Below are 55,472 nucleotides of genomic sequence, written 5' to 3'. Positions count from 1 at the left end.
TCGAGTCCACCGTGGCCAGCGCCGTCACCGCCGCCGCGGCCAGCCCGGCGCCCCGCAGCGTCTCCTCGACCAGCGCGCAGACCTCCTCGACGGACACTCCCGCCCGCCCGCCGACCCCGACCACCAGCTGCGTCGTGTACTCGCCCACCCCGGGCCTCCCTCCGTAGTCACGGTCACCGGCACCTCACCGGACACCGGTCAGTCGTCAACACTGCGACGCCCGCCGCCCGCGCGCGGATGTGCGCACGGGCCGGGGAATCTGTATTCAGGGGCACATGGCCGTGATCGTGGCGTTGGGCGCGTTCCTCATGACCCTGCTGGGCGGATGGACGGCGCAGCGCGTCACCGACCGCCGCCACCTCGTGCTGGGGCTGGCGGGCGGGCTGATGCTCGGCGTCGTCGGCCTCGATTTGCTCCCCGAGGCCCTGCACGCGGCGGGCAGCGAGGTCTTCGGCGTCCCGCTCGCCCTGCTGCTCTTCGTGGCCGGCTTCCTCGTCGCCCACGTCGTCGAACGGCTGCTGGCCGTCCGTCAGGCCGCGCACGGCGCCGAGAACGGCGTGCGCGTCCCGCAGGTCGGGCTCACCGCGGCCGCCGCGATGGTCGCCCACAGCCTCGCCGACGGGGTGGCGCTCGGCGCGGCCTTCCAGGTCGGCGGCGGAATGGGCGTGGCCGTGGCGCTGGCCGTCATCACCCACGACTTCGCCGACGGGTTCAACACCTACACCCTCGCCAGCCTCTACGGGAACGACCGCCGCAAGGCCCTGCTGATGCTCTTCGCGGACGCGGCCGCCCCGGTGGTGGGCGCCGCGTCCACTCTGCTGTTCACCCTTCCGGAGGAACCCCTCGGCGCGTACCTCGGGTTCTTCGGAGGCCTCCTGCTCTACCTCGCGGCCGCCGAGATCCTGCCCGAGGCGCACCACAAGCACCCCGCCCTGTCCACACTGATGTGCACGGTGGGCGGGGTGGCCGGGATCTGGCTCGTGGTGGGCATCGCGGAGTGAGCCGACGGGGTTCACGGCCGTGCTGCCGCGGCATCCCGTACGGCCGCCGCCCGGGCGGCCGCTGCCTCGGCGAAACGGCGGGCGACGGACGGCTCCGCCGCCCAGTGCGTGTGCAGGTAGCTGGCGTGCACACCCCGCTGGACGAAGCCCTCGACCCGCCGCTCCGGGTGCGTGAACCCCCACGCCGCAGCGGCACCGGCACCCGGCTCGATCACCGTCCGGTGGAACTCGTGCCCGCGCAGCCGGGTCCCGGCCGCCGCGAGCGAGCTGTCCGACACCGCCACCGCCTCGCGGTATCCCAGGGTCAGCCGCTCGGACATCCGCGCGTCCGCGTCGAGCACCCCGCACATGGGCTTCCCGTCCAGCGACCGCGCCAGGTACAGCAGCCCGGCGCACTCGGCCGCCACCGGACCGCCGGCCGCGGCGAATGCCGCGACCGCCGCCCGCAGCGGTTCGTTCGCGGACAGCTCCGGCGCGTACACCTCCGGGAAGCCGCCGCCGATCACCAGGCCGGCGGTACCGGTCGGCAGGGCCTCGTCCTTCAGGGGATCGAAGGTGACGACATCCGCCCCTGCGGCGGTGAGCAGTTCCGCGTGCTCGGCGTAGGAGAACGTGAACGCCGAGCCGCCGGCGACCGCGATGACAGGCCGGCCGTGCGGTGCGGCGCCGTTGCCGGGGCTCCGCCCCGCACCCCGCACCTCCAACGCCGGCGAGGCCGGATCCGGCGACCACGGGTCGCAGGACAGCGGCGGGGCCGTCCGGGCCAGCGCCATCAGCGCGTCCAGGTCACAGCCCGCCCGTACCTGCTCGGCCAGCGCCGCCACGGCGGCCAGCGCGTCGGCGTGCCGCTCGGCCACCGGCACCAGACCCAGGTGGCGCGAGGGCGTGGCCACCTGGGGAGCACGCCGCAGGACACCGAGCACCGGCATCCCCGCCTCCTCCAGCGCCTCCCGCAGCATCACCTCGTGCCGGTCGGAGCCGACCTTGTTGAGGATCACGCCGCCGAGGCGCACCTGCGGGTCGAAGGACGCGAAGCCGTGCACCAGCGCCGCCACCGACCGCGACTGCGACGACGCGTCGACCACCAGCACCACCGGCGCCCGCAGCAGCTTCGCCACCTGCGCCGTCGACGCCAGCTCGCCCCGGCCCGCGGCCCCGTCGTAGAGCCCCATCACGCCCTCGACCACGGCCAGGTCGCACCCGGCCGCCCCGTGCGCGAACAGCGGGGCGACCAGCTCCGGCCCGCACATGAACGCGTCGAGGTTGCGCCCCGGCCGGTCGGTGGCCAGCGCGTGGTAGCCGGGGTCGATGTAGTCGGGCCCGGCCTTGTGCGGGGACACGGCGAGGCCGCGCTCCGCGAAGGCCGCCATCAGGCCCGTGGCCACGGTGGTCTTGCCGCTGCCGGACGACGGCGCGGCGACGACCAGCCGGGGCATGTCGAACGAGGTCACCACTCGATGCCCTTCTGGCCCTTCTGGCCGGCGTCCATCGGGTGCTTCACCTTGGTCATCTCGGTGACCAGGTCCGCGAACTCCACCAGCTTCTCCGGCGCGTTGCGGCCGGTGATCACCACGTGCTGGCTGCCGGGACGGCTGCGCAGCACCTCGATGACCTCGTCGACGTCGATCCAGCCCCAGTGCATCGGGTACGCGAACTCGTCGAGCACGTACAGCTTGTGCGTCTCGGCGGCCAGATCGCGCTTGACCTGCTCCCAGCCCTCCTTGGCCGCCTGCTCGTTGTCGAGCTGCGCGTCCCGCTGGACCCAGGACCAGCCCTCGCCCATCTTGTGCCAGACGACGCTGCCGCCCTCGCCGGAGGCGCCGAGCACCTTCAGCGCGTTCTCCTCGCCGACCTTCCACTTCGCCGACTTGACGAACTGGAACACCCCGATCGGCCAGCCCTGGTTCCAGGCGCGCAGCGCCAGCCCGAAGGCCGCCGTGGACTTGCCCTTGCCCGGTCCGGTGTGGACGAAGACGAGCGGGCGGTTGCGGCGCTGGCGGGTGGTGAGTCCGTCGTCCGGTACGACGGACGGCTGTCCCTGAGGCATTACGCGGCCCTCCTGGTGGTGTGGGAAGCGGAAGTGGTCACTGCGGTACGTACGTCCTTCACGAGCCCGGCCAGTGAGTCGGCCCGCAGCCCGTCGAGGGTGACGGCCGGGCCGCCGAGGTCGGCGGCCAGCGCCCCGGCCAGTCCCAGCCGGACCGGCCCCGATTCGCAGTCCACGACGACCGACGCGACCCCCTCGGCGGCCAGCAGCCGGGCACTGCGCGTCGTCAGCTCGCGCGGGTCGCCGCCGACGGCGCCGGCCGAGGTGGCCCGACCGTCGGTGACCACGACCAGCAGCGGGCGGCGGCTCGGATCCCGCAACCGCTCGATCCGCAGCACCTCGTGGGCCTTCAGCAGCCCGGACGCGAGCGGGGTGCGGCCGCCGGTGGGCAGCTTCTCCAGCCGGGCGGCGGCCGTGTCCACCGAGGAGGTGGGCGGCAGCGCCAGCTCGGCGGCGGCCCCGCGGAAGGTGACCAGGCCGACCTTGTCCCGGCGCTGGTAGGCGTCCAGGAGCAGCGACAGCACGGCGCCCTTGACCGCGCTCATCCGCTGCCGGGCGGCCATGGACCCGGAGGCGTCGACCACGAAGAGGACGAGGTTGCCCTCGCGGCCCTCCCGGGTGGCCTGGCGCAGGTCGTCCTTGCGGACCACCAGGCCGCGCCCGGTCCGGCCGCGCGCCTTCTGGTGCGGGGCGGCGGCGTGCACGGTCGCCGCCAGGTGCAGCTTCGTGAGCTGGCCGCGGGGGCGCTGGGCGCCGGTGGTCCGGCCGTGCGCGGTCCGGGCGCGCGAACGCCGTCCGTCGGCGCCCTCGCCGAGCCCCGGCACACTCAGCATCCTGGTGCGGAACGGCTCGTCGGCCCGTACGGCGGCCTGCTCGGGCCCGTCGGCCTCCTGGGCGGAGGGCTGCCGGGGCGCCTCGGGGGAGTCCGCGGGGGCCTCGGCGGGATCCGCCGGGGGCTGCGCGTCCTGGGGTCCGCCGCCCTGCGGGGGCACTCCGCCGCCACCGTCGGGGCCGCCGCCGTCGTCGTCCGGGCCCTGCGGGTTCTCGGGACCGCCGTCCGGGCCGGGCTCCGGGTCGGTGCCGGGATCAGGCTGCGGGTCCGGGTCGTTCTCCGGCTCCTCGTCGGGGAACCGGTCGAGGATCTCGTCCAGCTTGTCCTCGTCCAGGCCCGGCGCGTCGAAGGGGTTGCGGCGCCGCCGGTGGGGGAGCGCGAGCAGCGCGGCCTGCCGTACGTCCTCCTTCAGCACCGCCGTGCGCCCCGCCCACGCGGCCAGCGCGGTCGCGGTCCGCGCCATCACGATGTCGGCCCGCATGCCGTCGACCTCGAAACCGGCGCAGGTCGCGGCGATCTGCAGGAGCGCGTTGTCGCCGAGGCGGACCTGCGGCAGCAGCGCCCGCGCGGCCACGACCCGGGCGCGGACCTCGCTCTCGTCCCCCGACCAGCGGGCGGCGAAGCCCGCGGGATCGTCCTCGTAGGAGAGCCGGCGGCGGACCACCTCCACCCGCTGGGCGGGCTCGCGGGAGGCGGCGACCTCCACGGTCAGCCCGAAGCGGTCGAGGAGCTGCGGCCGCAGCTCGCCCTCCTCCGGGTTCATGGTGCCGACGAGCAGGAAGCGGGCCGCGTGCCGCACGGAGACGCCCTCGCGCTCCACGTACGAGGCGCCCATCGCGGCGGCGTCCAGCAGCAGGTCGATCAGGTGGTCGTGGAGGAGGTTGACCTCGTCGACGTAGAGGATCCCGCGGTGGGCGTCGGCGAGCAGCCCGGGTTCGAAGGCCTTCACGCCCTCGGCGAGGGCCCGTTCGATGTCGAGCGCGCCGACGAGGCGGTCCTCGGACGCGCCGACGGGCAGTTCCACCATGCGGGCGGGCCGGGCGCCGCCGGGGCCGGACTCGTGCGGACCGTCGGGGCAGCCCGGGTCCGGCGCGGCGGGCGCGCAGGAAAACCGGCAGCCGGGCACGACGTCGACCTGCGGCAGCAGCGCCGACAGCGCGCGTACGGCGGTGGACTTGGCGGTCCCCTTCTCGCCGCGTACGAGCACACCGCCGACCGCCGGGCTCACGGCGTTCAGCAGGAGCGCCAGCCGCAGGTCGGTCTGGCCGACCACCGCGGTGAACGGATAGGGCGTGCTCATGCGTTGCCTCTCTCTGGGCGGATGTGGGTTTGCGTGCGCGGGCTGTTCCCCGTGCCGGTGCGGCGCCGTGGCGGGGGCTCCGCCCCCGGACCCCCGCGCCTCGAACGCCGGCGGGGCTGAAGGCGCGGGGCCCCGCCGGTCACGGTGCGCCCGGCGGGAGGAAGGGGAGCCCGGCCGGGGCCCCCGCTTCGATCAGCTTCAGCAGTGCGTCCGTGTCCGCGTGCTGTTCGATCAGGTCACCCAGCAGGTCGAGCTGGTCCTCGCGCAGGGTGGCGAACGAGGTGTCGGGGGCCGGGACGAAGCGCCGGCCGGCGGCCGCCGCCACCTCCCGCAGGAACGCCCGGCGGAAGCCGTCCGACTCCAGCGAGCCGTGCCAGTGCGTACCCCAGACCGCGCCGACGCGGCATCCGTCCAGGAAGGCCTCGCCGCCGAGCACCTCGGCCACCCCGTGGTGGATCTCGTACCCGTCGACCGGCTCGCCGAGCGCGGTCCCGGTGGGCCGGGCCAGGGTCTTCTCGCGCGCGAAGCGCACTCGTACCGGCAGCAGCCCCAGGCCCTCCACCGAGCCCGCCTTCGACTCGACGTCGTCCTCGATGTGCTCGCCCAGGGCCTGGAAACCGCCGCAGATGCCCAGGACCGGCCGGCCCTCGGCGGCCCGCCGCGCCAGCGCGTCCGCCAGTCCGCGTTCGCGCAGCCACGCCAGGGCCTTCACCGTGCCGCGGGTGCCCGGTACGACGACCAGGTCCGCGTCGGCGAGTTCCTCGGCGCGGTCCACGAACCGCACCACGACCCCGGGCTCGGCCGCGAGCGCGTCGACGTCCGTGAAGTTCGACATCAGCGGCACCGCGCACACGGCGACCCGCAGCACGTCCTCGCCCACCGGCGGCGCCACCACGGACTCCCGCACGGCGCCCCGCAGCGAGACCCGCAGGCCGTCCTCCTCGTCGATGCCGAGCCCGTGCTGGAACGGCAGCACCCCGTACGTCGCCCGGCCGGTCAGCCCGCGCAGCATCTCCATGCCGGGCTCCAGCAGCGACACGTCGCCGCGGAACTTGTTGACCATGTAGCCGGCGATCAGCTCCTGGTCCTCGGGGGAGAGCAGCGCCGTCGTCCCGAAGAAGGACGCGAAGACCCCGCCGCGGTCGATGTCGCCGACCACGACCACCGGGAAGCGCGCGGCCCGCGCGATGCCCATGTTGACGATGTCGGTCCGGCGCAGGTTGATCTCGGCCGGACTGCCCGCCCCCTCGCAGATCACGGCGTCATACGTGCCCCGGAGCTGCTCCAGGCAGTCCGTGACGATGCCGAGCAGCTGCTCCTGGCGCCCGCCGTGGTAGCCGCGGGCGCTCATCTCGCCCACCGGCTTGCCCAGCAGCACCACCTGGCTGCTGCGGTCGCTGCCGGGCTTGAGCAGCACCGGGTTCATCAGCGCGGTCGGCTCCACGCGGGCCGCCTGGGCCTGCATCGCCTGGGCGCGGCCGATCTCGGCGCCCTCCCGGGTGACGAAGGAGTTCAGCGACATGTTCTGCGCCTTGAAGGGCGCCACCTTCACGCCCTGGCGGGCCAGCCAGCGGCAGATGCCCGCCGTGACCACGCTCTTGCCCGCGTCCGACGTCGTACCGGCGACCAGTAGTCCGCCGCCGCGCCTCGTGCCGCTCATGCGCGTCCCCCTCGCACCCCTCGTGCCCGTCGTACTCGTCCCACCAGCAACCGGGCGGCCACGCAGGCGCCCAGGGCCAGCCACGTCACCTGCCGTGACAGCCGTACCGCCCGCTCGATGTCGGCGACCTCCACCGGCCGCCCCGCCGCGCCGTTCAGCACGGCCCGGTGCTCGACCCGGCCGCCGTAGGCCAGGGTGCCGCCCAGTCTGACGCCGAGCGCCCCGGCGAAGGAGGCCTCGACGGGTCCGGCGTTGGGGCTCGGGTGTGCGGCGGCGTCCGCGCGCCAGGCGCGCACGGCCCCGCGCCGGTCGGGTCCGGCGACCACGGCGGCCAGGGCCGTGAGCCGGGCGCCGGGCCAGCCGGCGAGGTCGTCGAGCCGGGCGGACGCCCAGCCGTAGCGCAGGTGGCGGGGGGACTTGTGGCCGACCATCGCGTCCAGTGTGTTGACGGCGCGGAAGGCCAGCAGTCCGGGGACCCCGGCGGCGGCGCCCCACACCAGGGCCCCGACCACGGCGTCGGAGGTGTTCTCGGCGACGGACTCCACGACGGCACGGGCCATCTGCTGCCCGTCCAGGGAGTGCGGGTCGCGGCCGCACAGGTGCGGCAGCCGCTCGCGCGCCACCTCGACGTCCCCGGCGGCGAGCGCGCCGCCGATGGCACGGGCCTCACGGCCCAGCGAGGTGCCGCCCACGACGGCCCAGGTGGCGGCGGCGGTCAAGGCGATACGGGCGGCTGCGGGGCGGGAGCGCAACGAGCGGGCGGCCAGCGCGCCGACGGCGGTCGCGCCTCCGGCGCACAGCAGGGTGTGCAGGACGCCGCGGGCGCGGTCGTCACGCCACAGGGAGCGCTCGACTGCGGCGGCGGCTCGTCCGAAGGCGGCCACGGGGTGCCCTCGGCGGGGATCACCGAGGATCCGGTCGCCGATCAGGCCCGCCGTGGCGCCGTACGCGAAAACGCGATCGGCACGCATGGTGGCAGGTATGTCCTCACTCAGGGTCCGCGCCCTGGTTCGACGTGTCCGGCGGCGAGAGTTCCTGGCTCCCGGGACGCACGCGGCGTGCGCTCCCCGGTGACAGTGGCGGGACCGCGCCGGAATCGCACCGGACTTCCTCTCCATGCCGCCGTATTGGCTCGGGCAGTCCACCACGCACCCGGAAGGCCCGTCAACTCGCCGTTGACCTGCGGCGCGGCAGGGCCGGGAGATGCGAAAGCTCCCCCCGGGACGAACCCGGAGGGAGCTTTCACGATGTTTCACGCCGTGCCCGCGCTGTCGCGGGGGTCAGGCGACGATCAGGTAGATCCCGTACGTCACGGCGGCCGTGACGAGCGCGAAGCAGAGGTACGCGCCGCTGCGGGCCAGGGTGGCGCTGCCGCCCTGCTCGGTGGCGGCCTCGTGCTTGGACAGGCCCACCAGGCCCAGGGTGAAGAGGGCCACGAGGGCGACGGTGGCGAAGAGGCTGACCCCGAAGACGGAGCCCAGCGCTTCCCAGTCGATCTTCATACTGCCGATTCCTCTGTGTGTCTCTGTCTCGGTCAGACCGCGGCGGCCGGAGCCGCCGGGGTCTGCGTCGCGGCCGGGATGGTGGCCTTGAGGTCCTCGTCCGTGACCGCGGCGGCGGTGCCGGCGGCGGCGACGGTCGGCGGGACGGTGACGGCGGCGATCGCCGTGGTGACGACACCCGGCTCCTCGGTGCCGGCCGGCGCGACGTCGTTGACGTTGGTGTGGTCGACGACCTGGCGGCGCGAGATGAGCCAGATGGCCAGGCAGGAACCGACCAGGAAGACGGTGACGGCGGCGATGCCGATGTCACCGGCGCGCATGACCAGCTCGGCAGCGGCCGAGACCAGCGCGGCGGCCGGCAGGGTCAGGCCCCAGGCGACGAACATGCGGGTCGCGGTCGACCAGCGGACCACACCGCCCTTGCGGCCCAGGCCCGCACCCATGACCGCGCCGGAGCACGAGTGGGTGGTGGAGAGCGAGAAGCCCAGGTTCGAGGAGGCGAGGATGACGGACGCGGCCGAGGTCTGGGCGGCGAAGCCCTGCTGCGGGTGCAGGTCGGTCAGGCCGCTGCCCATGGTGCGGATGATGCGCCAGCCGCCCAGGTAGGTGCCGAGCGCGATGGCCACACCGGCGGAGACGATGACCCAGACCGGCGGGTTCGCGTCGGGAGCGATGGCGCCGCCGGCGATGAGGGCCAGGGTGATGATGCCCATCGTCTTCTGCGCGTCGTTGGTGCCGTGCGCGAGGGAGACCAGACCGGCCGAGGCGATCTGACCGGCGCGGTACCCCTTGGCGGAGGTCTTCTCGCCGACCTTGTCACCCAGCTTGTAGGTGAGCTTGGCGGCCAGGTACGCGGCGATGCCGGCCACCAGCGGGGCGGCGATCGCGGGGATGAGGACCTTGGTCACGACGACGCCGCCGTTGACCGCGCCGATGCCGGCGGAGGCGACCGCGGCACCGATCAGGCCGCCCATCAGGGCGTGGGAGGAGCTGGACGGGAGTCCGACCAACCAGGTGACGAGGTTCCAGAGGATGGCGCCGACCAGCGCGGCGAAGATCACCTCTGGCTGGATGCCTTCCTCGTTGACCAGGCCCTTGGAGATCGTCTTGGCGACCTCCACGGACATGAACGCGCCGACGAGGTTGAGCACGGCGGACATGGCCACCGCGGTCTTGGGCTTGAGGGCGCCGGTCGAGATGGTGGTGGCCATCGCGTTGGCCGTGTCGTGAAAACCGTTCGTGAAGTCGAACACGAGAGCGGTGATGATCACGATCCCGAGGAGAAGCGTTATGTGCTCCATTTACCCAGGCTTCTGTTTGGCGTCAGTGGCTCGGTGAACGTAGGCAACCTGAGTGAACGGAAGGTGAACTGGCTCCGGCGGAGCGGTGTACGGGCACGGGGCGCGATCGGGATATTCGTCCTGATTCTTACGTGGATTTCAGCATAAGTGCAGGCCAAAGCCGGGTGAATGAGCCCCTCCGCACGTCCCCGGGCGTGTCCGCCGCCACTCATCCCGACCCCCGGAAGTGACCCGGATCACTCTTCCCGCGTAGACCCGGAGCCTTCTCCTCCGGTGGCCCTCCGGACTCTGTGCGACGAAACTGGAACGGTGCGTACCGTTACTGCGGCGGCAGCGGCCGTCACCACGACCCTCATCGGCGCGGGCGCGGCCGCCGTGGCGGCGGGCAGGTACGCCGCCGACGTCGCCCTGCGCCCCCGGCCCGGCGTGCCGCTCCCCGGAGGGCCACGGCTGAGCGTGCACTCCGCGGGCGACGGCAGGATCGCGCTGACCCGCTCGCTCGCCTCCCTGCGCCCCGGCACGTACGGCCTGGCGGCGCCCGGGGTGCACGCCGTCGTCGGGCCCGTCCTCCCCGACGCCGAACACGGCCCGGACACCGTCGTGCGCAGGCTTCTCGCCGTCACCCACGGCAGCCTCGCCCCCGGCACCCGGGTCACCCTCACCCCCCAGGTGCACATCGGCGACCCGCGCACCGCGCTCGGGCTCGACCACGCCGACGTGGACATCCCCGGGGAGCTCGGCGCGCTCCCCGCCTGGTTCGTGCCCGCCGCTCGGGACACCTGGGTGATCACCGTGCACGGACTCGGCTCCGGGCGCGAGCACCCCATGGTGGTCATGCCCTTCCTGCACCGGCACCGGCTCCCCGTCCTGGACCTCGGCTACCGCGGCGACCTCGGCGCCCCCGAACCTCCCGACGGCCTCGGCCACCTCGGCGAATCGGAATGGCGGGACCTGGACGCCGCCATCCGCTACGCCCTGCGCTACGGCGCCCGGCGGGTGATCCTGCACGGCTGGTCCACCGGCGCGACCATGGCCCTGCGCGCCGTCGAGCGCTCGGCACTCGCCGACCGGATCGCCGGCCTGGTCCTGGACTCGCCCGTGCTCGACTGGCACACCACCCTGCGCGCCCTCGTCGCGGCGCGCCGCACCCCCGCCCCCGTGCTGCCGCTGGCGGTTCGGGCCGCCGAGGGCCGCGCCGGACTGCGCGCCGACCACCTGCCGCCGGGCGCCGACCCCGGAGCGCTGCGGGTGCCCGTACTGATCTTCCACGGCCCGGACGACGCCCTCGCCCCGTGGGAACCCTCCCGCAGGCTCGCCGCCGCCCGCCCCGACCTGGTCACCCTGCACACGGTCCGGCAGGCCGGTCACGGGGCGATGTGGAACGCCGATCCCGCCGGTTACGAGGAAGCCCTGCGCCGCTTCCTCACCCCTTTGATGTGAAAGCCGTGTGACGGAGCAGGCCCTCCGGGTGGCTTGTCCCGGTCTGCCCCTGGGGCAGGGGTGGAAGGAGCCGATTCCGTTTGGGCTTTCGGCCAGTGACGGGCGAGACTGCTTCCGTGACGTCCCGAAAGCCTGATGAGCAGTTGGCTCGCGACTCCAGACTCCGACTCGTCTCCCCGCGCTCCGTCGCCGCGGCGCGCAAGGCGGTGACCGACCGACGCACCCGCCCCGCCGCGCGGCCCCCGGCGGGCACCCCGGCCACCGCCGACCTCGCGAACCGGGCCAGGGCCTCGCTGGCGGACGCCGTACGCCTGACCCGCTGGGCCGAGCGCAACCTCGGCGCGGTGGACGGGGGCCGGCCCGCCCCGACGGGAGCCCTGCCCGCCGCCGACGTCGAACGCGCCGCCGACGAACTCGGCCTGACACACGGCCAGATCCGGGTCGGCTGGGACCGCGCCCGCCTCGCCGGCCTCGTCGAGGTGCACGGCGGCCACGCCCGGCCCGGCTGGCGGCTGCGTGCCTGGGACCGCGACGACACCGCCGTACTGCGCGGCTGGGTCGCCCTCTTCGACGCCTGGTCGCTGGTCCACCCCGCCCCCGCCGACATCGCCCCCGCGGTCGTCGCCGAGGTCGTCGAGGCCATGCCCCAGCTGCTCTCCCTGCTCCAGCTGTCCGCGGGCCCGGTGACCGTCCCCGACCTGCTCGACCTGCTCGGGCAGCGCGTCACCGAACTGCGCGACGAGCGCTGCGAGATCCCCTACGAGGCGGAGCCCGCGGCGGCCCGGCCGGCCGCGGCCGCCCCGTGCGCCGAGGCCCCGCCCGTTCCGCTCGCCCGGCTGCTGCGCTGGGCGCTCGGCGGCCTCGCCGCCGTGGACGCCGTCACCCTCGGACCCGCCCGGGCCACCCTCACCCCGCTCGGCAGCTGGGCCGTGTGGGTCAAGCTGGAGCAGATCTGCGTCGCGGCGCAGAGCCCCGCCGGGAACATCGAGCAGTCCGCCGCCGCCATGCTGCACGGCTGCGCACGGCTCACCCCGGGGCCGGCCCGCGCCGAGTACCAGGCCTGGCTCGCCGCCCGGCCCGTCGGCCACGCCGTCGCCGAACTCCTCCAGGCCGCCCGCGGCGAGGACGCCCTGCTGCGCGGCCTCGCCTTCGAGGCGCTGCGCGTGGTGGGCGCCCCTGCCGAGCCCGAGGTGCGCGCCGCCGTGCGCGAGCCCGCGCTGCGCCCGTACGCGCTGCTCTGGCTCGCCGAGCACGACGGGATCGACCCCGACGAGGCGCAGGACGTGCTCACCGCCGAGGAGTCGACCTGGCTCTGGGTGGACACCGCCGCCGCCATCGCCGACCACGGCGAGGCCGATCTGCTGGCCCGCCACCTGGACTCGGCCGTCCGCACCACCGTCCCCCGGCTGCTGGACGAGGTCCGGGCGGTCGGCCATCCGCGCACCGTCCAGGTCCTGGTCGCGCTGGCCGCGGCGCACCCGGACCCGGCCCTGGCGAAGGCGGTCCGCCGGGCCGCGTTCCAGGTCCACACCGGCGGCGCCTGACCCCGGCGCTACGCGCGTACGCGCCGCGGCTCCTCAGGCCTGCGGCGCGTACGTACCGAAGCTCCAGATGTTGCCCTCGCCGTCCCGGGCCATGTAGTCGCGGGAGCCGTAGTCCTGGTCGGTGGGGCCCATCAGGATCTCCACGCCGTGCTCGACCGCCCTCAGGTGATGGGCGTCCACGTCCTCGACCACGACGTAGACCCCCGCGGGGCCGGCGCCCTCCATGGCCTTGTCGAAGGCCCCGCCGGTGCCCTTGCTGCCCAGCATGACCACACCGTTGCCGTACGCCAGCTCCGCGTGCACCACCGAGCCGTCGTCCCCCTCGTACACCGCGACCTGGCTGAAGCCGAAGGCCTCGGTCAGCAGCTTGATGGCCGCCTTCGCGTCGCGGTAGACCAGCGTGGGACAGATGGACGGAACGCCTGCCATGACGATCACTCCCTCTCGTGACGGTGACCCGCGTCACACAGCATGGCAGGCGCCGCCGACGGTCAGCGGAAGGTGTTGCACTGGGCCATGTCACCCGTGCGGTAGCCCTGGTAAAACCACTGCCGGCGCTGCTCGGCCGAGCCGTGGGTCCAGGACTCCGGGGTCACCCGGCCCTGGAACATCTCCTGGATCCGGTCGTCGCCGACCGCTGCCGCCGCGTCCAGCCCGTCCCGGATGTCCTCGTCGGTCAGCCGGGTGATCAGGGGCCGCCCCGTGGACTCGTCCGGGGTCCGCGTCGCGTTGTGCGCCCACACCCCCGCGTAGCAGTCCGCCTGCAGCTCGACCTTGACCGCGTTGCTGTGCGCACCCGTCCGGCCGTCCTGGGCCCGCTGGAGGGTGCCGGTCAGGTTCTGGATGTGGTGCCCGTACTCGTGGGCCACGACGTAGGCCTGGGCGAAGGGGCCGCCGCTCGCGCCGAACTTCGTCCGCAGCTCGTCGAAGAAGCCCAGGTCCAGGTACACCTGGCGGTCGGCGGGGCAGTAGAAGGGGCCCACGGCCGAGGTGGCAGCCCCGCACGCGGTGTTCACCCGGCCGGTGAAGAAGACCGTCGAGGCGGGGCTGTACCGGCCGCCGCGCCGCGTGAACTCCTGCCGCCAGAAATCCTGGGTGCTGTTGACCACCGCGACCAGCCGGCAGTCCTCGCGCGTGTTCGCGTCCTGCCCCGTCCGGCACGCCCGCTGCACCTGGCTGACGGAGGACGCGGCCGGGGCGGGCTCCTCGTCCCCGGAGGACAGCCCCAGCTGCTCCGGCCCCACACCGAAGAGCAGGCCCATGATCAGCGCGATGATGCCGACGAGGCCGCCGCCGACGGTGGCTCTCCCGCCCGGAATGCGACTGCCCCGCACATCCTTGACCTCGGAGGTGTCCAGATCGGCGTTGTCGTCGAACTGCATCCCGCACCGCCCTCCACGAAGCCGGCGCGGCCGCGCGACCGCCCCTGCGGCGAGTATCGGCCTGTTCGTCCCGGTGCGCGCCCCGGTTCCCCCCTGGTCCCGGTTGGTCCGAACGGGGGACGGGGGGAGCGGACCGCAGGGGCCGGGCGGCCCGGCCGCCGCCCCGGAAACCAGTTGCACACCACCGGTAGAATGTCTCCCATGGCAAATCTCCTCGCGGATTAGCGGCGTCGAAGCCTCGCGTCCTGCCCCCTTCCGCCGTCCCGACCCGCCCTGGAGTATTTCCGTGATCACCGCCACCGGCATCGAGCTGCGCGCCGGCGCCCGCGTCCTCATCGAGTCCGCCTCTTTCCGCATCGCCAAGGGCGACCGCATCGGCCTGGTCGGCCGCAACGGCGCCGGCAAGACCACCCTCACCAAGTGCCTCGCGGGGGAGGGCCAGCCCGCCGGCGGCTCCATCACCCGTTCGGGCGAGGTGGGCTACCTCCCGCAGGACCCGCGCACCGGCGACCTCGACGTCCTGGCCCGTGACCGGATCCTGTCGGCCCGCGGTCTCGACGTCCTCATCAAGAAGATGCGGATGAACGAGGAGCGCATCGCCACCGGCTCCGGCGCCACCCGCGAGAAGGCGCTCAAGCAGTACGAGCGCCAGGAGACCGAGTTCCTCACCAAGGGCGGGTACGCCGCCGAGTCCGAGGCCGCGACCATCTCGGCCGCCCTCAGCCTCCCGGACCGGGTCCTCGGCCAGCCGCTGCACACCCTCTCCGGCGGCCAGCGCCGCCGCGTCGAGCTCGCCCGGATCCTCTTCTCGGACGCCGACACCCTCCTCCTCGACGAGCCGACGAACCACCTCGACGCCGACTCGATCGTCTGGCTGCGGGACTACCTCAAGAACTACCGCGGCGGCTTCGTCGTGATCTCCCACGACGTCGACCTGGTCGAGACCGTCGTGAACAAGGTGTTCTACCTGGACGCCAACCGGTCCGTGATCGACGTCTACAACATGGGCTGGAAGCTCTACCAGCAGCAGCGCGAGGCCGACGAGAAGCGCCGCAAGCGCGAGCGCCAGAACGCCGAGAAGAAGGCCGCGGCGCTGAACTCGCAGGCCGACAAGATGCGCGCCAAGGCCACCAAGACCGTCGCCGCGCAGAACATGGCCAAGCGGGCCGAGCGCCTGCTGTCCGGCCTGGAGGCCGTCCGCGTCTCCGACAAGGTCGCCAAGCTGCGCTTCCCGGACCCGGCGCCCTGCGGCAAGACCCCGCTGACCGCCGAAGGCCTGTCGAAGTCGTACGGCTCCCTGGAGATCTTCACCGACGTCGACCTGGCCATCGACAAGGGCTCCCGCGTCGTCATCCTGGGCCTCAACGGCGCGGGCAAGACCACCCTGCTGCGCCTGCTCGCGGGCACCGAGCAGCCCGACACCGGCCAGGTCACCCCCGGCCACGGCCTCAAGCTCGGCTACTACGCCCAGGAGCACGAGACCCTGGACCCGGACCGCACGGTCCTGGAGAACATGCGCTCCTCCGCCCCCGACCTGGACCTGGTCGAGGTGCGCAAGACGCTCGGCTCGTTCCTCTTCTCCGGCGACGACGTGGACAAGCCCGCCGGAGTCCTCTCCGGCGGCGAGAAGACCCGTCTGGCCCTGGCCACCCTGGTCGTCTCCTCCGCGAACGTGCTGCTCCTCGACGAGCCCACGAACAACCTCGACCCGGCCAGCCGCGAGGAGATCCTGGGCGCGCTGCGCACCTACAAGGGCGCCGTCATCCTCGTCACGCACGACGAGGGCGCCGTGGAGGCGCTGGAGCCGGAGCGCATCATCCTGCTCCCGGACGGTGTCGAGGACCTGTGGGGCCCGGACTACCGGGACCTGGTGGCCCTCGCCTGACCGCCGCCCCGGCGGCGCCGGGAGGTGCCGGAAGACGCCGGGACGGCGTCCCGGCCCTGATCCAGTTCCTTATGGATCATTCGGCTCAGGGGTGATCCATCATCTGAGTGAGACGGTCTCGTACCGTTGCGCGTCGTACGACGGCCCCGGCCGCACCCACGGAGGTGCCCGACCGGGGCCGTCGATCTTCCCCGGCCCGGCCCCTGACCAGGAGATTCACGGGCAGGGCGGTGAAGTGTGACGGAAGTCATGCAGCGGAAGGGGAGATTCCGTTCTGCTCGGGTGTCCACGGCTCGGGAAATGCCGTCGTACCGACCTTGCTGAATGGGTGGCCAGGAAGCCGGGGAGGGGTGATCATGAGAAGTCCAGAGCGCACTTCCCATGAGGAGGCACGGGTGGCCGAGACTCTGAAGAAGGGCAGCCGGGTGACCGGCGCCGCGCGCGACAAGCTCGCGGCAGACCTGAAGAAGAAGTACGACTCCGGTGCGAGTATCCGGGCGCTGGCCGAAGAGACCGGCCGGTCCTACGGATTCGTCCACCGGATGCTCAGTGAGTCCGGGGTTTCGCTGCGTGGTCGCGGTGGCGCGACGCGCGGCAAGAAGGCGGCTACGGCCTGACCCCGGTCCATCGGATCCAACGCTCCAACGGCTTCAAGGCTCACATGATCCGACGTTTCCTTCGGTGACCCCCGGTCGGCCTCCCGGTCGACTGGGTGGTTACTGTGCAGTCACTTAGGCCGAGCTTGCGGCCGACTGCACACCGGAGGCACACGGATGGCTCTGCTCGACAAGGACGGCGTACGACTCATCGTCGACGACACGGTCGCCACGGTGACACTGACCAATCCGGCCAAGCGAAATGCCCAATCCCCCGCGCTCTGGCGGGCTTTGGCCGAGGCGGGCAGGTCGTTGCCGGGCACCGTCCGGGTCGTCGTGCTGCGCGGCGAGGGCAAGTCCTTCTCCGCCGGACTCGACCGGCAGGCGTTCACCCCCGAAGGCTTCGAGGGCGAGCCGTCCTTCCTCGATCTGGCGCGCGGTTCCGACGAACGGCTCGACGCCACGATCTCGGAGTACCAGGAGGCTTTCACCTGGTGGAGGCGTAACGACATCATCTCCGTCGCCGCCGTGCAGGGGCACGCGATCGGCGCCGGCTTCCAGCTCGCACTCGCGTGCGACCTGCGCGTGGTCGCCGACGACGTGCAGTTCGCCATGCGCGAGACGAGCCTGGGCCTCGTCCCCGACCTGGCCGGCACCCAGCCGCTGGCCTCCCTGGTCGGGTACGCCCGCGCGCTCGAGATCTGCGCGACGGGCCGCTTCGTGCACGCCGAGGAGGCGGAGCGGGTCGGTCTCGCCAACCTGGTGGTTCCGGCGGACGAGCTCGACGCCGCCGTCCAGGACCTCACCACCGCCCTGCTGGCCCCGCCGCGGGACGCCGTGATCGAGACGAAGACCCTGCTGCGTGCCGCGCAGACCCGGACGTACGACGACCAGCGCGCCGCCGAGCGCGCGGCCCAGGCCCGCCGCCTGCGGGACCTGGCGGGCCTCTCCGACTGACCCCGACCCCACCGTGTGCCGGAAGGCGCCCCGGGAGCACGCCGACCGGCGTAGTCCCGGGGCGCCTTCCCGCGTCCGTGCACCTACCGTGGAGCGGAGTGAGTCCGTACACGTGAAGGGACACGCGATGACCGACACCGCATCAGGGGGCTCCCACAAGGCACCCGGCGACCGGGGGCGCACGACCATCGCGGACGGGGTGGTCGAGAAGATCGCCGGACTGGCCGCCCGGGAAGTGGTCGGCGTGCACGCCCTGGGCACCGGCTTCTCCCGTACGTTCGGCGCCGTCCGGGACCGTGTCCCCGGCGGCGACAAGGCCGCGGTCACCCGCGGGGTCAAGGCCGAGGTCGGCGAGGTCCAGACCGCCCTCGACCTGGACATCGTCGTCGACTACGGCGTGTCGATCCGTGACGTGGCACGGGCCGTCCGTGAGAACGTCGTCTCCGCGGTCGAGCGCATGACCGGCCTGGAGGTCGTCGAGGTCAACATCGCCGTGGGCGACGTCAAGCTGCCCGACGAGCCCGACGAGGAGCCGGAGTCCCGACTCCAGTAGCCGAGAGGAGCCTCCACATGAGCATGGCGGTCGCCTGCATGCTGGCCGGCATGGCCCTGGGATTCGCCGGCTATTTCGGCGGATTCGGTGCCTTCCTGCTGGTCGCGGCCCTCGGAGCCGTCGGCTTCGTCGCGGGCCGCTTCCTCGACGGGGACCTGGATCCCGGGGACCTCTTCCGCCGCCGCGAAGACCGGCGGAGGTGAGCCGCGATGAGCCCCCTGCCGCAGGCCACCCCGCCGGGCCCGCCCCCGCCGGGCCCCACCGACCCGTCCGCCGGCGCGCGGACCGCCCCGGCCGCGGTGGCCGCCGCCGACCGCGGAGCCACCCGTATCGCCGACCGGGTTGTCGCCAAGATCGCGGCGCAGGCCGCTCGGGAGGCCCTCGCGGGCAGCTCCGGCGCACCCCCGCACGCCACCGTCACCGTGCACCACGACATCGCGCGGGTCCGGGTGGGCGTGGAGCTCGACTACCCCGCCGACCTGGCGGCCCAGTGCGCCGCCGTACGCAGCAGGGTCGTACGCCGCGTCCAGGAGTACGCGAACATGTCCGTGCCCGAGGTGGACATCGACATCGAGCAGCTGCACTCCACCCACACCCGGACCGGTGCCGGGCGGGACCGGCGGCTGCGGTGACGGCGCACCGCTTCCGGTCCGCCCGCCGGATCCCCGCGGCCCTGGTCGCCCTGCTCGTGCTCGGCGCGGCCGGCCTCCTCCTCTACGACCTGGCCGCCGTACGGGCCGACCGCCCCGCCATGGCCTGGCGCCGCGAACTCGCCCACCGGCTGGAGGTCCACACCCCGGCCGACCTGGGCGTGCAGGTGGCAGGCGGGGTCCTGGCCCTCGCCGGTGCGGTGCTCCTGCTGCTCGCCTTCACCCCCGGCATCCGCCGGATCCTGATGATGCGGGGCCCCGACCGGGACGGCGAGCCGGAGGCCGGCCCGCCGCTGCGCGCCGGGATCGGCCGCAAGGACGCCGCCCAGGTCCTGCGGGACCGGGCCATGGAAGTGCCCGGCGTACGGTCCGCCCGGGTCCGGATGGGCCGCTCCCGCGTCCGGGTGCGGGCCACGTCCCACTTCCGCGAACTGGACGAGGTACGGGCCGACCTGGACCGGGTGATCGCCGTCGGCATCGAGGAACTGGGCCTCGTCCACCCGCCGCGGCCGCGTCTGCGGGTCAGGAGGCGAGCGGATTGACCGGGATCGTGAACCGGACCCTGCTGGCGGTGGCCGGCGCGGTGCTGCTGGCGGCCGGGGTCGTCCTGCTGACCGCCGTACCCCCGCTGAAGGGCCGCGCCGAGCCGCTGCTGACCGCCGCCGACCGGCGCCGGTACCTGCACGCCGAGGGCTGGGCCTGGTGGGTGCTGATCGCCGCCCTCGTCGTGTGCCTGCTGCTGGCCCTGTGGTGGCTGCTGGCCCAGCTCAAGCGCGCCCGGCTGCGGACGGTGGCCGTGGACACCGGGGACGGCGCCTACGCCCTGCTCCGCGGGCGCGCCCTGTCCGACGCCGTCGCCGCGGAGGCCGGAGCACTGGACGGCGTCGCCGGCTGCCGGGCCGTCCTGCGCGGGCGGCGCGGCTCGCCCGCCCTGCGGGTGGCGGTCGAGCTGGAGCCCCACGCCGTCCCGGCCGACACCCTGGCCGGACTGGCGGGGCCGGTGCTGACCCACGCCCGGGCCTCCGCGAACCTCCCCGGACTGCCGGCGGAGGCCCGCTTCAAGGTGACCTCCCACCGCGCCCGCCGCGTCAGCTGACGGCCGTCGCGGCAGCCGCCGCCGGGCGGCTGCCGCGACGGAGGCTCAGAAGCCGTGCCGGGAGCCGCCGTCGACCGGGAGCATCACGCCCGTCAGGTACGAGGCGGCCGGTGAGAGGAGGAAGGCGGCCGTGCGGCCGAACTCCTGCGGGGTGCCGTACCGCCGCAGCGGGATGCGGGACTCGTTGCCCGCACGGGAGGCGTCGGCATCGCCGGACAGCGCGTCGAGCTCCCGCACCCGGTCGGTGTCGATACGGGCCGGAAGCAGGCCGACGACGCGGATCCCGCGCGGACCGAGTTCCACCGAGAGGGACTTCGCGAAGCCGGCCAGGCCGGGGCGCAGGCCGTTGGAGATGGTCAGGCCGGGGATCGGCTCGTGGACCGAGCCCGACAGGACGAAGCCGATGACCCCGCCCTCGCCCAGTACCGCGGCGGCCGCCCGGGCCAGACGTACCGCACCGAGGAACACCGACTCGAAGGCGGCCGCCCACTGCTCGTCGGTGCTGTCGACGGCGAAGCCCGGGACGGGGCCGCCGACGCTGATGAGGATGCCGTCGAGGCGGCCGAAGCGCTCGTGCGCGGCGGCGATGAGCCGTCCGGCGGCCGCCGGGTCCGCGTTGTCCGCGGCCGCGGCGGCGGCGTTCGGGCCGAGTTCGGCGGCGGCCTCGGCCACCCGCTTCTCGTCCCGGCCCGTCACCAGGACCTTCGCGCCGTCGGCGATCAGTTCCCGGGCGGAGGCGAAGCCGAGGCCGCGCGAGGCCCCGGTGACGATGTATACACGGTCTTTCAGTCCAAGATCCATGCCCGACACGCTACGCCGTCGCGGGCTCCTGCTCGGTGGCTTCGGCCCGGGCCGCGGCCTCCTCGCGGTCGCGCTTCTCGCGCCGTACGAGGACCAGCCAGCCGACCGGCACCGCGGCGGCGAACAGCCACCACTGGACCGCGTACGCCATGTGGGCGCCGATCGAGTCGTGGTCGGGGTCGGCGACGGTCTCGGGCCCGCCGTCCGGAGCCGGATCGGTCAGCTCCAGGTACCCGCCGAGGACCGGCCGGCCCAGGGACTCCGCCTGCTGCCCGCTGTTGATCAGCATCACCTGACGGTCGGGCAGGCCCTTGCGGTCCTTGATGCCGCTGCCGCCGCTCGTCTCGTCGGCCTTCAGCCGGCCGGTGACGGTGACCTCGCCGGCGGGCGCGGCCGGCACCGGCGGGTAGGCGCGCGGGTCGCCGCCGCCCGCGACCCAGCCGCGGTCGACCAGCACCACCCGGCCGTCGGCGAGGACGAGCGGGGTCACGACGTGGAAACCGACCTTGTCGTCGTTCGAGGTCCGCATCCGTACGACCACCTCGTGCGCGGAGTCGTACGTGCCGGTCGCCGTGACGGCGCGCCAGAAGTCGGCACGGGGGACCTTGTGGCCGGGGGAGGTGACCTCCGTCATGGGGACGGGCTTCGCCCGCAGGTTCGCCTCGATCAGCTGGTTCTGCGCGACCCGGTGCACATGGCGGTGGTACTGCCAGAACCCGAGCCTGATCATCACGGGGATGAGGACGAGGGCGATGAGGGTGAGGCACACCCACTGCCGGGTCAGCACAAAGCGGTACACGCCCACGACGGTACCCCGGCCGACGAGGACCCCGGTGGCCGGGTAGGGCCCTCCGGGGTCGCGGGGTGGGGAAGGCGGCTGCCGGACAGGGGCGCCGCGTCGGGACGGCAGTGGCCGGACGTGGTCGCCGGGCCGGGACGGCGGCGGTCAGACGTGGTCGACGATGCCCACCTTCCCTTCCGCGCGGGCGCAGTGCCCGCCGCAGTACCACTGGCCCTCGACCTCGACGCCCTGTCCGATGATCTGGACGCGGCAGTGCTCGCAGATGGGCGCCATGCGGTGGATGGCGCAGGAGAAGCAGTCGAAGACGTGGACCGCTCCCTGGGCATGAACCTCGAAGGACATGCCGTAATCGTTTCCGCAGACCTCACAACGTGCCATGCGCGGCATGCTGCGCACGGCGGAGCGGCGGAACAAGATCCACCCTGGTGAGTCGCCGCGCGGACACCCGCCCGGCGCAACGGCCGGCGGCCGGTCCGCTCATTCCCCGGCCGGGGCCACGTCCCGCAGCAACTGCGTGAAGGCCGCCTCGTCGACGACGGGGGTGCCGAAGGACTTCGCCTTGACCGTCTTCGAGGTCGCCGAGTCGGGGTCGTTCGTCACCAGGAGGCTGGTGAGCCGCGACACACTCGTCGCGACGTGCAGGCCCGCCTCGATCGCCCGGTCCTCCAGCAGCTCCCGCTCCACCGAGGTGTCGCCGGAGAAGGCGACCCGCATGCCCTGCTTGAGGGGCTTGCCGTCCTCGAAGCGCCCCGGGTTGGGATGCGGGCACGCCGGCCGCCTGCGCGAGGGCCGCCAGCTGCCGCCGCCCCGGTACGACGCCTGGTGGCCGACGCGCGGGGCGGCGGCCGAGTCCGACCACTCCGTCAGCGGCCGGCACTCCAGCAGCGGCAGCCGTACGCCGCCCTGCGCCGCCGCGTGCAGCGACGGGCGGAAGGCCTCCGCGAGCACCCGGGCGTCGTCGAGCGCGTGGTGGGCGCGCTGCTGGACCACACCGAAGTGCGCGGCCAGCGACTCCAGCTTGTGGTTGGGCAGCGGGAGGTTCAGCTCCTTCGACAGGGCGATGGTGCACAGCCGCTGGCGGACCGGCGCGGTGGTCTCCGCCCGCGCGTACTCCCGGGCGATCATCTGCCAGTCGAAGATGGCGTTGTGCGCGACCAGCACGCGGTCCGCGAGCCGGCCGGCGAACTCCTCGGCGATGTCCTTGAAGAGGGGCGCACCGGCGAGCACGTCACTCGTCAGGCCGTGGATCCACACCGGGCCCGGATCCCGCTGCGGGTTGACCAGGCTGTACCAGTGGTCCTCCACGTTGCCCTGTGCGTCGAGCCGGTAGACGGCGGCGGAGACTATCCGGTCGTCGCGCGCGAGCCCGGTGGTCTCCACGTCGACGACCGCGTACCCCTGGGGGTAGGCGGTCGGCCACGTCGTCTCTGCGGTCGTACGGTCGTCGAGCATGGTCACAGAGGATATCGGCACGGACTGACACCGCGGGCCCACCCTGGGTCAGCCCAGGGCGGACACCAGGTCCCCGGCGGGCGGCTGTTCGAGCCCGCAACCGTCGACGGGCCCCGGCGGGAAAGCGGCCGCGTCGCGGCGCGGTCCGATTCACCGGGCGGTTCGCGGAGCCCGGGGCGCGGTTCCCGGAGCCTGGGGCGGCGGTGCCAGCAGGGCCGTCACCAGGGCGCGTACGGACAGCAGGAAGAGCCGCTCCGGATCCGCGGGCCGGCCCAGCGCCCGGGCGAGGGCCGGGTCGTCGGGTGCCGCGGCCGGGTCCCACAGCTCGCTCTCGGCCGGGTGCTGGGCGGGGGAGCGCTCGCGGTTGCGCTCGACCAGGAGGAACCCGACGATCTGGAACTGCACGGCGCGCACCGCGTCGGCCGCCCGGGCGCCGCGCAGCCCCGCGGCGTGCACCTCGTGGACGAGCGCCTGCTGCGCCGGCAGGAACATCCGCTCCGTGAGTCCGCGTTCGTGGACCATCGCGATCAGGTGCGGGCGCCCGCGCAGTTCGCGGCGCAGGATCCGGGCCACCGAGAGGATCCGCTCGGACGGGGTGCGCCCGGCCGGCCGGATCGCGCCCATCTCCCGCACGGTCCGCTCCACGAGGGCGTCGAGCAGCGATTCGCGGTTCCCGACGTGCCAGTAGATGGACGTCACCGCGGTGCCCAGCTCGGCGGCGAGCCCCCGCATCGTGAGGGCGGCCGGACCGCGCTGCCTGACCAGGGACGCGGCGGCGTCCAGCACCTCGTCGCGGGTCAGCGAGGATCGGGCCATGTCTGCGGTCCGCCGATCTGTCGATGCGTCAGTTCTGGTGCGTGCAGGGGTCTTTACCCTTCATCGGCAGCGGTGTAACTGTGTTACAGACCCGAACCGAGAGGTGGTGCGAGACATGGCACGCGTACGGTACGGAGCGCGCGGCGAGGCCGAGATCGCCGCGTCGCGCGAGAAGAGTTCCAAGCTCCCCGACATCTGGTCCACCGGCGTGGTGGCCCTCTGGGAGACCGATCCGGACGTGGTCGCCGCGGTCCTGCCGCCGCCGCTCAAACCGGCCGAGCGGCCCCTCGTACGGGCCAACATCAGCAAGGTCGACCTGCCCGGCTACCCGCTCGGCGCCGGCTCGGTGGCCGTCGCCGCCCGGCACGACGGGGTGGAGGGCTGGTATCCGCTCGTCATGCCGATGACCCACGAGCGCGCCCTGACCGGCGGCCGCGAGGTCTTCGGCGAACCGAAGAAACTGGGCGAGGTCACCGTCGAGCGCGACGGCCTCGTCGTACGCGCCGCGCTCGCCCGGCACGGGATCGCCTTCGTCGAGGTGCGCGGCGCCGTGGACCGCGCGCTCCCGCTGCCCGAACCCACCCGCAAGACCGACTTCTACTTCAAGTTCCTCCCGGCCGTGGACGGTTCGGGCTTCGACGTGGACCCGGTCCTCGTGCACTGCGTCCGCAACGAAAAGGTCCGCAGGCTGGAGCACGTCACCGGCGACGTCGTCCTGCGCGAGTCGATGTTCGATCCGGTCGCGGACCTTCCCGTCCGCCGCCTCGTGGAGATCACCATCGGCGAGAAGACCACCGACCAGCAGGGCCGGGTCGTCGAGCGGGTCAGCGCCCGGGCCCTGCTCCCGTACATCCACCAGCGCTACGACGACCCCCTGCAGATCCTCGACGGCCCGCCGGAAGGGAGCCTGTGAGATGCGGCTCGCACCGGGACAGACGGCCGTCGTCACCGGCGCCGCCGGCGGGATCGGCCTCGCCATGGCCCGCCGCTTCGCCGCGGAAGGGCTGACGGTCGTCCTCGCCGACGTCGAGGAGGCCGCCCTGCGCAAGGCCGCCGCGGAACTCGCCGCGGACGGGGCGCGGGTCCTCGCCCGGACCGTCGACGTCGGCGACCGCGACTCCGTCCTCGCCCTCGCCGACGCGGCGTACGAGGCCTTCGGCGCCGTCCACGTCCTCTGCAACAACGCGGGCGTCGGCTCCGGCGCCGAGGGCCGGATGTGGGAGCACGAGCCCAACGACTGGAAGTGGGCCTTCTCCGTCAACGTGTGGGGCGTCTTCCACGGCATCCAGGCCTTCATACCCCGCATGATCGCCGGCGGCGCCCCCGGCCACGTCGTCAACACCTCCTCCGCCGACGGCGGCATCGCCCCGCTGCCCACCGCCTCCGTGTACGCCGTCACCAAGGCCGCCGTGGTCACCATGACCGAGTCCCTCTACGCCCACCTCAAGGCGGAGGGCGCGGCCGTCGGCGCCTCCGTGCTCTTCCCCGGACCGCACATGCTGCGCACCGGGCTGTGGGAGTCCCACCGCAACCGGCCCGAGCGGTACGCGAAGGAGCGCCCGCGCAGGACCCCGTACCGCAGCCTCGACCAGTACGAGGCCGCGATGAAGCAGGCCGGCCACGAGGTGAACTTCACCCCGGTCGAGGAGGTCGCGGAGCACGTCGTCGACGGCATCCGCGCCGACCGCTTCTGGATGCTGCCGCCGAGCGAGCACAGCGACCGGCAGATCCGCGCCCGGTCGCAGTCGATGCTCGACCGCGCCGACCCCGCCTACCTGGAGAGCTTCATCCTCGACTGAGGAGCGTCCGCCATGAGCGACACCACGAGCGACACGACGAGCGACATCCCGAGTGGGACCGTGAGCGGCACCACGAGCGGCACCACGAGCGACGCCCCGTACGAAGACCCGTACCTGATCATCTCCTCCGACTGCCACGCGGGCCTGCCGACGGAGCAGTACCGTCCCTACCTCGACTCCCGCTTCCACCGCCAGTTCGACGAGTTCCTCGGCCAGCGCGACGCCCGCCGCGCGGAGGCCACCCGGCTGGGCGTCCGCAACGAGGCCTTCGCCGAGAAGTGGTTCCACGATCACGAGGAGGGCCTTCGGGGAGGCTGGGACACGGGGCAGCGGCTGAAGGAACTCGACGGCGACGGCGTGGCCGCCGAGGTCGTCTTCCCCGACGCGGACGCCGTCGACAGCCAGACCGCGGCCCCCTTCGGCGTGGGCCTCGGACTCTCCGGCGACCAGGACCCCGAGCTCGGCATGGCGGGCGCGCAGGCGCACAACCGCTGGCTGGCCGAGTTCGTCTCGCAGACCCCCGAACGCCACTGCGGCGTCGCGCTGCTGCCCATCACGGGCGAGCCGGCCAAGGTCGTCGCCGAGATCCACCGGGCCAGGGAGTCCGGGCTGGGCGCGCTGATGATCCCCGCCATGTGGGTGGACAAGGCGCCCTACCACGACCGCCGCTACGACCCCGTCTGGGCGGCGGCGGCCGAGACCCGGATGCCGATCGTCACCCACTCCGGCTCGTCGCCGCGCCACGAGTACGGCGACCACCTGGGCATCTTCGTCTCCGAGGTCACCTGGTGGCCGGCCCGCCCGCTGTGGTTCCTGCTCTGGTCGGGGGTGTTCGAGCGGCACCCGGGCCTGCGCTTCGGGGTCGCCGAGTCGGGCTGCTGGTGGCTGCCGAACCAGCTGTGGTTCATGGACCGGCTCTACCTCGGCGCGCACGGCGGCAAGAAGCTCTCGCCCTTCGAGGAGCTGAAGCGGCCGCCGAGCGAGTACCTCGACCGCCAGGTCTTCGTCTGCGCGACGAACACCAAGCGGCGCGAACTGGCCCAGCGCTACGAGATCGGCGTCGACAACATCCTGTGGGGTTCGGACTTCCCGCACCCCGAGGGCACCTGGCCCGACACCCGGAACTGGCTGCGCCGGACCTTCCACGACATCCCGGTCGACGAGACCCGGCGGATGCTCGGGCTCGCCGCGGCCGAGGTTTTCGGCTTCGACACCGCGAAGCTGGCCCCGATCGCCCGCCGGATCGGCCCCACCCCGGCCGAGCTGGGCCAGTCCCCGGACCAGGCGGCGGTGGCGGCCTCCTGGGCACGCTCGCGCGAGGTGGGCCGGCACTGGCTGACGGACCACGACTTCCCGGTCCTGGGGGTCGCGCGATGACCGGCGACGACCGCTACACGGTGATCTCGGCGGACTGCCACGCCGGCGCCGACCTTCTGGACTACAAGCCGTACCTGGAGAAGCGGTACCACGACGACTTCGACGCCTGGGCCGCCACGTACGTCAACCCCTACGAGGACCTCCTCGCGGACACGGCGGACCGCAACTGGAACTCGGCGCGGCGCCTGGCGGAGCTGGAGGCCGACGGCATCGTCGCCGAGGTCGTCTTCCCCAACACCATCCCGCCGTTCTTCCCCAAGGCCTCCCTGATGGCCCAGCCGCCGACGGCCGCCGAGTACGCGATGCGCTGGGCCGGCCTGCAGGCCCACAACCGCTGGCTGGCGGACTTCTGCGCGGACGCGCCGGGCCGGCGGGCGGGGGTCGCGCAGATCCTCCTCAACGACGTCGACGCGGCGGTGGAGGAGATCCGCCGCACGAAGGAGGCGGGCCTGACGGGCGGGATCCTGCTCCCCGGGGTGCCGCCCGGCTCCACGGTTCCCGAGCTGTACTCGGCCGCGTACGACCCCCTCTGGGCGGTGTGCGACGAACTGGACGTCCCGGTCAACCACCACGGCGGCTCGGCCTCGCCGCCGCTCGGCGACGAACCGGCGGCCCGGGCGGTCTTCATGGTGGAGACCACCTGGTTCTCGCACCGCGCCCTGTGGCACCTCGTCTTCGGCGGGGCGTTCCGTCGCCACCCGGGTCTCAAGCTGGTCCTGACGGAGCAGGGCTCGGGCTGGATCCCGGGTGTGCTGGAGATGCTGGACTACTACCACGGCCGCCTGGTCGCGGCCTCCTCCACCGCCGAGTCCAAGTTCGGGGCGGGCCTCGCCGAGGCGATGGGCAAGGGCCCGAGCGAGGTCTGGCGGGACAACTGCTTCGTGGGGGCGAGCTTCATGCGCCCCCACGAGGTGCCGCTGCGGGACCGGATCGGCCTCGACAAGATCATGTGGGGCAGCGACTACCCCCACGACGAGGGCACCACCCCGTACTCCCGCGAAGGCCTCCGCATCGCCTACGCGGGCCTCCCGCGGGACGAGGTCGCCGCGATGGCCGGCGGCAACGCGGCCCGCGTGTACGGCTTCGACCTCACCCTGCTGGACGCGCTGGCCGCGCGACACGGCCCCCGCGTCTCGGAGATCGCCGAACCCCTGACGGAGATCCCCCCGGCCGCCACCAGCCCGGCCTTCGCCAGGGGCGGCTCGGTCCGCGTCTGGTGACGCACGGCTCCCGCCGGGGCGGTTCACCAGGGGCTCAGCCGCTTGATCCGCTCGGGCGGGATCCCGCCCAGGCCGTCGGCCTCGACCCTGGCGCCGAGTCGTCAGGTCCTCGGCCCAGCCGGCGGGAGCCGTCGGCGGCACGCCCGCCGCCTTCAGTAACTCCTCCGGCAGGGGGAGTGCCTCCGCCGTGGTGAAGGCGCGCAGGCGCAGGACGAACGCCACGTACTGCGCGTACTTCTGCTCGAAGCGGTGGGCCTCCGACTCCGCCGATGGGGCCGGCCGCGCGGCCATCCGGTCCATGTGCCGTTCCAGCCGGCCCGTGCGCCGGACCAGCCGCCCGTACAGGGCCTCGGCCGCTTCGCCCGGGCCGGGTGGGGCCGGCGGCATCGTCGCCGCCAGGGTGTCCGGGTCCAGGTCCGCCGTGAAGAGGGTGTCCGCGTCCAGCGGGCCCAGCGCGGCGAAGGCGTCGCCGGCCGCACCTGCGACCCGTAAGAGAACCGTCTCGGAACCCGTCATTCCCCACCCTCCCCGAACCGTCGGTAACCTCGATGGATACCGATCGGTAACAACCTCTAGCGGCGGCCCCGAAGGCGCCTCTATGGTGCGGACATGCCGAACCTGCCCGATGTCGTGCTGTGGTCCATACCCGCCTTCGTGCTGCTCACCGTCATCGAGCTGGTGAGCTACCGGCTCCATCCGGACGACGACGCGGCCGGATACGACACCAAGGACGCCGTCACCAGCATCGGCATGGGGCTCGGCAGCATCGGCTTCGACCTCCTCTGGAAGATCCCGGTGGTCGCGGTCTTCACCGCCGTCTACGAACTGACCCCGCTGCGCGTGCCGTTGCTGTGGTGGACCATCCCGCTGATGCTGCTCGCCCAGGACTTCCTCTACTACTGGCAGCACCGCGGCCACCACGTCATCCGCATCCTGTGGGCCTGTCACGTGGTCCACCACAGCAGCCGGAAGTTCAACCTCACCACCGCTCTGCGCCAGCCCTGGACCAGTGCCACGACGTACTGGTTCTACCTGCCGATGGTGGCCGTCGGCGTGCACCCGGCCGTGATCCCGTTCTGCTACGGCATCAACCTGCTCTACCAGTTCTGGGTCCACACCGAGCGGATCGGGAAGCTGCCGCGGGCCTACGAGTACGTCTTCAACACCCCGTCCCACCACCGCGTCCACCACGCCTCCCAGGGCGGTTACCTGGACCGCAACTACGGCGGCATCCTGATCATTTGGGACCGGATGTTCGGCTCCTGGGTGGGCGAGACCGACAAGCCCGTCTACGGGCTCACCAAGAACATCAACACCTACAACCCGCTGCGCGTGGCCACCCACGAGTACGCCGCCATCGCGCGGGACGTACGCGCCGCCCGGAGCTGGAGCGAGCGGGCCGGCCGGGTCTTCCGCGGCCCCGGCTGGCAGCCCGCCACCGCGACCCCGGCTGCCGACGCGCCCGCCCCGGCCGCCGTGCCCGCCGACGCGACCCCGGCGGCCAAGGCCGCCGCCGCGCCCGCCGCCGACCCGGCCGTACAGGAGAGCACCGCGTGAGCACCGCAGAGTCCACCGGCCGGCCCGCCCCCTCCTGGGCCGCCGGCCGGACCGCACCCGGCCGGGCCCGGCTCGGCCGTATCGCCCTCGCCGCCTTCGCCGTGGCCGCCGCCGCGGACCTCGTCTCCCTGCTGGCCGACTGGCACCTCGGGCACGTCATCGCCAAGCCGCTGCTGATGCCGCTGCTCGTCGGGTACGTGATCACGCGCGGCGCGCCCCGGCTGCTGGTCGCCGCGCTGCTGTTCGGCTGGGGCGGGGACCTGGCCCTGCTCTTCGACGCCGAGGCCGCCTTCCTCGTCGGCATGGGCTCCTTCGCCCTCGGACACGTCTGCTACCTCGTCCTCTTCGGCAAGCGGCCCGCGAACCCGCTGCTCGGGGGCGCCTACACCCTGGCCCTGCTCGGCACCGTCGCCCTGCTCTGGGGCGACCTGCCCGCCGACCTGCGGATCCCCGTGGCCGGCTACAGCCTGCTGCTCACCGCCATGGCCTTCCGCTCCAGTGCCCTCGGCCTGCGGGCCGGCATCGGCGGTGCGCTGTTCCTGCTGTCCGACACCCTCATCGCCACCGGCGTCGCGGAATGGCCGCAGCTGCCCCGCCCGGACTTCTGGATCATGGCCACCTACCTGGCCGCCCAGTACCTGCTGGCGACCGGTGCGACCACCCGCGAGGCAGGCGTACCGTAGGACGGCCGTCAGTCGTACAAGACTGAACCATTTCGAGCCGGAGGACTGCACCACCATGCGCGCCACCGTCATCCACGCCCCGCACGACATACGCGTGGAGGAGGTGCCCGACGCTGCGATCCAGCGGCCTGAGGACGCCGTCGTCCGCGTCCTGCGCGCCTGCATCTGCGGCAGCGACCTGTGGGCCTACCGCGGTGAGGCCGAGCGCCGGCCGGGCCAGCGCATCGGCCACGAGTTCCTGGGCGTCGTCGAGGAGACCGGCCCGGCCGTCTCCGGCGTGCGCGCCGGAGACCTGGTCGTCGCGCCCTTCATGTGGTCGGACGGCACCTGCGAGTACTGCAAGGAGGGCCTCTACACCTCCTGCGACCACGGCGGCTTCTGGGGCTCGGTCGGCCACGACGGCGGCCAGGGCGAGGCGGTGCGCGTCCCGCACGCCGACGGCACGCTGGTGAAGCTGCCCGCCGAGGCCGTCTCCGACGACCACCTGCTCACCGGTCTGCTCGCCCTCTCCGACGTCATGGGCACCGGGCACCACGCCGCGCTGGGCGCGGGCGTGCGCCCGGGCGCGACGGTCGCGGTGGTCGGCGACGGCGCCGTCGGCCTGTGCGGCGTCCTCGCCGCCAAGCGCCTCGGCGCCGAGCGGATCATCGCACTGGGCCGTCACACCGCCCGTACGGACATCGCCCGGCTCTTCGGGGCCACCGACGTCGTCGCCGAGCGCGGCGAGGCCGCCGAGGCGGCCGTGCGTGAGCTGACCGGCGGCCGCGGCGCTACTTGCGTCATCGAGGCGGTCGGTACCGAGCAGTCCATGCGTACGGCGGTGAACGTCACCCGCGACGGCGGCGCCATCGGCTACGTCGGCGTCCCGCACGGCAGCGGCACCGGCCTCGACCTCGGCGTCATGTTCGACCGCAACATCACCCTGCGCGGCGGTGTGGCCCCGGTCCGCGCCTACATCCCGGAGCTGCTGGAGGACGTGCTCAGCGGGGCGATCGACCCGGCGCCCGTCTTCGACCGCGCGGTGTCCCTGGACGAGGTCCCGGACGGCTACCGCGCGATGGACGACCGCAGCGCGCTCAAGGTACTGATCAAGCCCTGACCGGGGCGAGGGCGACGCCGGAGCGACAAACGGGCCGGGCGGGGGAGTTCCCCGCCCGGCCCGTCCGTACGGTGACCGTGCGCCGTACTACTTCACGGCCTTGAGGGCGTCCACGACGCCGTAGCCGTAGTAGCCGGTCTGGCCCCACTTGGCCTGGCAGGTGGTGGCGTTGATCAGCGCGCCCGTGGCGTCGTAGATCTGCGCCGGGCACGTGGCCTTGGTGGACTGCGCCTTCAGCATCGACTGGAGCTGGGAGGGCGTGGCCGACGGGTGGGCGCTCTTGAGCAGCGCCGCGACGCCCGCGACGTGCGGGGCGGCCATCGAGGTGCCCTGCTTGTACCCGTAGCCGCCCGGGACCGTCGACAGCACGCGTCCGTTGGCGTCCGGGGTGGCGGGGACCTGCCACTTGTCGCCGCCGGGGGCGGCGACGTCCACGACTCCGAGGCCGTAGCTGGAGTAGTACGAGCGCAGGCCCTTGTCGCCGGTCGCGGAGACGGTGACCACGCCGGGCAGCTGCGTGGGCAGGTCCAGGCAGACCTTCGGGTCGATGGTGCGGGTGACCGGGGTGGTGTCGTTCGGGCTGGTGGTGTCCTCCAGGGTGGCCGCGGCCAGGTCCTGGTTGGAGTTGCCGGCCGAGGCGACGTGCAGGGTGCCCTTGCGCTCGGCGTACTTGGTGGCCCGGCCGATGGCCTCCACCAGCGCCTTCTGGTCGTCGTCGGTCTTGCAGTTGAAGAGCCACGGGTCGACGTAGTAGCTGTTGTTGGTCACCTCGATCCCCTTCTCGGCGGCGAACATGAAGCCGCAGACGACCGCCTCGGTGTAGAAGAGGCTGGTCCCGGGCTCGCTCACCTTGATCGCGGCTATCTTCACGCCGGGCGCCACACCGCTGATGCCGACGCCGTTGCGCGGGGCGCCGATGGTGCCGGCCACGTGCGTGCCGTGGTCGCTGCCGTCCGGGTACGGACGCCAGGCGCCCTCGGTGGTGTCGGCGACGCCGCCGACGCAGTTGGCGGACTGGCCCTTGGAGAAGTTCGGGGCGAGATCGGGGTGGGTGTCGTCCACACCCGTGTCGATGACGCCCACCGTGACGTCCTGGCTGCCATCGTTGATCTTGTGAGCCTCGTCGGCCTTGATCGTCCGCAGGTCCCACTGGTTGGGCTCGAGCGGCTCCTGACCCTCCTGGGCCTGCGCCGCCGCCTTGGCGGCGTCCGCCTCGCTCAGCCGCTGGGTCGCACCCTCGTCGGTGGTCTGCACCGCCTGCATCGGGGCCGTCCGGGTGGCGCCGACCGACACGAACAGCCCACGCTGGGCGCGCAGCTGCTTGGCGAAGTCCGGGTTCTGGGAGTGTGCGACGACGACCCCGATCTGCTCATAGGCCGTCACCACCGTTCCGCCGGCCCGCTCGACGGCCTTCTTCGCCGCCTTCACCGTGGCGTAGGCGTTCAGGTTCGCCACGTAGGACAGCTTGGGGCCCTCGGCCGTGGCCTTCGGAGCCGTCGCCGTGCCCGCGGCGGGGTCCAGCGAGGCGGCGGAGGCCGACACCGAGGGCAGCAGGGCGAGCGAGGCGGTGAGCGCCAGGCCGACCGGTACGGCGAGGGCACGCCGGCGGGCGGATCCCAGATGAGCCATGGGTTCTCCAGATCATCTTGAAAAAGCCGTCCGCGCGCGGTCGCGCCGGACGGGTCCATGACAAGTGAACCTAGTGCCGCCGTTCCCCTTTCCGCCATCAGTTCGAGAAATCAGTTCCCGAAGAATCCACGGGCGTTGAACCGTCCCGACACGCCGGCCGTGCCGTTGACAGAGGGGGCTCAGCGCCATCGACCCCCACACGGAGGTTGCTTTGTCCGTCGTCCCCACCGCACCCGCGTCACAAGGAGATTCCCCCGTGACCACCGAAGCAGCGCCGCCCCCGGGCGGCGCGGGAACGCCCCTGGCGGGCCCCACGGCCGATGAGTTCGTGAGCGTCCAGCAGAGCCCCGAGTTCACCGAACTCCGCCGCTCCTACCGCTCCTTCGCCTTTCCGCTCACCGTGGCCTTCATCGCCTGGTACCTGCTCTACGTCCTGCTGTCCAACTACGCGGGCGGCTTCATGGGGACCAAGGTCTTCGGCAACATCAACGTCGCCCTGGTGCTCGGCCTCGCCCAGTTCGCGACGACCTTCCTCATCGCCTGGCTCTACGCGCGCCACGCCGCCGCCAAGCTCGACCCCCGGGCTGCGGCCATCAAGGCGCGGATGGAGGCCTCCGAATGAGCGGAGCGCACCACCTGACGACGGTCACGGTCGCGGCCGGCGCCTCCGAGCACCGCCCGCTCATCATCACCCTGTTCGGGCTGTTCGTCGTCGCCACGCTGATCATCACGGTCTGGGCCGGACGCCAGACCAAGGACGCCGCGGACTTCTACGCGGGCGGCCGCCAGTTCACCGGATTCCAGAACGGCCTCGCCATCTCCGGCGACTACATGTCCGCCGCGTCCTTCCTGGGCATCGCCGGAGCCATCGCCCTCTTCGGCTACGACGGCTTCCTCTACTCCATCGGCTTCCTCGTCGCCTGGCTGGTCGCCCTGCTGCTCGTCGCCGAGCCGCTGCGCAACTCCGGCCGCTACACGATGGGCGACGTCCTCGCGTACCGGATGCGCCAGCGGCCCGTCCGCACCGCCGCCGGCACCTCCACCATCGTGGTCTCGATCTTCTACCTGCTCGCCCAGATGGCCGGAGCCGGCGTCCTCGTCTCCCTGCTCCTCGGCATCACCAGCGACGGCGGCAAGGTGGCGGTCGTCGCGCTCGTCGGCGTCCTGATGATCGTCTACGTGACCATCGGCGGCATGAAGGGCACCACCTGGGTCCAGATGATCAAGGCGGTCCTGCTGATCGCGGGCGCCCTGCTGATCACCCTCCTGGTGCTGGTGAAGTTCAACTTCAACGTCTCCGACCTGCTGGGCAAGGCCGCCGAGAACAGCGGACAGGGCGCCAAGTTCCTCGAACCGGGCCTGAAGTACGGCAAGGACGCGACCTCGAAGCTGGACTTCCTCTCCCTCGGCCTCGCCCTCGTCCTCGGCACCGCCGGCCTCCCGCACATCCTGATCCGCTTCTACACCGTGCCCACCGCGAAGGCCGCCCGTAAGTCCGTGAACTGGGCCATCGGCATCATCGGCGCCTTCTACCTGATGACCATCGCCCTCGGCTTCGGCGCCGCGGCCCTGCTGGAGCGCGCCGACATCCTGGCCTCGAACAAGGCCGGCAACACCGCCGCACCCCTGCTGGCCCAGGCCGTGGGCGGCGGAGCGGACTCCACCGGCGGCGCCGTCCTGCTCGCCGTCATCTCCGCCGTCGCCTTCGCCACCATCCTGGCCGTGGTCGCGGGCCTCACCCTCGCCTCCTCCTCGTCCTTCGCCCACGACCTGTACGTGAACGTGATCCGCAAGGGCAAGGCCACCGAGCAGGAGGAGGTGCGCGCCGCCCGCTGGTCCACGGTCGTCATCGGCGCCGTCGCCATCGGCCTGGGCGCGCTGGCCCGCGACCTGAACGTGGCCGGCCTCGTCGCGCTCGCCTTCGCGGTCGCCGCCTCCGCCAACCTGCCGACGATCCTCTACAGCCTCTTCTGGAAGCGCTTCAACACCCAGGGGGCGCTCTGGTCGATCTACGGCGGCCTGGTCTCGGCGGTCGGCCTGGTGCTCTTCTCCCCCGTCGTGTCCGGCAAGCCGACCTCGATGTTCAAGGACGCCGACTTCTTCTGGTTCCCCCTGGAGAACCCGGGCATCATCTCCATCCCCCTCGGCTTCCTCCTCGGATGGCTGGGAACCGTCCTCACCAAGGAGAAGGCGGACCCGCAGAAGTTCGCCGAGCTGGAGGTGCGCTCACTCACCGGAACAGGGGCGCACTGACATCGTCCGAACACCCGGCGTGGCCGTGTCGTAGGTCCCTACGACACGGCCACGTCACGTCTCGTTCATTTGGGCATCACGGAACGACACATGCGTCACGTAGTCTCGAAATAGAACGCGTGCAGTAGCTCCCATGTCGCGCGTATGTCTACTTCCGGACAGGGGAGGGGGCCACAGTGCTTCTCGACACCTATGGCCGCGTGGCCACTGACCTGCGCGTCTCGCTCACCGACCGGTGCAATCTGCGCTGCACGTACTGCATGCCCGAAGAGGGCCTCCAGTGGCTCGGCAAGTCCGACCTGCTCACCGACGACGAGATCGTCCGGCTGATCCGCATCGCCGTCACGCAGCTCGGCATCACCGAGGTCCGCTTCACCGGCGGCGAACCGCTGCTGCGACCCGGCCTGGTCGGGATCGTCGAGCAGTGCGCGGCCCTGGAGCCGCGCCCCAAGATGTCGCTCACCACCAACGGCATCGGTCTGAAGCGCACCGCGCAGGCCCTGAAGGCCGCCGGCCTGGACCGGGTGAACGTCTCCCTGGACACCCTGCGGGCCGAGGTCTTCAAGACCCTCACCCGCCGCGACCGGCACAAGGACGTCATCGAGGGCATGGCCGCGGCCCGCGAGGCCGGCCTGACCCCCGTCAAGGTCAATGCCGTGCTCATGCCGGGGCTCAACGACGACGAGGCCCCCGACCTGCTGGCCTGGGCCGTGGAGAACGAGTACGAGCTCCGCTTCATCGAGCAGATGCCCCTCGACGCCCAGCACGGCTGGAAGCGCGACGGCATGATCACCGCCGGGGACATCCTGGAGTCCCTGCGCACCCGCTTCACGCTCACCGAGGAGGGCGCCGACGAACGCGGCTCCGCCCCGGCCGAGCGCTGGGTCGTCGACGACGGCCCCGCCACCGTCGGCGTCATCGCCTCGGTCACCCGCCCGTTCTGCGGCGCCTGCGACCGCACCCGGCTCACCGCCGACGGCCAGGTCCGTACGTGCCTGTTCGCCACCGAGGAGTCGGACCTGCGCTCCGCGCTGCGCTCGGGCGCCCCGGACGAGGAGATCGCCCGGCTGTGGAAGGTGGCGATGTGGGGCAAGAAGGCCGGATCCGGCCTCGACGACCCGTCGTTCCTCCAGCCCGACCGCCCCATGTCGGCGATCGGCGGCTGACCCTGCCGCTGCCGAAGTGGCCGAGGCCGGTCAGCGGCGGCCGCTCGGCGGCGGCCGCTACGCACCGGCCGCTCGGCGGGGTCAGCGCGGGCGCTCGGAGCCCTCCGGCTGCACCCACTCGTCGAGCTTCACGACGTCCTTGAGGAAACCGCGCACACCCAGGAACTGCGAGAGGTGTTCGCGGTGCTCCTCGCAGGCGAGCCAGGTCTTGCGCCGCTCCGGCGTGTGCAGCGTCGGGTTGTTCCACGCGAGGACCCAGACGGCCGCGTCACGGCAGCCCTTGGCCGAGCAGGTGGGGATCTCTTCGGGAGCGGGGGAGTCGGAGGAAGTCACGACCTCACCCTAGAGGGTGAACCGAACGTCGAACGGAAAGGCGACGCCGAGCAGCCACGGGGGGAGCTGCCCGGCGTCGGTCCGTCGCTCCGACGGGGGATGCGGAGCGCGTGAGCAGTATGTCACGCAGGACCCGGTGCGGTGCACCGGAACTTCATGATTGATCTGAGGTTTTCTTGAGGTTTCCCGCCTCCAGCGCCGGGCGGACGGGAGACGGGACGAAATGGGAGGGCAGCGACGGCGCCGACTCGCGGCCCGCGTTGGCGATGACCACGGCGATGTAGGGGAGCAGGGCCCCGGCGACGAGCGTCACGACGGCCACCGGGCGCGACACGTTCCACAACAGCACAGTCGCGATGACCGACAGGGTCCTGACGACCATCGAGATCACATAGCGGCGCTGACGGCCCCGTACGTCCTCGGCTAGCCCCATCCGGGCGCCGGTGATCCGGAAGACCTCGGCCCCGTTCCGCTTGTGCCGCTTCACCCGTTCCATGTCCTACCACCCGATCGCCGGCCGGGCCTTCCCCGGCCCGGACCCTTCCACGGTACGCCGCCTCCGCCGCCGAGGGGACAGCGGGACCCCCGGGAGTGCCGCCCGAAATGCGCGGTACGCCGCCCGGGCCGACACTGGGCGCACGTGCGCACACCGCGCCAGGAGGAGGCTGGACATGAGCTGGTTGTGGGCGATCATCGTCGGTTTCGTGCTGGGGCTGATAGCCAAGGCCATCCTGCCGGGCAAACAGCACCAGCCCCTGTGGCTGACCACGCTGATGGGCATCATCGGCAGCGTCCTCGGCAACGCCGTCGCCGGCTGGATCGGGGTCGCCGACACCCGCGGTATCGACTGGACCCGCCACCTGCTGCAGCTCGCGGGCGCGGTCCTCTTCGTCTTCCTCGGCGAAATGGCCTACAAGGCGATGCGCGGCGGCAGCCGCCAGATGACCTGAGCCGCTGCCGGGGCACCAGCGGCGCCCGCGGCACATGACGGAGGGGCCGGCCGGACCATGACGTCCGAACCGGCCCCTCCGCCGTGTGCCCCACGGGACGGGTCAGGCGCCGGTGACCTCGACCGCCGCCAGGTTCTTCTTGCCGCGGCGCAGGACCAGCCAGCGCCCGTGCAGCAGGTCCTCCTCGGCGGGGACCGCGTCCTCGGCGGTGACCTTCACGTTGTTGACGTAGGCGCCGCCCTCCTTCACGGTGCGGCGGGCGGCCGACTTGCTCGCGACCAGACCCGTCTCCGCGAAGAGGTCCACGACCAGGGCCGGCTTCGCCACCTTGGCGTGCGGCAGCTCGGACAGGGCCGCGGCCAGCGTGGCCTCGTCCAGCTCCGCCAGGTCGCCCTGGCCGAACAGCGCCCGCGACGCGGCGATCACGGCGGCGCACTGGTCGCCGCCGTGCACCAGCGCGGTCAGCTCCTCGGCCAGCGCCCGCTGGGCGGCGCGCGCCTGCGGCCGCTCGGCGGTCTGCGCCTCCAGCTCCTCCAGCTCCTCACGGGACCTGAAGGAGAGGATCCGCATGTAGGTGGAGATGTCCCGGTCGTCCACATTCAGCCAGAACTGGTAGAACGCGTACGGGGTGGTCATCTCGGGGTCGAGCCAGACGGCCCCGCCCTCGGTCTTGCCGAACTTCGTGCCGTCCGCCTTGACCATCAGCGGGGTCGCCATCGCGTGGACGTGCGCGTCCGGCTCGACCCGGTGGATCAGGTCGAGGCCGGCCGTCAGGTTGCCCCACTGGTCCGAGCCGCCCTGCTGCAGGACGCAGCCGTGGCGCCGGTACAGCTCCAGGAAGTCCATGCCCTGGAGCAGCTGGTAGCTGAACTCCGTGTAGCTGATGCCCTGGTCCGACTCCAGCCGCTTGGCGACCGAGTCCTTCGTCAGCATCTTGTTGACCCGGAAGTGCTTGCCGATGTCCCGCAGGAACTCGATGGCGGACATGCCCGCCGTCCAGTCCAGGTTGTTGACCATGACCGCGGCGTTCTCGCCCTCGAAGGACAGGAACGGCTCGATCTGCGAGCGCAGCCGGTTCACCCACTCCGCGATGACCGCGGGGTCGTTCAGGGTGCGCTCGGCGGTCGGACGGGGGTCACCGATCTGACCGGTGGCCCCGCCGACCAGCGCGAGCGGCCGGTTGCCCGCCAGCTGCAGCCGCCGCATGGTGAGCACCTGCACCAGGTGCCCGACGTGCAGCGAGGCGGCGGTCGGGTCATAGCCGCAATAGAACGTGACCGGACCGTCCGCGAAGGCCTTGCGCAGCGCTTCTTCGTCGGTGGACTGGGCGAAGAGCCCGCGCCACTTCAGTTCGTCGACGATGTCCGTCACGGTCTCTCGACTCCTTACGATTTGTGGAAATGCCGTGCTCAGTCTAGGTGGGTCAGACGCCCTTGCTCACCGAACTCATGTTGAAGTCCGGGATGCGGACAGGCGGCATCGCGGCCCGGGTGAACCAGTCGCTCCACTCGCGCGGCAGGGTCCTCTCCGTCCGGCCCGCCTCCGCGGCCCGCGACAGCAGGTCCACGGGGGACTCGTTGAAGCGGAAGTTGTTCACCTCGCCCACGACCTGGCCGTTCTCCACCAGGTAGACGCCGTCCCGGGTCAGGCCCGTGAGCAGCAGCGTCGCCGGGTCCACCTCGCGGATGTACCACAGGCAGGTCAGCAGCAGGCCCCGCTCGGTGTCCGCGACCATCTCGTCCAGGGACTTCTCGCCGCCGCCGTCCAGGATCAGGTTCCCGAAGCCGGGGGAGACCGGCAGCCCGGTCAGGCCGGCCGTGTGCCGGGTGGTCGACAGCCGGGCCAGCTCGCCCTCGCGGATCCACTCGGTCACCGGGACCGGCAGACCGTTGTCGAAGGCGGAGACGTCGTCGCCGGAGCTGTGCGCGATGACGAACGGCGCGGACTCCAGGCCCGGCGCGTGCGGGTCGCTGCGCAGGGTCAGCGGCAGCTCGGTGAGCCGCTCGCCGAGCCGCGTGCCGCCGCCGGGCTTGGAGAAGACCGTACGGCCCTCCACCGCGTCCCGGGCCGACGCCGACCACATCTGGTAGATCAGCAGGTCCGCCACGGCCGTCGGCGGCAGCAGGGTCTCGTACCGCCCGGCGGGCAGGTCGATCTTCCGCTCCGCCCAGCCCAGGCGTACGGCGAGCTCCGCGTCCAGCACGGTGGGGTCCACGTCCTTGAAGTCCCGCGTGCCGCGGCCGGCCCAGGCCGAACGCCGGCGGTCGGGGGACTTCGCGTTGAGCTCCAGGGTGCCGTTGGGCTGGTCGTGGCGCAGCCGCAGGCCCGTGGAGGTACCGACGTACGTGGAGACCAGCTCGTGGTGGGCGAAGCCGTACAGCTCCCGGCCGCCCGCCCGGGCCCGGGCGAAGGCCTCGCCGAGGGCCGGGGCGAAGTCCGCGAACACCGCGGAGGTGGTCTCGGCCGGGGCGTCGGTGAAGTCCGGCGAGGCCGGGGTCCCGGTGATCAGCGGCTGGGCGTCCTCGGCGGGACCCGCGCCGCGCGCGGCCGCCTCGGCGGCCCGCACCAGGGGTTCCAGGTCGTCCGCGGTGACGGCGGAGCGCGAGACGACCCCCGAGGCCGTGCCCTCCTTGCCGTCGACCGTGGCGATGACCGTCAGGGTCCGCCCGCGGGTGACGCCGTTGGTGGTCAGGGCGTTGCCGGCCCAGCGCAGGTTGGCGCTCGACTCCTCGTCGGCGATGACGACGCAGCCGTCGGCGGTGGACAGCTCCAGGGCCCGCTCGACGATCTCGTGCGGCTTGGTCGATCGGCTCATCGGCCGGCCTCCTGCGTGGTGTTCGGACTGTGCTGTCCCGGGTGGCGACCCCCGGACCCCCGGCAGATCTCGTGGCTGACGCGCGTGGTCATCGGCCGGCCTCCTGCGTGGTGTTCAGACTGTGCTGTCCCGGGTGGCGACCCCCGGACCCCCGGCAGATCTCGTGGCTGACGCGCGTGGTCATCGGCCGGCCTCCTGCGTGGTGTTCAGGATGTTCACGTCGCGGAACAGCGCGGACGGGCAGCCGTGCGAGACGGCCGCGACCTGGCCCGGCTGGGCCTTGCCGCAGTTGAAGGCACCGCCCAGGACATAGGTCTGCGGGCCGCCGACCTTCTCCATCGAGCCCCAGAAATCGGTGGTGGTGGCCTGGTAGGCGACATCCCGCAGCTGCCCGGCCAGCCGGCCGTTCTCGATCCGGAAGAACCGCTGCCCGGTGAACTGGAAGTTGTAACGCTGCATGTCGATCGACCAGGAGCGGTCGCCGACCACGTAGATCCCGCGCTCCACCCCGCCGATCAGGTCCTCGGTCGACAGCCCGCCGGGATCCGGCTGGAGCGACACGTTCGCCATGCGCTGGACGGGTACGTGCCCGGGGGAGTCGGCGAAGGCGCAGCCGTTGGAGCGGCCCAGCCCGGTGAGCTTCGCGATCCGCCGGTCCAGCTGGTAGCCGACCAGGGTGCCGTCCTTGACCAGGTCCCAGCTCTGCGCCTGGACGCCCTCGTCGTCGAAGCCGACGGTGGCCAGCCCGTGCTCGGCGGTGCGGTCGCCCGTCACGTTCATGATCGGAGAGCCGTACCTGAGCTTGCCCAGCTGGTCGAAGGTGGCGAAGGAGGTCCCCGCGTACGCGGCCTCGTAGCCCAGCGCCCGGTCGAGCTCGGTGGCGTGGCCGATGGACTCGTGGATGGTGAGCCACAGGTTGGACGGGTCCACCACCAGGTCGTAGCGCCCGGCCTGGACGCTCGGCGCCCGCATCTTCTCGGCGAGCAGGCCGGGGATCTCCTCCAGCTCGGCGTTCCAGTCCCAGCCGGTGCCGGTCAGGTACTCCCAGCCGCGGCCGGCGGGCGGGGCGATGGTGCGCATCGAGTCGAACTCGCCGGTGGTGCCGTTGACGGCGACCGCCGTCAGCTGCGGGTGGATCCGGACCCGCTGCTGCGTGGTCGTGGTGCCCGCGGTGTCGGCGTAGAACTTGTTCTCGTGCACGGCGAGCAGCGAGGCGTCCACGTGCGCGACGCCGTCGGCCGCCAGCAGCCGGGAACTCCAGTCGGCGAGCAGCGCCGCCTTCTCCGCGTCCGGTACCTCGAAGGGGTTCACCTCGTAGGCGGAGATCCACGTCCTGTCCGCGTGCACCGGCTCCTCGGCGAGCTCCACCCGCTCGTCGGAACCGGCGGCCTTGATGACCTGGGCGGACAGCTTCGCCATGGCCACGGCCTGGGAAGCCACCCGGGCGGCGGCGTCCATGGTCAGGTCCACGCCGGAGGCGAACCCCCAGCTGCCCCCGTGCACGACGCGCACCGCGTAGCCGAGGTCGGTGGTGTCGGACCCGCCGGAGGGCTTGGCGTCGCGCAGCCGCCACGAGGCGCTGCGGATCCGCTCCAGCCGGAAGTCGGCATGCTCGGCACCCAGCGCGCGGGCCCGGGCGAGCGCCGCGTCGGCGAGCGCCCGCAGGGGCAGCGCGGTGAATGCCGCGTCGATGGAATGGGGCACGGAAGTCCTCCCGGGGTCGGGGACGGTCGCCCCGATCATGTCGCGACCGGGGCCCTTGTGCCTACATCTTTCTGTAGGGACTCGACAGAGCCCGCTGCGAGGCCCTGTCGGGGGTCGATTCCTCGTACGAGCGATGCGACCTATAGGTTTTCGGTATTCAGACCGCTAGCGAAAGGGTGATCCGTTGAGCCGCTCGGTTCTCGTCACCGGAGGAAACCGGGGCATCGGCCTCGCCATCGCCCGAGCCTTCGCGGAGGCCGGCGACAAGGTCGCGATCACGTACCGGTCGGGTGAGCCGCCGCAGGCCCTCACCGAACTCGGTGTCCTGGCGGTGCGGTGCGACATCACCGACTCCGAGCAGGTGGAGCAGGCCTACAAGCAGATCGAGGACGCGCACGGCGCGGTCGAGGTGCTCGTGGCCAACGCCGGCATCACCAAGGACACGCTGCTGATGCGGATGTCCGAGGAGGACTTCGCCTCGGTCGTGGACACCAACCTCACCGGCACCTTCCGGGTGGTCAAGCGCGCCAACCGCGGCATGCTCCGCGCGAAGAAGGGCCGCGTCGTCCTGATCTCCTCGGTCGTCGGGCTCCTCGGCTCGGCGGGGCAGGCCAACTACGCCGCCTCCAAGGCCGCGCTGGTCGGCTTCGCCCGCTCGCTCGCCCGCGAGCTGGGCTCCCGCAACATCACCTTCAACGTCGTCGCGCCCGGCTTCGTGGACACCGACATGACGAAGGTCCTCACCGACGAGCAGCGCGCGGGCATCGTGGCGCAGGTGCCGCTCGCCCGCTACGCGCAGCCCGAGGAGATCGCGGCAGCCGTCCGCTTCCTGGCGTCCGACGACGCCGCGTACATCACCGGAGCCGTCATTCCCGTTGACGGCGGATTGGGCATGGGTCACTGATCACCATGAGCGGAATTCTCGAGGGCAAGCGCATCCTCATCACGGGTGTGCTGATGGAGTCCTCCATCGCCTTCCACACGGCCAAGCTGGCGCAGGAGCAGGGCGCCGAGGTCATCCTCACCGCGTGGCCGCGCCCGTCGCTGACGGAGCGCATCGCGAAGAAGCTGCCCAAGCCGGTCAAGGTGATCGAGCTCGACGTCACCAACGACGAGCACCTGGCCCGCCTGGAGGGCCTCGTCCGTGACGAGCTCGGCGGCCTCGACGGCGTCGTGCACTCCATCGGCTTCGCGCCGCAGGACGCCCTCGGCGGCAACTTCCTGAACACGCCGTTCGAGTCGGTCGCCACCGCCATGCACGTCTCGGCGTTCTCGCTGAAGTCGCTGACCATGGCCTGCAAGCCGCTCTTCCCGGCGGAGGGCGGTGCCGTCGTCGGCCTCACCTTCGACGCCCAGTTCGCCTGGCCGCAGTACGACTGGATGGGCCCGGCCAAGGCCGCCCTGGAGGCCACCAGCCGCTACCTCGCCCGCGACCTGGGCAAGGAGAACATCCGCTGCAACCTGGTCTCGGCCGGTCCGATCGGCTCCATGGCCGCGAAGTCCATCCCGGGATTCGGCGAGCTGGCCGAGGTCTGGAACACCCGCTCCATGCTGTCGTGGGACATGAGCGACCCGGAGCCGACCGGCCGCGGTGTCGTCGCCCTGCTGTCGGACTGGTTCCCGAAGACCACCGGTGAGATCGTCCACGTGGACGGCGGCGTGCACGCGATGGGTGCCTGACCCCCGGTCAGGACCCCGTGTCCGTACGGCGGCGGCCGCGTCTCCCCTGCGGGAGGCGCGGCCGCCGCCGTTTCCGTGTCCGCCCGCGGGCCGGGCCGCCGGCGTGACCTTCGCTCGCATGTTCACCGGCCGACCGGATCTTCCCGAGTCGAAAACCGGGACGGATGCCTGCAAACTGGCCAAGTCGGGATCTTCCCGGCTCCGGCGGGGAGGAGGCACGGGTGCGCACCAGGCCGAGCCGAGCGGTATCGATACTGGTCACATCGGTGATCGTGACCGGACTCCTGATCCCGGCCGTCGCCGCGCAGCCCTCCGGAGACGAGCAGGCGCCCGGCTCCGGGCCCGCCGCGCCGGCCGTCGTGGACCTCGCCGACATCCCCGCCGAACCCCCCGTGCAGCCCTCCCCGCCCGCCACCCGTGAACTCTTCGGCGCCGACTGCGCCACCACCGTCGAGGGCTCCCAGGTCACCGCGCACTGCCACAACGCCTACCCGGAGACCGACCTGGTGAGCCTGCACGTCGAATGCGACCGCTGGTGGGACGTGGACGGCGACGGCGCGGCCGTGGCCGTGGGCCCGGCCGGCCGGGCCGAGCTCACCGGCCGCTGCTGGAAGGAGGTCCGCGCGGCCTGGGTCAGCCACCGGCGGCCGTGACCGCAGCCCCCGGCGCGTCCTTGCCCAGGCATACGAAGGGATAGCCCGCGGCCTCCGAGGCCGCCGCGTCCCCGTCCCCCCGCCGGATCGCCTCGATCAGCCGGGCGTGGTCGAGATGGGCGGCGGGATCCAGCACGGTGCCCACGTCGGCCCGCAGCCAGTCGGCCACCAGCTCGCCCAGGTCCGCGTACAGCTCGATCAGCACGTCGTTGTGCGAGGCTGTCACCACCGCCATGTGCAGGCTGACGTCCGCCGCCACGAAGACCTCCGCGTCCCCGCCCGCCCAGGCCTCCTCGCGGCGCGCGAGCAGCGCGTCCAGCTGGACCAGGTCCCGTTCCGTACGCCGCTCCGCCGCCAGCCGGGCCGCCGAGGACTCCAGCGTGGAGCGGAGTTCGGCGATGTGCCTCGGCTCGGCCCCGGCGAACCGCCGGTGCATCACGCCGGCCAGCTCGCTGGTCGCGATGACGTACGTGCCCGAGCCCTGCCGGATGTCGAGGAGGCCGTTGTGCGCCAGCGCGCGCACGGCCTCGCGCACGGTGTTGCGGGCGACGCCCATCAGCTCCACGAGCTCCGGCTCGGTGGGGATGCGCGAGCCGACCGGCCACTCGCCGGAGGTGATCTGGTTGCGCAACTGGGCGATCACCTGGTCGACGAGCGCGGAGCGCCGGGGCGAGGTCAGCGGCATGGGTTCCTCTCACGTGCGGCTGCGGCTGCGGCCGCGAATGCGGTGCGCGTGCCAGTGTGACGGACGGCAGGAGCAGGAGCGACGGCCGACGATTGGACAACCAATCATCCCATGATTCTATGATGGCGGAATGTCCGACGAAGAAACCAACACGCTCACCCGGCCCGCCGCGGACCGCGCCACGGTCCCCGCCCCGCCCACGACGGCGCAGCCGGCCTGGCTCGGCCCGTTGCTCATCGTCGGAATCGTGCTGGCCGCCCTCAACCTGCGCCCCGCCATCACCAGCCTCGGCGCCCTCTTCGAGGAGACCCGCACCGGCCTGGGCATGAGCGGCACCGTCGCCGGACTGATCACCTCCGTCCCGGCCCTGTGCTTCGCCGTCTTCGGCGTCACCGCACCCCGGCTCTCCCGCCGCTTCGGCCCGGTCGCCGTCGTCTGCGCCGGCATGGCCGCCGTCGCCGCCGGACTGCTGATCCGCCCCTTCGCCGGCGGCGCCGCCGGCTTCCTCGCCGCCAGCGCCCTGTCCCTGGCCGGCATCGCCCTCACCAACGTCCTGCTCCCGGTGATCGTCAAGCGCTACTTCCCGGACCGGGTCGGCACCATGACCGGCCTCTACTCCATGGCCCTCGCCGCCGGCACCTCGCTCGCCGCCGCCGCGACCGTCCCGCTGACCGCCGCCCTCGGCGGCAGCTGGCGTACAGGCCTGCTGATGTGGGCCGCGCTCGCGCTGGTCGCCGTACTGCTGTGGCTGCCCATCGCCCGGGCCGCCCGGCGCGCCGACCGGGCCCAGGCCGCCGCCGGCTCCGGGCAGGGCGCGGCCGTACGGACCGACGCCGGCCCGCGGGTCGTCCGCAGCCGTACCGCCTGGGCCCTGGCCTGCTACTTCGGCCTCCAGGCCACCGGCGCGTACATCACCATGGGCTGGCTCCCGCAGATCTTCCGCGACGCCGGGGTCTCCGCCTCCACCGCCGGCGTCCTCCTCGCCGTCACCATGGTCATGGGCGTCCCGCTCGCCTTCGTCATCCCCGGCCTCGCCGGCCGCATGCGGAACCAGGGGGCCATCGCCGTCACCCTCGGCGTCTTCGGCCTCACCGGCTACCTCGGGCTCTACTTCGCCCCCGCCGCGGGAGCCTGGGCCTGGGCGCTCCTGCTCGGCGTCTCCAACTGCGCGTTCCCCCTCGTCATCACCATGATCGGGCTGCGCGCCAAGTCCCCGGCCGGGGTGGTCAGGCTCTCCGCCTTCGCCCAGAGCACCGGCTACCTCATCTCCATCCCCGGCCCGCTCGTCATCGGCACCCTCTACCAGCACAGCGGCGGCTGGGACCTGCCGCTCGCCCTGATGGCGGGCCTGCTCGTGCCGCAGATCGCCCTCGGCGTCCTGGCGGGCCGGGACCGCACGATCGAGGACGAATGCGGCATGGGAGACTGACCCGCATGTCTCCCGTACTCGAACCGAACCCCGAGGGCGGCCGCCGGAAGCTCGGCCTCGTCCTCGGCGCCATGCTCGTCGTCTCCGTGATCATCTCCGTCATCGCGACGATCGCCTCCCCGTGACGACCGTGCCCGTGACACCGGCCGCCGCCCGGGACGGTAGGGATATCCCCACCGTCCCCTAGGGGGCCAGGCTCAGGGTCGAGTGGGGTGTGCCCCGGATGGGAACCGCCGTCCCGGATCCGTAGATTCGCAAGGGCAGCGAGCAGTCCGGTCCACACACCCACGGAGGCGGCCATGTCGGCCCCCACGCACCCACGGTCCCTCCCGCCCACCCGCCGTGTGCGCACCGCGACCACCGCGAGCACCCGGCTGCACTGGTGGGCCCTGGCCCTGCCCGCACTCGCCTTCGGCCTCCTGCTGCTGCTCCTCGCCGGATCCGGCGAGGCCCACGCGGCCACCGGCGAGGTCTCCGGTCTCGTCCAGGTCGCGCAGCAGCTCCTGCGCGCCGTCGGCTGACCTCCCGAGCGCCCCTCACCACCGGGGATGAGCCCCCTCAACCCCCTGCGCCCCACGGCCCGTTTCATGCGAAGCTGGGAGCCATGAGCGCAGACACACCCCGCAGGATCGCCCTCCTCCGGCATGCCAAGGCCGACTGGCCCGATGTGTCCGACCACGACCGTCCGCTGGCGGAACGGGGCCGCAAGGACGCACCCGCCGTCGGTCTGAAGCTCGCCGAGACCGGCATCGTCTTCGACCTGGCCCTCTGCTCCACCGCCGCGCGCACCCGCGAGACCTGGAAGCTCGCCGTCCAGGAGATGCCGCACCGGCCGAAGACCCACTACGAGGAGCGGATCTACGACGCCTCGCCGGGTGAGCTCATCGCCCTGCTGAACGAGACCTCCGACGAGGTCTCCGACCTCCTCGTCATCGGCCACAACCCCGGCATGCACGCCCTCGCCGACGCCCTCACCGGGCGCGCGGAGGGCGACACCCTGGCACGGATGACCCGTACGGGATTCCCGACCGCGGCGCTCGCCGTCCTCTCCTTCACCGGCTCGTGGAAGTCCCTGGAGCACGGGGTGGGCACGCTGCTGGACTACTGGACCCCCAAGGGGCACTGACCCCCGAGGGGCTGCCCGGGGGTCGGTACCTCCGGGTGGCCCCCCGGGGGCACCGACCGGCGCCGTACGCGCAGGGGCCCCGGCAGCCGCACCGGCCGCCGGGGCCCACTCATGTCCGGACCGGGGTGCCCCGCGCACCCCTGGCAGGTCAGGTCAGGCCAGGTCGGCGGCCTCGACCTCCTCGCGGGTGATCCCCAGCAGGTACAGCACCGCGTCCAGGAACGGCACGTTCACCGCCGTGTGCGCCGCCTCGCGGACCACCGGCTTGGCGTTGAAGGCCACGCCCAGCCCGGCCGCGTTCAGCATGTCCAGGTCGTTGGCGCCGTCACCGATGGCCACCGTCTGGGCCAGCGGTACCCCGGCCTCGGTGGCGAAGCGGCGCAACAGCCGGGCCTTGCCCGCCCGGTCCACGATCTCCCCGGTGACCCTGCCCGTCAGCTTCCCGTCGACGATCTCCAGGGTGTTGGCGGAGGCGAAGTCCAGCCCCAGCCGCTCCCGCAGGTCGTCCGTCACCTGGGTGAAGCCGCCGGAGACCACGCCCACCTGGTAGCCGAGCCGCTTGAGCGTACGGATCAGGGTCCGTGCCCCCGGCGTCAGCTGCACCTCGGCACGGACCTTGTCGACGACGGACGCGTCCAGGCCCGCCAGCAGCGCCACCCGGGCGTGCAGCGACTGCTCGAAGTCCAGCTCGCCGCGCATGGCCCGCTCGGTGACCTCGGCGACCTCGGCCTCGCACCCGGCATGCGCGGCGAAGAGCTCGATGACCTCGTCCTGGATGAGGGTCGAGTCCACGTCCATGACGACCAGACGCTGCGCCCGGCGGTGCAGCCCGGCCGAGACCACGGCGATGTCCACGCCGATGTGCGCGGCGGCCGTGGCCAGCGCGGTGCGCAGCGGCTCGGTCTCCACGCCGGAGACGGCGAACTCCACGGCGGTCACCGGGTACTTGGCGAGCCGGAAGATACGGTCGATGTTGCCGCCGGCCCCGGTGATCTCCGCGGCGATGGCGGCCGTGGACTCGGCGGTGAGCGGATGTCCGAGCACGGTGACATGGGACCGGCCGCTGCCGCGCGGCCTGTTGTCACCGGTGCCGGAGAGGATCTCGGCCTGCAGCTTGAGCGACTCGGCCCAGCTGTGGACGGTGGCCCGCAGGTCGCCCTCGCTGCCGCCCACGGGCTTGGTGACGAGGGCGCACAGGACGATGCGGCCACGGGTGACGACCTGCTCGATGTCGACGACGTCGACGGAGTAGGCGGCGAGGGTGTCGAACAGCCCGGCGGTGATCCCGGGACGGTCCTTGCCGAAGATCTTGACGAGGAGGGTGGGGACGTCGGAGGACTGCGATGCGCTCATGGTGCCCTCACCGTATCTTCCCGGCTCCCGGGACAGGACCCCCGTCCCATTTCCTGAACGTGCCGCGCCGCGCCCGGTCGTCACCGCGGCGGGGGCGGCGGACCCGGCGGTTCCGGTGGAGCGGGCGGTGGCGGCGGGGCCGGTGGGGCCGGTGGGGCGCCCGGTGGGGGCGGCGGAGTGAAGGGCGGCCGCTGCGGGGGCCGGGTGCGCCGCGGCGGACGCGGCGGGATGCCGGTGACCGTCACGTCCCAGGAGACGTCCGGGTCCAGGTACGCAAGCGCCCACCCGGGCGGTCCTCCCGGCCGCCCCGCCCCGCTCCGGCCGTCCTGACCGGCGCCGTACGGGGCCGCGGGCGCGCCGGGATCCACCGGGGCCGGCCAGCCGGTACCGCCCGCGGCCGGCGGCCCGGGCGGCCGGCCGGCCGGATCCCGCGCCGGGACGGCCGCCGGACGGCGCCGGCCCCCCAGCACCGCACCGGCCGCACCGGCCACCGCACCCCACGCCGAGCCCAGCAGCAGCGCGTACGGGACGTCCCCCCGCAGCTCCACCCCGGCGTCCACCATGTCCACGCCCAGCACCGCCAGTGAGGCGTCGGCCGACAGCCGCGTCAGCCGCACCAGCACCGCCAGGGCCACCCCGGTGACCGCCCCCAGCCGTACCGCACACCCCGCGACGCCGCGCCCGGGAGTCCGTACGGCCGCCAGCACGCCCGCGGCGAGCAGCAGCAGCGACGCGCCCAGCACCAGCAGCCAGACCCGCCCGTCGTACTCCGCGAGCCGGGCCACCGTCACCGGCTCCCGCGCGGAGGCCGACAGCAGGTCGTCCAGCGGATCGGGCAGCAGCCGCGCCGGCTCGCCCGCGGCAGCGCCGCGCAGCGGCACGAACAGGCCCAGCAGCACCCCCAGCCAGCTGCCGTTCGGCGCGCCCAGCAGCGCGGCGCCCATCACCCGACCGGGGTGTTCGTCGTCCGCCGCCGCCCACACCGCCGCGGCCAGCCCCGCCGCCACCGCGACCAGCAGCGCCGTCACCACCGCCGAGGCCGCGGGCCGCACCCGGGCGAGCGCGGCGGGCCCGCGCCGCGAGACCAGCAGCGCCACCGCGAGCACGGCGAGCGCCCACACGGCCGCGCCCAGCAGGGTCGGCCCGGGCACCACGGAGAAACCCACCCGGGTCCGCGCCCCGATCAGGTCCCCGACGCGGTCCGGGAGGAGCCCTCCGACGTCTCCGATCCCCGGCACCTCGACCTTCACCGGGACGCGGGTGCCCGGCAGGCTCGCGCCGTCGAGGGTGACCACGTCGTGCCCGGCCCACGCCAGCCCGCCCGCCGTCGCGACGAGCAGCGTCGTGAACGCCACGACCCGGGCGGCCGTCTCGCCCGGCCCCGCGCCGGCCCGCAGCGACCGCAGGAACACCCCCGCCAGCACCAGGGCACCGGCCAGCGACACCCCCAAGGGCATGACGTCCAGCGAGGTTTCGGCCCCCGCCCCGGCAACTCCGAAGACCGAGACGTCACCCGAGGGGTCCACGGTTCCGCCGACCGCGAGGACCACCACGGCCGCCGTCATCGGCACGGGCGAACCCCCTGCGGCATCGGCGCCCAACAGGTGCAGCCCCAGGCCGGCCACGCCCGCCATCACGATCAGGGACCAGCCCACGGCGGCCACGGCGGACAGGAACACGTCTCCCCAACGGATGCGGCGCACGCGGCGACCCCCCGATGCATGCCGAGCGGTATGCGACGGAACTCCCGGGCGAGAAGTCCCGTATCTCACTCTCCGGGTGACTTTCGACCCCGTCAACGGGCAGACGTAGACGCCTCGGCAAGGCCCGGATTCCACATACGGCTGCAGGCCTGAAATAGTTCCCCCGGATGTTCGCCATCCCTAGACTCCCTGACGTCATGGGGGATTCTCGGGGGACTTAAGTGGGGCTGGAGTGCCGGAACTCGTACTGGAATTGAATGGCAGGACCTGGACGCTCGATCCGTCCAGGTCGTACTCGCTGGGGCGCGACCCCCAGGGAGACGTGGTGATCGACGATGCCCGGGTGTCGTGGCGGCACGCCACCATCGCCTGGAACGGCCAGGGTTGGGGGCTCGAGGACCACGGCAGCACCAATGGCACCTACGTGCAGGGGGCCAGGGTCCAGCAGACCGCGCTGGTGCCGGGCACGCCGGTCCACCTGGGCAACGCCACCGACGGACCGCGGCTGAATCTGAGCGCCGCCGCCGCGCCGCAGCCCGCCGTGGCGCAGCACGCGCAGCAGGCGCAGCAGAATCCGGCCCAGGCATACGCCCAGCCGCAGGCCGCGGCCTACCAGGCCCCGCAGCAGCCCCAGCAGGCCTGGAACCAGCAGCAGCACCAGCCGCAGCAGCCGCAGGCCCACGTCCCGCACCAGCAGGGCGGCGGCGCCGCGCCCCGCCAGGCGCAGGCCGGAGCACCGGGCTACGGCGGCGACCGCAGCCCGACGACCTTCCACCAGCTCTCGCTGGGCCACGTCATGCGGATCGGCCGTGCGCTGGAGAACGAGCTGGTGGTCTCCGACCTCCAGGTCTCCCGCCACCACGCCGAGTTCCACTCGATGCCCGGCGGCCGCTTCGAGATCCGCGACCTCGGCAGCCACAACGGCACCTATGTCAACGGCCAGCCGCTGCCCAAGTCCGGTACTCAGCTGCTCGGCCCGAACGACATCGTGGGCGTCGGTCACTCGACGTTCCGCATCGTCGGGGACCGGCTGGAGGAGTTCGTCGACACCGGCGAGGTCTCCTTCTCGGCCCGCCACCTCACCGTCACGGTCGACGGCGGCAAGCAGATCCTCAAGGACGTCACCTTCGGCGTCCCGGAGAAGTCGCTGATCGGCGTCATCGGCCCGTCCGGCTCCGGCAAGTCCACCCTGCTCAAGGCGCTGACCGGCTACCGGCCCGCCGACCAGGGTGACGTCCTCTACGACAACCGCAACCTGTACAAGCAGTTCGCGGAGCTCCGCCAGCGCATCGGCCTGGTCCCGCAGGACGACATCCTGCACAAGGAGCTGAGGGTCAGCACCGCGCTCAAGTACGCGGCCAAGCTCCGCTTCCCCGGTGACACCGCCGAGTCCGAGCGCGCCGCCCGCATCGACGAGGTGCTGCGCGAGCTCAAGCTCGACATCCACAAGGACAAGAAGATCACCGCGCTCTCCGGTGGTCAGCGCAAGCGCGTGTCCGTCGCCCTGGAGCTGCTCACCAAGCCCTCGCTGATCTTCCTGGACGAGCCGACCTCCGGCCTCGACCCGGGCATGGACCGCGACGTCATGCAGCTGCTGCGCGGCCTCGCCGACGACGGCCGCACCGTGCTCGTCGTCACCCACTCCGTCGCCGAGCTGTCGCTCTGCGACAAGCTGCTGGTCATGGCCCCGGGCGGGTCCGTCGCCTACTTCGGCCCGCCGGACGAGGCGCTGAACTTCTTCGGCTACGGCACGTGGGCGGACGTCTTCTCGGCCTTCGAGAACTACCGCGACTACGACTGGGCCGGCCGCTGGAAGGGCTCCCAGCACTACCAGCTCTACGCCGCCGAGCTCGACGCGGTCGCCCCGCAGCCGGTCGTCATGCCGCCGGCCCAGCAGATGCGCCCGACCAAGCCGCAGGGCTGGGGCTCGCAGCTGTGGACGCTGATCCGCCGCTACGTCTCGGTGATCGCCTCGGACAAGGGCTTCATGGGTCTGATGCTGATCCTGCCGGCCGTCCTGGGCGTGGTCTCCACGGTCATCCCGGCGACCTTCGGCCTGGCACCGCCGACGCCGCCGTCGCGCTTCAACGGCGACGCGGGCACGATCATGCTGATTCTCGCGGTCGGCATGTGCTTCTCCGGCGCCGCCAACTCGGTCCGAGAGCTGATCAAGGAACGCGTCATCTACGAGCGCGAGCGCGCGACCGGCCTGTCCCGGTCGGCGTACCTCATGTCGAAGGTGATCGTCCTCGGCTTCATCACGGCCCTCCAGGGCGTGATCATCTGCGCGATCGGCTTCACCCCGCGCGACCTGCCCCTCGATGGCCTGCTGATGCCGCCGGCGGTCGAGCTGTGCCTGTCGGTCATCGCGCTCGGCTTCACCTCGATGATGTTCGGCCTGGTGATCTCCTCGCTGGTGAAGACCGCCGAGAAGACCATGCCGCTGCTGGTCATGTTCGCGATCGTCCAGGTCGTCTTCACCGGCATCCTCTTCCAGGTCTACGACTCCCCGGGCCTGGAGCAGTTCGCCTGGCTGATGCCGTCCCGCTGGGCCATCGCCGCCGCCGGCGCCACCCTGGACCTCGGCAAGCTCATGCCGCCGTGGGACCAGGACAACCCGACCAACACCGACCCGCTCTGGGACGCCACGGTCGGCCAGTGGAGCCTGAACATCATCATCCTGCTGGCCATCGGCATCGCCTGCGGGTTCCTGGTGCAGCGCCTGCTGCGCCGCCACGAGCCCGAGGTCATGCGCGCGGGCAAGTAAGCGCAGAATGCCGAAGGGCGGCACCCGGGATCTGGGATCCGGGTGCCGCCCTTCGGCGCGTTTCGAGGTGGGGCGAGGACCGCCGAAGGCCTAGTAGGCGCTGTTGACGTTGTCCATCGAGCCGTACCGGTCGGCCGCGTAGTTGCAGGCGGCGACGATGTTGGCGACCGGGTCGTACTGGTCGAACTTGGTGCCCTTGACGTGGTACGCCTTGAAGGTCGGGAGGATGACCTGGAGCAGACCCTTGCTGGGGATGCCGTTCTGGGCGTTGATGTCCCAGTTGTTGATCGCCATCGGGTTGCCGCTGGACTCACGCATGATGTTGCGGTGAATACCGGCGTAGGTGCCCGGAATGCCCTCCTTCTTCATGATGAAGAGGGCTTCCTTGATCCAGCCGTCGAGGTTGTTCGCGAAGACGGGGGTGCGGGCGGCGGAGCGGCTGGCGGCGGCCTTCTGCTCGCGGGCCTTCTTCGCGGCGGCCGCGGCCTTGGCCTTGGCGTCGGCGTCGGCCTTGGCCTTCGCGGCCACGGCGGCGGCCTTGGCGTTCGCGTCGGCGATGACGTGCTGCGTGGAGAGGTGGCCGTACAGGGCCTTCGTCTGCGTGCCGTTCACGGCCTGGGTCCAGGCGACGGGGGCGGCGGCGATGGTCTCGGCCTCGGCCACGTCGGCCGGTACGAGGGAGAAGGCGACGGCGGCGGCGCTCAGCGTGGCGACACCGGCGAGGGACAGCTTGTGTGCCTTCGTCAGACGACTGTGACCGGGGGTGCGGGAAGCAGACATGGCGGGGCAACCTCTTCGAATAGCGGGGGCCGCAGGAAGGCGCCGAGCGGATCCGGGATCCGCGGCGCCTGGCGACGGGAGCAATTCTTAGCGGCGGCAAAATCCTGTGGCAAAGGTGTGACGTACGATCCTGCTTAGTGGATCAGGGGCGGGCGCCGAGGGTCGATTTCCGGCCTCGGCGCTACGCCCGTCCGCCCTGACAGGGCATGGTTTGTTCCACTAGGGAGCTTCGTAAGTGATGTGGGTCCTATGCCGGGGCTCACACCGCCCTTACCTCGTTCTCACCATGCGTTGCTTCAGCAATTCATTCAGTGACGGTTGTCATCCCTGAGGAGGAGATGGACGTCGCCGAACTCATGCCAGAGGCAGTGCCGGGCCAGCGCCTGCGCATACCCCAGCCGTACGGCGGCACGCCCCGCCACCGCCTCCAGCATCAGCAGGTGCGAGGCCTCGGGCTCGTGCAGCCCGGTCAGCAGGCCGTCCACCACCCGCACCCCGCGCTCCGGCGTCACCACCAGATCGGTCCAGCCGCCAGCCGCGCGCACCACCCCCCGCGGATCCGCCGCGGACTCCAGCGCCCGCACCGCGGTGGTCCCCACCGCGATCACCCGCCCGCCCCCGGCCCTCGCCGCGTTCACCAGCGCCGCCGTCGTGGCCGGCACCGCGTACCGCTCCGGGTACGGCGGCTCGTGCGCCTCCTGCGAGGCCACCCCCGTGTGCAGGGTCAGCGGTGCGAACTGCACGCCCCGGCTCACCAGCCGCGCCACCAGATCCGCCGTGAAGGGCCGGCCCGCGCTCGGCATCTCCGCCGAGCCCGCCCCGTCGGGCTCCGGCACCGCGAACACCGTCTGGTACACCGACAGCGGCTGGTCCCGCTCGGTGTAGGCGTACCGGATCGGCCGCCCGTGCTCCCGCAGCAGTTCCGGAACCCCGTACGGGTGGGGGGAGGGCGGGACGGGGGACGGTCGGGCGGGGGAGGGCCGGGCCCACCAGAGCCGGTCCGCACCCGCCGCCAGGGGCTCCTCCAGGACCAGGAGGCGGCCGCCCGGCAGCTCCACCACCGCACCGGCCGGCCCACCCGGCCGCGGCCGGGT

The 55,472-nt window shown here is 72.8% G+C and carries 56 protein-coding genes and 1 riboswitch (2 of these 57 only partly in view); of the genes, 30 read left to right on the top strand and 26 right to left on the bottom strand.

Annotated elements, in window-relative coordinates:
• On the bottom strand, positions 1-148 hold the start of the coding sequence (cobC, locus tag NRK68_RS08380) for an Rv2231c family histidinol phosphate aminotransferase CobC (protein WP_257855512.1). 1,274 nt of this gene lie to the left of the window's left edge; only the first 148 of its 1,422 coding nucleotides appear in the window; the start codon lies at positions 146-148; the stop codon falls past the left edge of the window.
• A 127-nt stretch (positions 149-275) separates the two neighbouring features.
• Between cobC and NRK68_RS08375 the strand changes: the two genes are divergently transcribed.
• Complete coding sequence (locus NRK68_RS08375; protein WP_183069597.1) at positions 276-1,001, top strand: ZIP family metal transporter; 726 nt, start codon at positions 276-278, stop codon at positions 999-1,001.
• 11 nt (positions 1,002-1,012) lie between these two features.
• Here the strand turns inward: NRK68_RS08375 and NRK68_RS08370 are convergent, their stop codons facing one another.
• From NRK68_RS08370 to NRK68_RS08340, 7 genes are all read right to left on the bottom strand, one after another.
• Positions 1,013-2,437 carry a cobyrinic acid a,c-diamide synthase CobB gene (locus NRK68_RS08370; protein WP_257857798.1) on the bottom strand — a complete coding sequence of 475 codons (1,425 nt, stop codon included), beginning with the start codon at positions 2,435-2,437 and terminating at the stop codon, positions 1,013-1,015.
• A gap of 11 nt (positions 2,438-2,448) precedes the next feature.
• Complete coding sequence (gene cobO / locus NRK68_RS08365) at positions 2,449-3,048, bottom strand: cob(I)yrinic acid a,c-diamide adenosyltransferase (RefSeq protein WP_030766811.1); 600 nt, start codon at positions 3,046-3,048, stop codon at positions 2,449-2,451.
• Positions 3,048-5,180 carry a putative cobaltochelatase gene (locus NRK68_RS08360; RefSeq protein ID WP_257855511.1) on the bottom strand — a complete coding sequence of 711 codons (2,133 nt, stop codon included), beginning with the start codon at positions 5,178-5,180 and terminating at the stop codon, positions 3,048-3,050. Before NRK68_RS08360 ends, cobO begins: the two co-directional genes overlap by 1 nt.
• Before the next feature lie 139 nt (positions 5,181-5,319).
• On the bottom strand, positions 5,320-6,840 hold the full coding sequence (locus NRK68_RS08355; protein ID WP_257855510.1) for a cobyric acid synthase: 1,521 nt from the start codon (positions 6,838-6,840) through the stop codon (positions 5,320-5,322).
• Entirely contained in the window at positions 6,837-7,811 is a 975-nt protein-coding gene (locus NRK68_RS08350; RefSeq protein WP_183069600.1) for a cobalamin biosynthesis protein, read from the bottom strand. The genes NRK68_RS08355 and NRK68_RS08350 overlap by 4 nt, the downstream gene beginning before the upstream one ends.
• Positions 7,812-7,869: 58 nt before the next feature.
• A riboswitch (cobalamin riboswitch) is annotated at positions 7,870-7,953 on the bottom strand.
• A 167-nt stretch (positions 7,954-8,120) separates the two neighbouring features.
• A complete protein-coding gene (locus tag NRK68_RS08345) occupies positions 8,121-8,342 on the bottom strand; it encodes a hypothetical protein (RefSeq protein ID WP_046775416.1) in 222 nt (73 codons plus the stop codon).
• Between the two features lie 32 nt (positions 8,343-8,374).
• Complete coding sequence (locus tag NRK68_RS08340; protein ID WP_183069601.1) at positions 8,375-9,643, bottom strand: inorganic phosphate transporter; 1,269 nt, start codon at positions 9,641-9,643, stop codon at positions 8,375-8,377.
• A gap of 309 nt (positions 9,644-9,952) precedes the next feature.
• Here NRK68_RS08340 and NRK68_RS08335 point away from each other — a divergent pair, with 309 nt between their 5' ends.
• Positions 9,953-11,083: an alpha/beta hydrolase family protein gene (locus tag NRK68_RS08335; protein WP_183069602.1), complete on the top strand. Its 1,131-nt coding sequence runs from the start codon at positions 9,953-9,955 to the stop codon at positions 11,081-11,083.
• A 116-nt stretch (positions 11,084-11,199) separates the two neighbouring features.
• Positions 11,200-12,627, top strand: a complete 1,428-nt coding sequence (locus tag NRK68_RS08330; protein ID WP_373023492.1) for a hypothetical protein — start codon at positions 11,200-11,202, stop codon at positions 12,625-12,627.
• 33 nt (positions 12,628-12,660) lie between these two features.
• On the opposite strand, the gene NRK68_RS08325 is transcribed toward NRK68_RS08330, so the two are convergent.
• Together NRK68_RS08325 and ypfJ are read right to left on the bottom strand one after the other, a co-directional pair.
• Entirely contained in the window at positions 12,661-13,056 is a 396-nt protein-coding gene (locus tag NRK68_RS08325) for a VOC family protein (RefSeq protein ID WP_183069603.1), read from the bottom strand.
• Positions 13,057-13,118: 62 nt separating this feature from the next.
• Entirely contained in the window at positions 13,119-14,009 is an 891-nt protein-coding gene (gene ypfJ, locus NRK68_RS08320) for a KPN_02809 family neutral zinc metallopeptidase (RefSeq protein WP_257855504.1), read from the bottom strand.
• A gap of 286 nt (positions 14,010-14,295) precedes the next feature.
• Here ypfJ and NRK68_RS08315 point away from each other — a divergent pair, with 286 nt between their 5' ends.
• The 8 genes from NRK68_RS08315 to amaP all read left to right on the top strand — a co-directional run bounded on the left by NRK68_RS08315 (position 14,296) and on the right by amaP (position 19,746).
• Positions 14,296-15,894, top strand: a complete 1,599-nt coding sequence (locus NRK68_RS08315; RefSeq protein WP_030962157.1) for an ABC-F family ATP-binding cassette domain-containing protein — start codon at positions 14,296-14,298, stop codon at positions 15,892-15,894.
• Positions 15,895-16,289: 395 nt separating this feature from the next.
• Positions 16,290-16,511 carry a helix-turn-helix domain-containing protein gene (locus NRK68_RS08310; RefSeq protein WP_030010789.1) on the top strand — a complete coding sequence of 74 codons (222 nt, stop codon included), beginning with the start codon at positions 16,290-16,292 and terminating at the stop codon, positions 16,509-16,511.
• Positions 16,512-16,667: 156 nt separating this feature from the next.
• Complete coding sequence (locus NRK68_RS08305; RefSeq protein WP_046775420.1) at positions 16,668-17,447, top strand: enoyl-CoA hydratase/isomerase family protein; 780 nt, start codon at positions 16,668-16,670, stop codon at positions 17,445-17,447.
• A gap of 127 nt (positions 17,448-17,574) precedes the next feature.
• Positions 17,575-18,000 (top strand): Asp23/Gls24 family envelope stress response protein, encoded by a 426-nt coding sequence (locus NRK68_RS08300; RefSeq protein ID WP_183069605.1) that lies wholly within the window; start codon positions 17,575-17,577, stop codon positions 17,998-18,000.
• Positions 18,001-18,017: 17 nt separating this feature from the next.
• Positions 18,018-18,203 carry a hypothetical protein gene (locus NRK68_RS08295; RefSeq protein ID WP_046775422.1) on the top strand — a complete coding sequence of 62 codons (186 nt, stop codon included), beginning with the start codon at positions 18,018-18,020 and terminating at the stop codon, positions 18,201-18,203.
• A gap of 6 nt (positions 18,204-18,209) precedes the next feature.
• The gene (locus NRK68_RS08290) at positions 18,210-18,632 is read left to right on the top strand and encodes a hypothetical protein (RefSeq protein WP_257855500.1); all 423 of its coding nucleotides are present in this window, start codon (positions 18,210-18,212) and stop codon (positions 18,630-18,632) included.
• Positions 18,629-19,192 carry a DUF6286 domain-containing protein gene (locus NRK68_RS08285; protein ID WP_183069606.1) on the top strand — a complete coding sequence of 188 codons (564 nt, stop codon included), beginning with the start codon at positions 18,629-18,631 and terminating at the stop codon, positions 19,190-19,192. Before NRK68_RS08290 ends, NRK68_RS08285 begins: the two co-directional genes overlap by 4 nt.
• A complete protein-coding gene (gene amaP / locus NRK68_RS08280) occupies positions 19,189-19,746 on the top strand; it encodes an alkaline shock response membrane anchor protein AmaP (RefSeq protein ID WP_183069607.1) in 558 nt (185 codons plus the stop codon). Before NRK68_RS08285 ends, amaP begins: the two co-directional genes overlap by 4 nt.
• 45 nt (positions 19,747-19,791) lie before the next feature.
• Here the strand turns inward: amaP and NRK68_RS08275 are convergent, their stop codons facing one another.
• From NRK68_RS08275 to NRK68_RS08255, 5 genes are all read right to left on the bottom strand, one after another.
• Positions 19,792-20,547 (bottom strand): SDR family oxidoreductase, encoded by a 756-nt coding sequence (locus NRK68_RS08275; RefSeq protein WP_257855499.1) that lies wholly within the window; start codon positions 20,545-20,547, stop codon positions 19,792-19,794.
• Positions 20,548-20,557: 10 nt separating this feature from the next.
• Entirely contained in the window at positions 20,558-21,346 is a 789-nt protein-coding gene (locus NRK68_RS08270; protein WP_257855498.1) for an SURF1 family cytochrome oxidase biogenesis protein, read from the bottom strand.
• Positions 21,347-21,493: 147 nt separating this feature from the next.
• Complete coding sequence (locus NRK68_RS08265; RefSeq protein WP_007263378.1) at positions 21,494-21,727, bottom strand: metallothionein; 234 nt, start codon at positions 21,725-21,727, stop codon at positions 21,494-21,496.
• 99 nt (positions 21,728-21,826) lie between these two features.
• Complete coding sequence (locus tag NRK68_RS08260; RefSeq protein ID WP_183069609.1) at positions 21,827-22,807, bottom strand: DEDDh family exonuclease; 981 nt, start codon at positions 22,805-22,807, stop codon at positions 21,827-21,829.
• A 144-nt stretch (positions 22,808-22,951) separates the two neighbouring features.
• Positions 22,952-23,617 (bottom strand): TetR/AcrR family transcriptional regulator, encoded by a 666-nt coding sequence (locus NRK68_RS08255; RefSeq protein WP_183069610.1) that lies wholly within the window; start codon positions 23,615-23,617, stop codon positions 22,952-22,954.
• A gap of 115 nt (positions 23,618-23,732) precedes the next feature.
• Here NRK68_RS08255 and NRK68_RS08250 point away from each other — a divergent pair, with 115 nt between their 5' ends.
• The 7 genes from NRK68_RS08250 to NRK68_RS08220 all read left to right on the top strand — a co-directional run bounded on the left by NRK68_RS08250 (position 23,733) and on the right by NRK68_RS08220 (position 31,352).
• Positions 23,733-24,530 carry an acetoacetate decarboxylase family protein gene (locus NRK68_RS08250; protein ID WP_257855493.1) on the top strand — a complete coding sequence of 266 codons (798 nt, stop codon included), beginning with the start codon at positions 23,733-23,735 and terminating at the stop codon, positions 24,528-24,530.
• Position 24,531: 1 nt separating this feature from the next.
• Entirely contained in the window at positions 24,532-25,416 is an 885-nt protein-coding gene (locus tag NRK68_RS08245) for an SDR family NAD(P)-dependent oxidoreductase (protein WP_257855486.1), read from the top strand.
• A 12-nt stretch (positions 25,417-25,428) separates the two neighbouring features.
• Positions 25,429-26,793 carry an amidohydrolase family protein gene (locus NRK68_RS08240; protein ID WP_257855485.1) on the top strand — a complete coding sequence of 455 codons (1,365 nt, stop codon included), beginning with the start codon at positions 25,429-25,431 and terminating at the stop codon, positions 26,791-26,793.
• The gene (locus tag NRK68_RS08235) at positions 26,790-28,013 is read left to right on the top strand and encodes an amidohydrolase family protein (RefSeq protein WP_183069613.1); all 1,224 of its coding nucleotides are present in this window, start codon (positions 26,790-26,792) and stop codon (positions 28,011-28,013) included. The genes NRK68_RS08240 and NRK68_RS08235 overlap by 4 nt, the downstream gene beginning before the upstream one ends.
• A 609-nt stretch (positions 28,014-28,622) precedes the next feature.
• A complete protein-coding gene (locus NRK68_RS08230; protein ID WP_183069614.1) occupies positions 28,623-29,570 on the top strand; it encodes a sterol desaturase family protein in 948 nt (315 codons plus the stop codon).
• Positions 29,567-30,253: a lysoplasmalogenase gene (locus NRK68_RS08225; RefSeq protein WP_373023490.1), complete on the top strand. Its 687-nt coding sequence runs from the start codon at positions 29,567-29,569 to the stop codon at positions 30,251-30,253. The genes NRK68_RS08230 and NRK68_RS08225 overlap by 4 nt, the downstream gene beginning before the upstream one ends.
• Before the next feature lie 55 nt (positions 30,254-30,308).
• On the top strand, positions 30,309-31,352 hold the full coding sequence (locus NRK68_RS08220; protein ID WP_183069616.1) for a zinc-dependent alcohol dehydrogenase family protein: 1,044 nt from the start codon (positions 30,309-30,311) through the stop codon (positions 31,350-31,352).
• Positions 31,353-31,439: 87 nt separating this feature from the next.
• On the opposite strand, the gene NRK68_RS08215 is transcribed toward NRK68_RS08220, so the two are convergent.
• The gene (locus NRK68_RS08215; RefSeq protein ID WP_183069617.1) at positions 31,440-32,981 is read right to left on the bottom strand and encodes a S8 family serine peptidase; all 1,542 of its coding nucleotides are present in this window, start codon (positions 32,979-32,981) and stop codon (positions 31,440-31,442) included.
• 256 nt (positions 32,982-33,237) lie between these two features.
• On the opposite strand from NRK68_RS08215, the gene NRK68_RS08210 reads away from it, so the two are divergent.
• The 3 genes from NRK68_RS08210 to moaA all read left to right on the top strand — a co-directional run bounded on the left by NRK68_RS08210 (position 33,238) and on the right by moaA (position 36,400).
• On the top strand, positions 33,238-33,603 hold the full coding sequence (locus NRK68_RS08210) for a DUF485 domain-containing protein (protein WP_183069618.1): 366 nt from the start codon (positions 33,238-33,240) through the stop codon (positions 33,601-33,603).
• Complete coding sequence (locus NRK68_RS08205) at positions 33,600-35,234, top strand: monocarboxylic acid transporter (RefSeq protein ID WP_257855483.1); 1,635 nt, start codon at positions 33,600-33,602, stop codon at positions 35,232-35,234. Before NRK68_RS08210 ends, NRK68_RS08205 begins: the two co-directional genes overlap by 4 nt.
• Positions 35,235-35,410: 176 nt before the next feature.
• Positions 35,411-36,400: a GTP 3',8-cyclase MoaA gene (moaA, locus tag NRK68_RS08200; protein WP_257855482.1), complete on the top strand. Its 990-nt coding sequence runs from the start codon at positions 35,411-35,413 to the stop codon at positions 36,398-36,400.
• A gap of 81 nt (positions 36,401-36,481) precedes the next feature.
• On the opposite strand, the gene NRK68_RS08195 is transcribed toward moaA, so the two are convergent.
• The gene (locus tag NRK68_RS08195; protein ID WP_030962190.1) at positions 36,482-36,733 is read right to left on the bottom strand and encodes a hypothetical protein; all 252 of its coding nucleotides are present in this window, start codon (positions 36,731-36,733) and stop codon (positions 36,482-36,484) included.
• 154 nt (positions 36,734-36,887) lie between these two features.
• Entirely contained in the window at positions 36,888-37,229 is a 342-nt protein-coding gene (locus tag NRK68_RS08190) for a DUF3099 domain-containing protein (protein ID WP_183069620.1), read from the bottom strand.
• Between the two features lie 175 nt (positions 37,230-37,404).
• Between NRK68_RS08190 and NRK68_RS08185 the strand changes: the two genes are divergently transcribed.
• Positions 37,405-37,683, top strand: coding sequence for a GlsB/YeaQ/YmgE family stress response membrane protein (locus tag NRK68_RS08185; RefSeq protein ID WP_150256852.1), 279 nt, complete (start codon positions 37,405-37,407; stop codon positions 37,681-37,683).
• Positions 37,684-37,785: 102 nt separating this feature from the next.
• On the opposite strand, the gene tyrS is transcribed toward NRK68_RS08185, so the two are convergent.
• From tyrS to NRK68_RS08170, 3 genes are all read right to left on the bottom strand, one after another.
• On the bottom strand, positions 37,786-39,054 hold the full coding sequence (gene tyrS / locus NRK68_RS08180; protein ID WP_183069621.1) for a tyrosine--tRNA ligase: 1,269 nt from the start codon (positions 39,052-39,054) through the stop codon (positions 37,786-37,788).
• 52 nt (positions 39,055-39,106) lie between these two features.
• Positions 39,107-40,498, bottom strand: a complete 1,392-nt coding sequence (locus tag NRK68_RS08175) for a metallopeptidase TldD-related protein (protein WP_257855477.1) — start codon at positions 40,496-40,498, stop codon at positions 39,107-39,109.
• 180 nt (positions 40,499-40,678) lie between these two features.
• The gene (locus NRK68_RS08170; RefSeq protein WP_220819634.1) at positions 40,679-42,241 is read right to left on the bottom strand and encodes a TldD/PmbA family protein; all 1,563 of its coding nucleotides are present in this window, start codon (positions 42,239-42,241) and stop codon (positions 40,679-40,681) included.
• Positions 42,242-42,386: 145 nt separating this feature from the next.
• Between NRK68_RS08170 and fabG the strand changes: the two genes are divergently transcribed.
• The 3 genes from fabG to NRK68_RS08155 all read left to right on the top strand — a co-directional run bounded on the left by fabG (position 42,387) and on the right by NRK68_RS08155 (position 44,535).
• Positions 42,387-43,106 carry a 3-oxoacyl-[acyl-carrier-protein] reductase gene (fabG, locus tag NRK68_RS08165; RefSeq protein ID WP_031148971.1) on the top strand — a complete coding sequence of 240 codons (720 nt, stop codon included), beginning with the start codon at positions 42,387-42,389 and terminating at the stop codon, positions 43,104-43,106.
• Positions 43,107-43,111: 5 nt separating this feature from the next.
• On the top strand, positions 43,112-43,882 hold the full coding sequence (fabI, locus tag NRK68_RS08160) for an enoyl-ACP reductase FabI (protein WP_030849743.1): 771 nt from the start codon (positions 43,112-43,114) through the stop codon (positions 43,880-43,882).
• Positions 43,883-44,103: 221 nt separating this feature from the next.
• Positions 44,104-44,535, top strand: a complete 432-nt coding sequence (locus NRK68_RS08155; RefSeq protein WP_183069624.1) for a hypothetical protein — start codon at positions 44,104-44,106, stop codon at positions 44,533-44,535.
• Here the strand turns inward: NRK68_RS08155 and NRK68_RS08150 are convergent.
• Positions 44,516-45,220: a FadR/GntR family transcriptional regulator gene (locus tag NRK68_RS08150; RefSeq protein WP_257855473.1), complete on the bottom strand. Its 705-nt coding sequence runs from the start codon at positions 45,218-45,220 to the stop codon at positions 44,516-44,518. The genes NRK68_RS08155 and NRK68_RS08150 overlap by 20 nt on opposite strands.
• Positions 45,221-45,350: 130 nt before the next feature.
• On the opposite strand from NRK68_RS08150, the gene NRK68_RS08145 reads away from it, so the two are divergent.
• From NRK68_RS08145 to NRK68_RS08130, 4 genes are all read left to right on the top strand, one after another.
• Entirely contained in the window at positions 45,351-46,649 is a 1,299-nt protein-coding gene (locus NRK68_RS08145) for a CynX/NimT family MFS transporter (RefSeq protein WP_257855469.1), read from the top strand.
• Positions 46,650-46,654: 5 nt separating this feature from the next.
• Complete coding sequence (locus tag NRK68_RS08140; RefSeq protein WP_257855467.1) at positions 46,655-46,774, top strand: SGM_5486 family transporter-associated protein; 120 nt, start codon at positions 46,655-46,657, stop codon at positions 46,772-46,774.
• Between the two features lie 174 nt (positions 46,775-46,948).
• Entirely contained in the window at positions 46,949-47,170 is a 222-nt protein-coding gene (locus NRK68_RS08135) for a hypothetical protein (RefSeq protein WP_183069627.1), read from the top strand.
• Positions 47,171-47,253: 83 nt separating this feature from the next.
• Positions 47,254-47,775, top strand: a complete 522-nt coding sequence (locus NRK68_RS08130; RefSeq protein ID WP_046775444.1) for a SixA phosphatase family protein — start codon at positions 47,254-47,256, stop codon at positions 47,773-47,775.
• 153 nt (positions 47,776-47,928) lie between these two features.
• On the opposite strand, the gene serB is transcribed toward NRK68_RS08130, so the two are convergent.
• Complete coding sequence (gene serB / locus NRK68_RS08125; RefSeq protein WP_257855464.1) at positions 47,929-49,128, bottom strand: phosphoserine phosphatase SerB; 1,200 nt, start codon at positions 49,126-49,128, stop codon at positions 47,929-47,931.
• An 80-nt stretch (positions 49,129-49,208) separates the two neighbouring features.
• Positions 49,209-50,831: a streptophobe family protein gene (locus NRK68_RS08120; RefSeq protein ID WP_257855463.1), complete on the bottom strand. Its 1,623-nt coding sequence runs from the start codon at positions 50,829-50,831 to the stop codon at positions 49,209-49,211.
• Between the two features lie 232 nt (positions 50,832-51,063).
• Between NRK68_RS08120 and NRK68_RS08115 the strand changes: the two genes are divergently transcribed.
• Positions 51,064-53,598, top strand: coding sequence for an ABC transporter ATP-binding protein/permease (locus NRK68_RS08115; protein WP_444465697.1), 2,535 nt, complete (start codon positions 51,064-51,066; stop codon positions 53,596-53,598).
• A 90-nt stretch (positions 53,599-53,688) separates the two neighbouring features.
• On the opposite strand, the gene NRK68_RS08110 is transcribed toward NRK68_RS08115, so the two are convergent.
• Positions 53,689-54,378: a transglycosylase SLT domain-containing protein gene (locus tag NRK68_RS08110; RefSeq protein ID WP_183069629.1), complete on the bottom strand. Its 690-nt coding sequence runs from the start codon at positions 54,376-54,378 to the stop codon at positions 53,689-53,691.
• Between the two features lie 308 nt (positions 54,379-54,686).
• A protein-coding gene (locus NRK68_RS08105) for an S-adenosylmethionine:tRNA ribosyltransferase-isomerase (protein WP_257855461.1) crosses the window boundary here: on the bottom strand, positions 54,687-55,472 show its 3' portion. Its footprint extends 435 nt past the window's final position; only the last 786 of its 1,221 coding nucleotides appear in the window; its start codon lies off the right edge, out of view; the stop codon is at positions 54,687-54,689.

Origin of the sequence: Streptomyces yangpuensis (assembly GCF_024666385.1) — a bacterium.
In the GTDB taxonomy this organism is placed as follows: Bacteria; Actinomycetota; Actinomycetes; order Streptomycetales; family Streptomycetaceae; genus Streptomyces; species Streptomyces yangpuensis.
This window is presented reverse-complemented; position numbering and strand designations above follow the sequence as displayed.

What these genes read in the sequence shown, in the direction of transcription:
- NRK68_RS08375 (WP_183069597.1), top strand. Translation starts at nt 276, where the DNA reads ATGGCCGTGATCGTGGCGTTGGGCGCGTTCCTCATGACCCTGCTGGGC.
- NRK68_RS08370 (WP_257857798.1), bottom strand. Translation starts at nt 2,437, where the DNA reads ATGCCCCGGCTGGTCGTCGCCGCGCCGTCGTCCGGCAGCGGCAAGACC.
- cobO (WP_030766811.1), bottom strand. Translation starts at nt 3,048, where the DNA reads ATGCCTCAGGGACAGCCGTCCGTCGTACCGGACGACGGACTCACCACC.
- NRK68_RS08360 (WP_257855511.1), bottom strand. Translation starts at nt 5,180, where the DNA reads ATGAGCACGCCCTATCCGTTCACCGCGGTGGTCGGCCAGACCGACCTG.
- NRK68_RS08355 (WP_257855510.1), bottom strand. Translation starts at nt 6,840, where the DNA reads ATGAGCGGCACGAGGCGCGGCGGCGGACTACTGGTCGCCGGTACGACG.
- NRK68_RS08350 (WP_183069600.1), bottom strand. Translation starts at nt 7,811, where the DNA reads ATGCGTGCCGATCGCGTTTTCGCGTACGGCGCCACGGCGGGCCTGATC.
- NRK68_RS08345 (WP_046775416.1), bottom strand. Translation starts at nt 8,342, where the DNA reads ATGAAGATCGACTGGGAAGCGCTGGGCTCCGTCTTCGGGGTCAGCCTC.
- NRK68_RS08340 (WP_183069601.1), bottom strand. Translation starts at nt 9,643, where the DNA reads ATGGAGCACATAACGCTTCTCCTCGGGATCGTGATCATCACCGCTCTC.
- NRK68_RS08325 (WP_183069603.1), bottom strand. Translation starts at nt 13,056, where the DNA reads ATGGCAGGCGTTCCGTCCATCTGTCCCACGCTGGTCTACCGCGACGCG.
- ypfJ (WP_257855504.1), bottom strand. Translation starts at nt 14,009, where the DNA reads ATGCAGTTCGACGACAACGCCGATCTGGACACCTCCGAGGTCAAGGAT.
- NRK68_RS08305 (WP_046775420.1), top strand. Translation starts at nt 16,668, where the DNA reads ATGGCTCTGCTCGACAAGGACGGCGTACGACTCATCGTCGACGACACG.
- NRK68_RS08300 (WP_183069605.1), top strand. Translation starts at nt 17,575, where the DNA reads ATGACCGACACCGCATCAGGGGGCTCCCACAAGGCACCCGGCGACCGG.
- NRK68_RS08295 (WP_046775422.1), top strand. Translation starts at nt 18,018, where the DNA reads ATGAGCATGGCGGTCGCCTGCATGCTGGCCGGCATGGCCCTGGGATTC.
- NRK68_RS08290 (WP_257855500.1), top strand. Translation starts at nt 18,210, where the DNA reads ATGAGCCCCCTGCCGCAGGCCACCCCGCCGGGCCCGCCCCCGCCGGGC.
- NRK68_RS08275 (WP_257855499.1), bottom strand. Translation starts at nt 20,547, where the DNA reads ATGGATCTTGGACTGAAAGACCGTGTATACATCGTCACCGGGGCCTCG.
- NRK68_RS08265 (WP_007263378.1), bottom strand. Translation starts at nt 21,727, where the DNA reads ATGGCACGTTGTGAGGTCTGCGGAAACGATTACGGCATGTCCTTCGAG.
- NRK68_RS08255 (WP_183069610.1), bottom strand. Translation starts at nt 23,617, where the DNA reads ATGGCCCGATCCTCGCTGACCCGCGACGAGGTGCTGGACGCCGCCGCG.
- NRK68_RS08250 (WP_257855493.1), top strand. Translation starts at nt 23,733, where the DNA reads ATGGCACGCGTACGGTACGGAGCGCGCGGCGAGGCCGAGATCGCCGCG.
- NRK68_RS08245 (WP_257855486.1), top strand. Translation starts at nt 24,532, where the DNA reads ATGCGGCTCGCACCGGGACAGACGGCCGTCGTCACCGGCGCCGCCGGC.
- NRK68_RS08240 (WP_257855485.1), top strand. Translation starts at nt 25,429, where the DNA reads ATGAGCGACACCACGAGCGACACGACGAGCGACATCCCGAGTGGGACC.
- NRK68_RS08235 (WP_183069613.1), top strand. Translation starts at nt 26,790, where the DNA reads ATGACCGGCGACGACCGCTACACGGTGATCTCGGCGGACTGCCACGCC.
- NRK68_RS08230 (WP_183069614.1), top strand. Translation starts at nt 28,623, where the DNA reads ATGCCGAACCTGCCCGATGTCGTGCTGTGGTCCATACCCGCCTTCGTG.
- NRK68_RS08220 (WP_183069616.1), top strand. Translation starts at nt 30,309, where the DNA reads ATGCGCGCCACCGTCATCCACGCCCCGCACGACATACGCGTGGAGGAG.
- NRK68_RS08215 (WP_183069617.1), bottom strand. Translation starts at nt 32,981, where the DNA reads ATGGCTCATCTGGGATCCGCCCGCCGGCGTGCCCTCGCCGTACCGGTC.
- NRK68_RS08205 (WP_257855483.1), top strand. Translation starts at nt 33,600, where the DNA reads ATGAGCGGAGCGCACCACCTGACGACGGTCACGGTCGCGGCCGGCGCC.
- NRK68_RS08190 (WP_183069620.1), bottom strand. Translation starts at nt 37,229, where the DNA reads ATGGAACGGGTGAAGCGGCACAAGCGGAACGGGGCCGAGGTCTTCCGG.
- NRK68_RS08185 (WP_150256852.1), top strand. Translation starts at nt 37,405, where the DNA reads ATGAGCTGGTTGTGGGCGATCATCGTCGGTTTCGTGCTGGGGCTGATA.
- NRK68_RS08175 (WP_257855477.1), bottom strand. Translation starts at nt 40,498, where the DNA reads ATGAGCCGATCGACCAAGCCGCACGAGATCGTCGAGCGGGCCCTGGAG.
- NRK68_RS08170 (WP_220819634.1), bottom strand. Translation starts at nt 42,241, where the DNA reads ATGATCGGGGCGACCGTCCCCGACCCCGGGAGGACTTCCGTGCCCCAT.
- fabI (WP_030849743.1), top strand. Translation starts at nt 43,112, where the DNA reads ATGAGCGGAATTCTCGAGGGCAAGCGCATCCTCATCACGGGTGTGCTG.
- NRK68_RS08150 (WP_257855473.1), bottom strand. Translation starts at nt 45,220, where the DNA reads ATGCCGCTGACCTCGCCCCGGCGCTCCGCGCTCGTCGACCAGGTGATC.
- NRK68_RS08145 (WP_257855469.1), top strand. Translation starts at nt 45,351, where the DNA reads ATGTCCGACGAAGAAACCAACACGCTCACCCGGCCCGCCGCGGACCGC.
- NRK68_RS08140 (WP_257855467.1), top strand. Translation starts at nt 46,655, where the DNA reads ATGTCTCCCGTACTCGAACCGAACCCCGAGGGCGGCCGCCGGAAGCTC.
- NRK68_RS08135 (WP_183069627.1), top strand. Translation starts at nt 46,949, where the DNA reads ATGTCGGCCCCCACGCACCCACGGTCCCTCCCGCCCACCCGCCGTGTG.
- NRK68_RS08130 (WP_046775444.1), top strand. Translation starts at nt 47,254, where the DNA reads ATGAGCGCAGACACACCCCGCAGGATCGCCCTCCTCCGGCATGCCAAG.
- serB (WP_257855464.1), bottom strand. Translation starts at nt 49,128, where the DNA reads ATGAGCGCATCGCAGTCCTCCGACGTCCCCACCCTCCTCGTCAAGATC.
- NRK68_RS08110 (WP_183069629.1), bottom strand. Translation starts at nt 54,378, where the DNA reads ATGTCTGCTTCCCGCACCCCCGGTCACAGTCGTCTGACGAAGGCACAC.